The 56,824-nt window shown below is 66.7% G+C and carries 49 protein-coding genes (2 of these 49 cut by a window edge); 27 read left to right on the forward strand and 22 right to left on the reverse strand.

Annotated elements, in window-relative coordinates; all coding sequences use genetic code 11:
- The 3 genes from GGR33_RS07925 to GGR33_RS07935 all read left to right on the forward strand — a co-directional run.
- Window positions 1-736, forward strand: the 3' portion of a protein-coding gene (locus GGR33_RS07925) for a peptide ABC transporter permease (RefSeq protein WP_183504972.1). 506 nt of this gene lie to the left of the window's left edge; only the last 736 of its 1,242 coding nucleotides appear in the window; its start codon lies off the left edge, out of view; its stop codon occupies window positions 734-736.
- Window positions 737-880: 144 nt separating this feature from the next.
- Window positions 881-2,920 (forward strand): YgiQ family radical SAM protein, encoded by a 2,040-nt coding sequence (locus GGR33_RS07930; protein ID WP_183503767.1) that lies wholly within the window; start codon window positions 881-883, stop codon window positions 2,918-2,920.
- 319 nt (window positions 2,921-3,239) lie between these two features.
- Window positions 3,240-4,748 carry a glucosamine inositolphosphorylceramide transferase family protein gene (locus tag GGR33_RS07935; RefSeq protein ID WP_183503769.1) on the forward strand — a complete coding sequence of 503 codons (1,509 nt, stop codon included), beginning with the start codon at window positions 3,240-3,242 and terminating at the stop codon, window positions 4,746-4,748.
- An 8-nt stretch (window positions 4,749-4,756) separates the two neighbouring features.
- Here the strand turns inward: GGR33_RS07935 and GGR33_RS07940 are convergent, their stop codons facing one another.
- Together GGR33_RS07940 and GGR33_RS07945 are read right to left on the reverse strand one after the other, a co-directional pair.
- Window positions 4,757-6,847, reverse strand: coding sequence for a GumC family protein (locus GGR33_RS07940; RefSeq protein WP_183503771.1), 2,091 nt, complete (start codon window positions 6,845-6,847; stop codon window positions 4,757-4,759).
- A gap of 91 nt (window positions 6,848-6,938) precedes the next feature.
- Window positions 6,939-8,978, reverse strand: coding sequence for a heparinase II/III family protein (locus tag GGR33_RS07945; protein WP_183503773.1), 2,040 nt, complete (start codon window positions 8,976-8,978; stop codon window positions 6,939-6,941).
- A gap of 173 nt (window positions 8,979-9,151) precedes the next feature.
- Here GGR33_RS07945 and wecB point away from each other — a divergent pair, with 173 nt between their 5' ends.
- The 3 genes from wecB to GGR33_RS07960 all read left to right on the forward strand — a co-directional run bounded on the left by wecB (window position 9,152) and on the right by GGR33_RS07960 (window position 12,677).
- Window positions 9,152-10,276, forward strand: coding sequence for a non-hydrolyzing UDP-N-acetylglucosamine 2-epimerase (wecB, locus tag GGR33_RS07950; RefSeq protein ID WP_183503775.1), 1,125 nt, complete (start codon window positions 9,152-9,154; stop codon window positions 10,274-10,276).
- A 107-nt stretch (window positions 10,277-10,383) separates the two neighbouring features.
- Window positions 10,384-11,646, forward strand: a complete 1,263-nt coding sequence (gene wecC, locus GGR33_RS07955) for a UDP-N-acetyl-D-mannosamine dehydrogenase (protein WP_183504974.1) — start codon at window positions 10,384-10,386, stop codon at window positions 11,644-11,646.
- A 254-nt stretch (window positions 11,647-11,900) separates the two neighbouring features.
- Window positions 11,901-12,677, forward strand: a complete 777-nt coding sequence (locus tag GGR33_RS07960) for a WecB/TagA/CpsF family glycosyltransferase (protein ID WP_183503777.1) — start codon at window positions 11,901-11,903, stop codon at window positions 12,675-12,677.
- On the opposite strand, the gene GGR33_RS07965 is transcribed toward GGR33_RS07960, so the two are convergent.
- Window positions 12,646-14,079 (reverse strand): lipopolysaccharide biosynthesis protein, encoded by a 1,434-nt coding sequence (locus GGR33_RS07965; protein WP_183503779.1) that lies wholly within the window; start codon window positions 14,077-14,079, stop codon window positions 12,646-12,648. The two genes, GGR33_RS07960 and GGR33_RS07965, sit on opposite strands and share 32 nt — an antisense overlap.
- 206 nt (window positions 14,080-14,285) lie before the next feature.
- Between GGR33_RS07965 and GGR33_RS07970 the strand changes: the two genes are divergently transcribed.
- Entirely contained in the window at window positions 14,286-15,218 is a 933-nt protein-coding gene (locus GGR33_RS07970; protein ID WP_183503781.1) for a hypothetical protein, read from the forward strand.
- Window positions 15,219-15,223: 5 nt separating this feature from the next.
- Window positions 15,224-16,402 carry a GNAT family N-acetyltransferase gene (locus tag GGR33_RS26395; RefSeq protein WP_183503783.1) on the forward strand — a complete coding sequence of 393 codons (1,179 nt, stop codon included), beginning with the start codon at window positions 15,224-15,226 and terminating at the stop codon, window positions 16,400-16,402.
- A 6-nt stretch (window positions 16,403-16,408) separates the two neighbouring features.
- On the opposite strand, the gene GGR33_RS07980 is transcribed toward GGR33_RS26395, so the two are convergent.
- The 4 genes from GGR33_RS07980 to GGR33_RS07995 are packed head-to-tail and all read right to left on the reverse strand — an operon-like array spanning window position 16,409 to window position 21,658.
- Window positions 16,409-17,485, reverse strand: coding sequence for a glycosyltransferase (locus GGR33_RS07980; protein ID WP_183503785.1), 1,077 nt, complete (start codon window positions 17,483-17,485; stop codon window positions 16,409-16,411).
- Window positions 17,482-19,383, reverse strand: a complete 1,902-nt coding sequence (asnB, locus tag GGR33_RS07985) for an asparagine synthase (glutamine-hydrolyzing) (RefSeq protein WP_183503787.1) — start codon at window positions 19,381-19,383, stop codon at window positions 17,482-17,484. The genes GGR33_RS07980 and asnB overlap by 4 nt, the downstream gene beginning before the upstream one ends.
- 5 nt (window positions 19,384-19,388) lie before the next feature.
- Window positions 19,389-20,537, reverse strand: a complete 1,149-nt coding sequence (locus GGR33_RS07990) for a glycosyltransferase family 4 protein (protein ID WP_183503789.1) — start codon at window positions 20,535-20,537, stop codon at window positions 19,389-19,391.
- A complete protein-coding gene (locus GGR33_RS07995) occupies window positions 20,534-21,658 on the reverse strand; it encodes an acyltransferase family protein (RefSeq protein WP_183503791.1) in 1,125 nt (374 codons plus the stop codon). The genes GGR33_RS07990 and GGR33_RS07995 overlap by 4 nt, the downstream gene beginning before the upstream one ends.
- A gap of 163 nt (window positions 21,659-21,821) precedes the next feature.
- On the opposite strand from GGR33_RS07995, the gene GGR33_RS08000 reads away from it, so the two are divergent.
- The 5 genes from GGR33_RS08000 (at window position 21,822) to GGR33_RS08020 (ending at window position 27,215) form a co-directional block, all read left to right on the forward strand.
- The gene (locus GGR33_RS08000) at window positions 21,822-23,087 is read left to right on the forward strand and encodes a VpsF family polysaccharide biosynthesis protein (protein WP_183503793.1); all 1,266 of its coding nucleotides are present in this window, start codon (window positions 21,822-21,824) and stop codon (window positions 23,085-23,087) included.
- 92 nt (window positions 23,088-23,179) lie between these two features.
- Window positions 23,180-24,388 (forward strand): glycoside hydrolase family 5 protein, encoded by a 1,209-nt coding sequence (locus GGR33_RS08005; protein ID WP_183503795.1) that lies wholly within the window; start codon window positions 23,180-23,182, stop codon window positions 24,386-24,388.
- A gap of 375 nt (window positions 24,389-24,763) precedes the next feature.
- Entirely contained in the window at window positions 24,764-25,801 is a 1,038-nt protein-coding gene (locus tag GGR33_RS08010; protein ID WP_183503797.1) for a glycosyltransferase family 4 protein, read from the forward strand.
- Window positions 25,802-25,827: 26 nt separating this feature from the next.
- On the forward strand, window positions 25,828-26,499 hold the full coding sequence (locus tag GGR33_RS08015) for a class I SAM-dependent methyltransferase (RefSeq protein WP_183503799.1): 672 nt from the start codon (window positions 25,828-25,830) through the stop codon (window positions 26,497-26,499).
- Window positions 26,500-26,579: 80 nt separating this feature from the next.
- Window positions 26,580-27,215 (forward strand): hypothetical protein, encoded by a 636-nt coding sequence (locus GGR33_RS08020; RefSeq protein ID WP_183503801.1) that lies wholly within the window; start codon window positions 26,580-26,582, stop codon window positions 27,213-27,215.
- 23 nt (window positions 27,216-27,238) lie between these two features.
- Here GGR33_RS08020 and GGR33_RS08025 read toward each other — a convergent pair whose 3' ends face one another.
- Window positions 27,239-28,954, reverse strand: coding sequence for an aminotransferase class III-fold pyridoxal phosphate-dependent enzyme (locus GGR33_RS08025; RefSeq protein ID WP_183503803.1), 1,716 nt, complete (start codon window positions 28,952-28,954; stop codon window positions 27,239-27,241).
- A 35-nt stretch (window positions 28,955-28,989) separates the two neighbouring features.
- Here GGR33_RS08025 and asd point away from each other — a divergent pair, with 35 nt between their 5' ends.
- Window positions 28,990-29,880, forward strand: coding sequence for an archaetidylserine decarboxylase (asd, locus tag GGR33_RS08030; RefSeq protein ID WP_183504976.1), 891 nt, complete (start codon window positions 28,990-28,992; stop codon window positions 29,878-29,880).
- Between the two features lie 99 nt (window positions 29,881-29,979).
- On the opposite strand, the gene GGR33_RS08035 is transcribed toward asd, so the two are convergent.
- From GGR33_RS08035 to argB, 3 genes are all read right to left on the reverse strand, one after another.
- Window positions 29,980-30,387, reverse strand: a complete 408-nt coding sequence (locus GGR33_RS08035; protein WP_183503805.1) for a metallopeptidase family protein — start codon at window positions 30,385-30,387, stop codon at window positions 29,980-29,982.
- Window positions 30,384-31,124, reverse strand: a complete 741-nt coding sequence (locus GGR33_RS08040; protein WP_183503807.1) for a pyrimidine 5'-nucleotidase — start codon at window positions 31,122-31,124, stop codon at window positions 30,384-30,386. Before GGR33_RS08040 ends, GGR33_RS08035 begins: the two co-directional genes overlap by 4 nt.
- Window positions 31,125-31,211: 87 nt before the next feature.
- Window positions 31,212-32,108, reverse strand: a complete 897-nt coding sequence (argB, locus tag GGR33_RS08045; RefSeq protein ID WP_183503809.1) for an acetylglutamate kinase — start codon at window positions 32,106-32,108, stop codon at window positions 31,212-31,214.
- 185 nt (window positions 32,109-32,293) lie between these two features.
- On the opposite strand from argB, the gene GGR33_RS08050 reads away from it, so the two are divergent.
- From GGR33_RS08050 to GGR33_RS08060, 3 genes are all read left to right on the forward strand, one after another.
- Window positions 32,294-32,956 (forward strand): cysteine hydrolase family protein, encoded by a 663-nt coding sequence (locus GGR33_RS08050; RefSeq protein ID WP_183503811.1) that lies wholly within the window; start codon window positions 32,294-32,296, stop codon window positions 32,954-32,956.
- A gap of 52 nt (window positions 32,957-33,008) precedes the next feature.
- A complete protein-coding gene (locus GGR33_RS08055) occupies window positions 33,009-33,218 on the forward strand; it encodes a hypothetical protein (protein ID WP_183503814.1) in 210 nt (69 codons plus the stop codon).
- Window positions 33,219-33,400: 182 nt separating this feature from the next.
- Window positions 33,401-33,640, forward strand: a complete 240-nt coding sequence (locus GGR33_RS08060; protein WP_183503816.1) for a hypothetical protein — start codon at window positions 33,401-33,403, stop codon at window positions 33,638-33,640.
- Window positions 33,641-33,650: 10 nt separating this feature from the next.
- Here GGR33_RS08060 and GGR33_RS08065 read toward each other — a convergent pair whose 3' ends face one another.
- A complete protein-coding gene (locus GGR33_RS08065) occupies window positions 33,651-34,427 on the reverse strand; it encodes an MOSC domain-containing protein (RefSeq protein ID WP_183503818.1) in 777 nt (258 codons plus the stop codon).
- Between the two features lie 213 nt (window positions 34,428-34,640).
- On the opposite strand from GGR33_RS08065, the gene clpB reads away from it, so the two are divergent.
- The 5 genes from clpB to GGR33_RS08090 all read left to right on the forward strand — a co-directional run bounded on the left by clpB (window position 34,641) and on the right by GGR33_RS08090 (window position 41,439).
- Window positions 34,641-37,271, forward strand: coding sequence for an ATP-dependent chaperone ClpB (clpB, locus tag GGR33_RS08070; RefSeq protein WP_183503820.1), 2,631 nt, complete (start codon window positions 34,641-34,643; stop codon window positions 37,269-37,271).
- Window positions 37,272-37,389: 118 nt separating this feature from the next.
- Window positions 37,390-38,568 carry a glycosyltransferase family 61 protein gene (locus tag GGR33_RS08075; protein ID WP_183503822.1) on the forward strand — a complete coding sequence of 393 codons (1,179 nt, stop codon included), beginning with the start codon at window positions 37,390-37,392 and terminating at the stop codon, window positions 38,566-38,568.
- Window positions 38,569-38,614: 46 nt separating this feature from the next.
- Window positions 38,615-39,289 carry a metallophosphoesterase family protein gene (locus GGR33_RS08080; RefSeq protein ID WP_183503825.1) on the forward strand — a complete coding sequence of 225 codons (675 nt, stop codon included), beginning with the start codon at window positions 38,615-38,617 and terminating at the stop codon, window positions 39,287-39,289.
- 63 nt (window positions 39,290-39,352) lie between these two features.
- Complete coding sequence (locus GGR33_RS08085; protein WP_183503827.1) at window positions 39,353-40,801, forward strand: short-chain fatty acid transporter; 1,449 nt, start codon at window positions 39,353-39,355, stop codon at window positions 40,799-40,801.
- The gene (locus GGR33_RS08090) at window positions 40,801-41,439 is read left to right on the forward strand and encodes a carboxymuconolactone decarboxylase family protein (protein ID WP_246412918.1); all 639 of its coding nucleotides are present in this window, start codon (window positions 40,801-40,803) and stop codon (window positions 41,437-41,439) included. The genes GGR33_RS08085 and GGR33_RS08090 overlap by 1 nt, the downstream gene beginning before the upstream one ends.
- A 12-nt stretch (window positions 41,440-41,451) precedes the next feature.
- Here GGR33_RS08090 and GGR33_RS08095 read toward each other — a convergent pair whose 3' ends face one another.
- The 8 genes from GGR33_RS08095 to GGR33_RS08130 form a co-directional block, all read right to left on the reverse strand.
- A complete protein-coding gene (locus GGR33_RS08095; protein WP_246412919.1) occupies window positions 41,452-42,534 on the reverse strand; it encodes a phytanoyl-CoA dioxygenase family protein in 1,083 nt (360 codons plus the stop codon).
- An 81-nt stretch (window positions 42,535-42,615) separates the two neighbouring features.
- Entirely contained in the window at window positions 42,616-42,987 is a 372-nt protein-coding gene (locus GGR33_RS08100) for a DUF423 domain-containing protein (RefSeq protein ID WP_183503829.1), read from the reverse strand.
- Window positions 42,988-43,030: 43 nt separating this feature from the next.
- Window positions 43,031-45,058 (reverse strand): methyl-accepting chemotaxis protein, encoded by a 2,028-nt coding sequence (locus GGR33_RS08105; RefSeq protein ID WP_284211467.1) that lies wholly within the window; start codon window positions 45,056-45,058, stop codon window positions 43,031-43,033.
- A gap of 290 nt (window positions 45,059-45,348) precedes the next feature.
- Window positions 45,349-46,002 (reverse strand): ribosome biogenesis GTP-binding protein YihA/YsxC, encoded by a 654-nt coding sequence (gene yihA / locus GGR33_RS08110; protein ID WP_183503831.1) that lies wholly within the window; start codon window positions 46,000-46,002, stop codon window positions 45,349-45,351.
- A 15-nt stretch (window positions 46,003-46,017) separates the two neighbouring features.
- On the reverse strand, window positions 46,018-47,865 hold the full coding sequence (gene yidC / locus GGR33_RS08115) for a membrane protein insertase YidC (protein ID WP_183503833.1): 1,848 nt from the start codon (window positions 47,863-47,865) through the stop codon (window positions 46,018-46,020).
- On the reverse strand, window positions 47,858-48,382 hold the full coding sequence (gene rnpA / locus GGR33_RS08120) for a ribonuclease P protein component (protein ID WP_183503835.1): 525 nt from the start codon (window positions 48,380-48,382) through the stop codon (window positions 47,858-47,860). Before rnpA ends, yidC begins: the two co-directional genes overlap by 8 nt.
- Before the next feature lie 55 nt (window positions 48,383-48,437).
- Complete coding sequence (rpmH, locus tag GGR33_RS08125; protein ID WP_055947927.1) at window positions 48,438-48,572, reverse strand: 50S ribosomal protein L34; 135 nt, start codon at window positions 48,570-48,572, stop codon at window positions 48,438-48,440.
- 174 nt (window positions 48,573-48,746) lie between these two features.
- Window positions 48,747-49,289, reverse strand: a complete 543-nt coding sequence (locus GGR33_RS08130; RefSeq protein ID WP_210301945.1) for a sugar O-acetyltransferase — start codon at window positions 49,287-49,289, stop codon at window positions 48,747-48,749.
- A gap of 439 nt (window positions 49,290-49,728) precedes the next feature.
- Between GGR33_RS08130 and rcdA the strand changes: the two genes are divergently transcribed.
- Window positions 49,729-50,262 (forward strand): protease adaptor protein RcdA, encoded by a 534-nt coding sequence (gene rcdA, locus GGR33_RS08135; RefSeq protein WP_183503840.1) that lies wholly within the window; start codon window positions 49,729-49,731, stop codon window positions 50,260-50,262.
- Window positions 50,263-50,389: 127 nt separating this feature from the next.
- Here rcdA and GGR33_RS08140 read toward each other — a convergent pair whose 3' ends face one another.
- Window positions 50,390-50,929, reverse strand: a complete 540-nt coding sequence (locus GGR33_RS08140; RefSeq protein WP_210301917.1) for a hypothetical protein — start codon at window positions 50,927-50,929, stop codon at window positions 50,390-50,392.
- Window positions 50,930-51,020: 91 nt separating this feature from the next.
- Window positions 51,021-51,785 carry a triose-phosphate isomerase gene (gene tpiA, locus GGR33_RS08145; RefSeq protein ID WP_183503844.1) on the reverse strand — a complete coding sequence of 255 codons (765 nt, stop codon included), beginning with the start codon at window positions 51,783-51,785 and terminating at the stop codon, window positions 51,021-51,023.
- Window positions 51,786-51,999: 214 nt separating this feature from the next.
- On the opposite strand from tpiA, the gene GGR33_RS08150 reads away from it, so the two are divergent.
- The 4 genes from GGR33_RS08150 to GGR33_RS08165 form a co-directional block, all read left to right on the forward strand.
- Window positions 52,000-53,901, forward strand: coding sequence for a SurA N-terminal domain-containing protein (locus tag GGR33_RS08150; RefSeq protein WP_183503846.1), 1,902 nt, complete (start codon window positions 52,000-52,002; stop codon window positions 53,899-53,901).
- Window positions 53,901-55,421 carry an anthranilate synthase component I gene (trpE, locus tag GGR33_RS08155; protein ID WP_183503849.1) on the forward strand — a complete coding sequence of 507 codons (1,521 nt, stop codon included), beginning with the start codon at window positions 53,901-53,903 and terminating at the stop codon, window positions 55,419-55,421. Before GGR33_RS08150 ends, trpE begins: the two co-directional genes overlap by 1 nt.
- Window positions 55,422-55,479: 58 nt before the next feature.
- A complete protein-coding gene (locus tag GGR33_RS08160) occupies window positions 55,480-56,268 on the forward strand; it encodes a VOC family protein (RefSeq protein ID WP_183503851.1) in 789 nt (262 codons plus the stop codon).
- A 74-nt stretch (window positions 56,269-56,342) separates the two neighbouring features.
- On the forward strand, window positions 56,343-56,824 hold the 5' portion of the coding sequence (locus GGR33_RS08165) for an anthranilate synthase component II (protein ID WP_183503853.1). It continues 133 nt past the right edge of the window; only the first 482 of its 615 coding nucleotides appear in the window; the start codon lies at window positions 56,343-56,345; the stop codon falls past the right edge of the window.

Consider the following 56,824-nt stretch of genomic DNA (forward strand, 5'->3'; position numbering starts at 1 on the left):
CGGCGCCATCCTGCTCGCCATCCTGTCCTGGCCGGCCGTCGCCTGGTTGCGCTCGCGCCGCCGTGACACCGGCGCGTTGGCGACGGCGCTGCTGGTAGCCGGCGCGCTCATGCTGGCACCTGGGCTGACACCACTCCTGGCGCTCGGCATCGGCGCGCTCGCTTTCGCCCTGACGACCTATCGTCAGAGTCTCGGCGTGCGGATCACCGCGATTGCTGCCGCCCTCCTGCTGGTGCTCGCGCCGCTACTGCCCTTCGTGCTCCGGCCGATCGCCTCGGCCATCCTCGGATCGACCTCGCCGAGTTCCATCTCGCTGAAGGTCTGGCAGAAGCTGGTGACGTTGGAGCCCGTGCGTCTGATCACCGGGCACGGCTTCGAGACGGCCCTGCGCGGGCGCTTCGTGAACCTGCTGCCGATGAACGCGCCGACCACAATGCTGTTCGAGCTCTGGTTCGAACTCGGCATCGTCGGGGCCTTCGCCGGCGCCTTCCTGCTCCACGCCTCGATCCGCAGGACCGGCCGCGACAGCTCGCTGCTGGTTCCGGGCGCCATTGCTGCCTTCGCGACGGCCTTCACCATCGGATGCATCGGCGTCGGCCTCACCGCGATCTGGTGGCTCACGTCGCTTGCCATCGCGGTCCTCGCCTTCGTGGCGATCGAGCAGGGACAGTTCCGCGCGAGCCGCCCGAAAGCCAGCCTGTTGCCGAAGGCACCCGGCCCGGCGCTTGGCGACTGAACTCCGACGCTCGGTTTTCGGCTCGCGGTGCCGCCTCGGGCGGATTTCTGCCGATCTGCTTGCCGGCTCTGCCACTTCGATAGATCGGCGGCCGCCCTTGCCGTTCGTTGAGATCGCGGCCCTGGCGGCCTATGGATGTCGCCCATGGAACTCCAAGCGTCCGCCGCACCACTCCTGGCGCCCCTCGCCTGCAAAATGCCGCCTTCCTGGAAGGCGGCGCCGTTCCTGCCGATGAGTCGCGCCGAGATGGCGGCGCTCGGCTGGGATTCCTGCGACATCGTGCTTGTGACGGGCGACGCCTATGTCGACCATCCGAGCTTCGGCATGGCCATCATCGGCCGGCTGCTCGAATCGCAGGGGTTTCGCGTCGGCATCATCGCGCAGCCCGACTGGCAGTCCGCGGAGCCGTTCAAGGCGCTCGGCAAGCCGCGGCTGTTCTTCGGCGTGACTGGCGGTAACCTCGATTCGATGGTGAACCGCTACACCGCCGATCGCCGGCTGCGCAGCGACGATGCCTATACCGCCGGCGGCGAGGGCGGCGCGCGCCCGGACCGCTGCACCATCGTCTACACGCAGCGCTGCCGCGAAGCCTTCAAGGACGTACCGATCGTGCTCGGCGGCATCGAGGCCTCGCTGCGCCGCATCGCCCATTACGATTACTGGTCCGACAAGGTGCGCCGCTCGATCCTGGCGGACGCCAAGGCGGATCTGCTGATCTACGGCAACGCCGAGCGCGCCGTGGTCGAGGTGGCCAACCGCATCGCGGCCGGAGAGACGCCGCGCGAGATCGAGGATATCCGCGGCGTCGCGCTGTTCCGCCGCGTGCCCGAGACCTACACCGAGCTGCCCGCTGACGATCTCGACAGCGCCGACGAGGCCGCGACCCGCCGCCCCGGCGACACCGTCATCCGCCTGCCGGCCTACGACGAGGTCGTGGGCGACAAGGAGGCCTATGCCCGCGCCTCGCGCGTGTTGCACCGGGAGGCCAATCCCGGCAACGCCCGCCCCCTCGTCCAGCGCCACGGCGACCGCGACCTTTGGCTGAACCCGCCGCCCATCCCGCTCTCCAGCGACGAGATGGATGCCGTCTACGACCTGCCCTACGCCCGCGCCCCGCATCCGTCCTACGGCGACGCCAAAATCCCCGCCTGGGACATGATCAAATTCTCGGTGACGATCATGCGCGGCTGCTTCGGCGGCTGCACCTTCTGCTCCATCACCGAGCACGAGGGCCGCGTCATCCAGAACCGTTCGGAAGGTTCGATCCTGCGCGAGATCGAGCATATCCGCGACAAGACGCCGGGCTTCACAGGCGTGATCTCCGACGTCGGTGGCCCAACGGCCAACATGTACCGGATGGCCTGCAAGGACCCGAAGATCGAGGCGGCCTGCCGGTTGCCCTCCTGCGTCTTCCCGGACATCTGCCCGAACCTGAACACCTCGCACGACGACCTGATCCGGCTCTATCGCAAGGTCCGCGAGGTGAAGGGCGTCAAGAAGGTGATGGTCGCCTCGGGCGTGCGGTACGACCTCGCGGTCAGGAGCCCCGAATATGTCGAGGAGCTCGTGACCCACCATGTCGGCGGCCGCCTGAAGATCGCGCCCGAGCATACCGAGCGCGGGCCCCTCGACCTGATGATGAAGCCCGGCATCGGCACCTACGACCGCTTCAAGGAGATGTTCGAGGCAGCGGCGAAGAAAGCCGGCAAGAAATACTACCTGATCCCGTATTTCATCGCGGCGCATCCGGGCACGACCGACGAGGACATGATGAACCTCGCGCTCTGGCTCAAGAAGAACGACTATCGTGCCGACCAGGTGCAGACCTTCCTGCCGTCGCCCATGGCCACTGCCACGGCGATGTACCACACCGAGGTCAACACGCTGCGGGGCGTGCGGCGCGGCGGCAGCGAGCCCGTCGACGCCATCAAGGGCCTGCGCCAACGCCGGCTGCACAAGGCGTTCCTGCGCTACCACGACCCCGAAAACTGGCCCGTGCTGCGCGAGGCGCTGAAGGCGATGGGCCGCGCGGATCTCATCGGGCCGAGGCCGGACCAGCTCGTGCCGTTCTCGCAACCGCCGGGAATGGGCTCGGGTCCGGGCAAGGCGGGCGGCCAGCCCCGACCCGTGCACCACCCGGGCAGGCCGCGTTTCACCACGAAGGGCGTGCCGATCAGAAAGTGACGGACGCGTGAGCGCCTGATGATCGGATGTCCCGATGGCAGCTTCCGAGCCAGATCGGTCGTCGCATGTCTGGCGCCGACATCGGCTCTGGATAAGGTTGTGCGCTGGGCAGAACACCGGACTGGGCGAGCAGCCGTCGAGAGACGAGGTCCGAGCACGCAAAACTGGTCATGCACCGACCAGAGATTTGTGCGATCACCGTCGTCACTCAGTCAATGTGCATCTGTGCTGGGAGTTAATTCAACGAAACTTAATTATGGATCATGTGCTTGTTAAAATAAATAGCATCCGATGAAAATTCAATTCGGGCATCGAAGACATGAATGTCGGCGTCTACGTAAATGATCGTGCGGTCCGCCGATGGATCATAGTGCTTCTCCAACGCATCGCTGCATTACCGAACGTGACTGTGTCGGTTGTCTCATTGCCGGCACCGAGTGGAGTGCGCAGACGTGAGGCGGCCCTCCTCAGCATCGAGGCGATACTCGGGCGCCGATCGCCGAAAGGTTGGGCTGAGCTGACCAAGGAAATGGCCGCCGAATGGTTGGTCCCTACTGACGTATGCGATCTTGTCTTAGACTTGACTGGTAATGCGCCGGTCGGCGCGGGACATCGCGTCTGGCAGTTGAGTTTCGAGGGCGCGACGGGAGAAGGAGCGCTACTGTCCGCATTGATGGCCGGACATACGCCTCACGTCGCGCTCGTGGAAGATGGTCACGTCGTGGCGTCGGCCCGGGTTGGAACCGAGGCGCACGGCAATATCCTGACGGTCTTCGAGGATGCGCTCGCACGCACGACGACCTTGATCGTTGCGGCCGTGCGGGGACTAAGGCCGCCAACAGAGAGCACCCCACCGACATCCGAGTTTGCTACTCGAACCAATCTTTCGTTCCCGGCGATAGCGGACTATGCGGCGCGGCGAACGTTCGCCACTCTCGGCAACGGTCTCCGGAAGTTACGATACAGGTATCCTCATTGGCGTGTCGGTTGGCGCCACCTCGATGGCCGTGACGTGATTGATCTGGGTACTCATCCCACCAATGGCTGGAATGATCTGCCGGACGATGGCTCTCGATTCTACGCCGATCCATTCCCGATCGATCACAATGGCAGTACAATATTATTTGTCGAGGATTACGAATACTCTCGTTCCAAGGCGGTCATATCAGCGGTCGCATTCGACTCTGATGGACCGATCGGAGTCCCGGTCCCGGTTCTCGATGAACCATATCACCTCTCTTATCCCTTCGTTTTTGCGCAGGGCGGCGATTACTGGATGATTCCGGAGAGTTGCGCTGCGGGAACCGTCGATCTCTATCGCGCTCACCAGTTTCCCGGCGGCTGGGTCAAGGAGGCGACGCTTCTTTCGGGACTGATGGCGAGCGATGCCACGCTCGTCGAGCATTCGGGATGCTGGTGGATGCTGGCAACCGTTCGCGAGACCGTGCCGGAGGCGGGAGATCTGGCGCCGCGCGGATCGTTTTCGGACACCCTTCACGTCTGGTCGGCGCCCGACTTTCGCGGCCCCTGGACACCGCATGCGCGCAATCCCGTACTCATCGATATCGCTTCGGCCCGGTCGGCCGGCCGGATCGTGTCACGGGGCTCGAAGCTCATCAGACCGGTGCAGGATTGCCGCCGGGGTTACGGGGCTGCACTCGCGTTGGCACGCATCGATCGCCTCGACGATGGTGGATACGCGCAGACCGTCGAGGCACAGCTCGAGCCTGGTCTCGCCTGGGCGGGTTCTTGTCTCCACACGCTGAACCGAAGCAGCGCCTACGAATTCATCGACGGAGCGGGTCGCGTGCCGCGCTGGGGCTTCTAACGGCCCCCTCAGGCAGCGGCTTCCTTTGCGATGAGAATGCCGCGGACGCAGTCGGCGTTGAACGACAGCGCCTCGAGCGCCTCGCTGATATCCCGCTGAACGGCTGCTCCACCCTCGACCACGACGAGAATGTCGTCGGCCAAGGCTGCGAAGCCGTCGGTGCTTTCGCTGATCGAACCGGCATCCACGATGACGATCCCGGACTGCCGCAGGTAGGGAGCGAGAGCCTGGCGAAGCGAACGCACGTTCACTGTGACCGCGCTGGTCTCATGCGTGCCGGCCGTGACGACCTGCAAGCCGTTGAAGGAGCGGGGCGTTGGCAAACGCGGCTCCGGCAGCATCGCCAGGACGTCCGTGAACCCCGGCTCGCGCCCGGCATGGAGCATCTGCGTCAAGGTCCGGTTCGCGAAGTCGCCATCAATCAGAAGGGTTCGCTCTCCATCGTTGTTGCTGACGAGAGCCAGAACCTGCGCCAATCGCGCCCGGGAATTCGTCGCCCGGAGCCCGGCGACCACGACGAGACGCGCCGGACCGCTCCCTGCAGACGGTGACAGAAGGCCCCTCACCTGCTGGATGGCGGGATCGCGGGTGGTCTCGCTCGGCGTGACCGTGACCATCGGCAGGGGAGTTCGAGCCGGGAGCGCACGGTTCGGGCCGTTCGTTGCGGATGTCCGGTCCGCTTGATCGCGTAGCAGCGCGAGACCCAAGCCCATGATGGCGCCGAACCCGAGGCCGCCCGCGATGATGAGAGCACGCGAGATTCCGCTGCGGCCGAGCGGCGCGACGGCCTGGGTGATGACCTGCGCGTTGCTGTTGGCGAGCGCCTGGCGTTCGTCGAGGTCCTTGGCTCGGTTGAGGAAGCTCTCGTAGACCGAGCGGTCGGCGGTGGCCTGCCGTTCCAACTCTCTCAGGCGAACCTGCGCCTCGTTCGCCGCGCTGTTCTCGCGCTTCAACACCTCGATCCTGCGGGTGATCGCCGTCTCACTGAACTTGGCGCGCTCATAGTCGCTTTGGGCGGTGCGTGTCAGGCGAGTGACTTCCTCGGCGATGCGCTGGCGGACGATCTGAACCTGCTTCTCTGCGGTCTGCATCGACGGGTGGCGCGACCCATAGTTCATGCGCGCGTCCGCCTCCGCACGAGTGGCCTCGGTGAGCTGGCCGCGCAGGGCGATCATCGTCGCGGAATTCGCCACCTCGGCCATGGCGTCGGCCGGTTTGCCTCCGCTGCCCATCCGCTGGATCTCGGCGACGCGCGCTTGCTGGTCGGCGGCGCGGGTCCGGGCTGCCGTCAGGTCGCCATTGAGTTCGGAGAGCTGCTGCTCTTTCACCAGCCGGCCGTTGGCGCTGACCAGATCGGACTTCTTGCGATAGTCTTCGACCGCAGCCGCGCTACGCTGGACGCGTTTGCGCAATTCCTCCAGCCGGCCGCTCAGCTCTGCGCTCGACCGGCGCGCGGCCTCGGAACGGACGTCGCTGGTGTTGCGCACGTAGGCATCTGCGATGGCGTTGGCGATGCGTACCGATTTCTCGGGATCGCTGGTGCGCACGCTGATATCGATGACGAAGGTCTTCTCGGAGCGACGCACGCTCATGTCGTTCTGGAGCGTCCTCAAAGCCGTCTGCATCGGAGACTCGCGAGGCCCCGGCGGCGGGGCCGTGGCGAACATGTCGTGCAGGGGCTTGAGAAGGCGCGCGGACAGGCCGGGAGGCGGGTCGACGAATTCGGGGTCGGCCGTGAGATTGAGCTTCTCGACTACCCTGCTCAGGAGGCTGGTCGAGGCAATCACCTGCACTTGGCTGTCCACGTCGGCGCCGGTCTCGTCGCCCGTGGGGTTGTTCGGTCGCAGGTCGTTCTGGAGGATCTGGTTGCCGCGCGGATCGAGCAGGACCTTCGTCGAGGCCTCGTAGCGCGGGTTGATCGCCAGCGCGGCGACGAGCGCCACTGCCCCGCTCAGGACGGCCGGCACGACGATCCATGACCAACGCCGGCGAAACGCCTGAAAGATGCCGCGCAAATCGACGACGGCGCCCTGTGCCGCATCGTCCATCATCGCCCGCTGCGCGGGGACGAGCACGTAGCGATCACCACTCATGTTCATCGCGACCTCAGCTCGAGCTTCGCACGGCAACCGCGTCCCAGAATGGGACTGGCCTGCTGCCGCACGACACGCGGATGTCCCACTCCGCAACTCACGGTCTGGACACGTGCTCAGCGAGCGAATCGCGGGCCACGGGAGCAACCTGCATCGCCGGCTGGAACTGGAACCGCGTGACCGCTTCCGCCTGTCCGAGCACGCCCGAGAGGACGAGGCGCTGGGCGTCTTCGATCTCCCCGAATGCCTGCGAGCGCACGGCGCCCTGCGCGGCCCCGCGCCGGAGTGCGATCGGAAATCCGACCGGAGCTTGCAGGCGAAGCAACGGATTGCCGCCCCGGGAAATCGTCGCCGTCGGACCGTCGAGACCGATATCGAGGGCGTCGGGAAGCAGGAAGGCGATCTCGGCCGGGGCGCTTCCGCTGGTGAGGCTGTCGCCGATGGTGATCGCATCCGCTTCGCGGGCGATGCGCCGCCGGTGCTCGAGGCCGAAGCGGCTCCGATAGCCGTCATGGGCCGCCGTCACGCTCCAGTTCGGACCGGGCTCCTGTGCGAGGAGATGCGTTCGGGCGCAACTCGACCAGCCGAAGGCCGACGAGGCACGGCTCTGAGAGGCGCCGTGCAGGCTCACGCTGTTATGGCTCAGGCTCTCACGTAGGCGCAGGCGCTCGGTTCCGGCCGAGAAATATAGCCACGTGCCGGCGTCGATCAGCACAGGTTCGCCGTCGATACTGAGCCAGACGGCGAGCGCGTCGCTGTGCCCATGCGCGGCCAGCGTACCGAAGCCGAGCGGGCCGTGATCGAAGACGAGGTGAACCCGCCTCTCGCCGATCGACTCGCGCAACGCGGTGTAGCCTGCATGAGGAAAGGTCTGCATGTCCTCGGTCGGCACCTCGGCGGCACGGGGCGCGGCGAAGATGATGTCGCGCAGGTGCGGCGACCGGTCCGGCGGGGCGAGGTCGGGGCGCCCAAGGAGGCCGGCCAAGGCGGCGACGATACTGGCGACATAGCGAGGCTCCCGATCCGGCGGCTGCGCGATCACCCGGGTCTCGTCGTCGTCGCCGATCGCCGGGGCGTGTCCGGCCTCGTCGAGGATCGAGCGCAAGAAGGCCGTACCCTTGCAGAGACGCTCCAGCACCTCGGCGGCGAGGGGCGCGCCGTCCTCCGCAGCCAGCAGGGCCACCAGCGCCAGCATCTCTAGCGTGAAGGCGAGGTAGACTGGGGACTGCTCGGCTCCGCCGCCATCGGGATGGATCAGGCGAAGCGCCATCCGCTCGGTGATGTCGCGACCTTCAGCAGCCCAGGCGCCCCCGATGTCAGGCAACAGTCGCCCGGCCAAGAACAGACCGAGGCCCTCGGCCATGCGGTGATTGTTGGCCGAGGAGTGCAAAGAGGGGAACGTCTCGAGGTAGACGGCATGAGCAGCAGCCATGCGCCGGATCAAGATCCGATCGGCCGGCGCGAACGACTCGGCCTCGCAGCCGGCGCAGACCAGCGTCAGTGAAGCCAGGCGCAGGGCTATTTCGATCCCGGACGTCCAGTGGATCCCGGCGTAGGGCGGGTTGGTCTCGGCGAAGTCGCGCAGGATCGCGAGCGCGGTCCGCGCGTCGCCGACGGCAGCCAGCGGGTGGAGAAACTGCAGGCGGCCGGGCTCCCAGACGTACTTGGCATCGCCCCGCAAGGGGCCCTTAGGATCGGTCCCGGTGGTGCGGGTGTCGATGGAGAAGGCGTGGGTCGGCGAGCCCGGCCAAAGACGGGCCGTGACCGGGTCGTGGAGCCAGAATCGAGTGCCCGCACCCGCGCTCCAATCGACCCGAGGCCAATCTCGGCCGAGGAATTGAAGGTGCCCTGAGCGCGTCGACTGCGCGCTCGCGACGATGCCGGGTAACGACGCCGCATCGTGCAAGCGCTCGCGAAGCAGCCGGCTGCTTCGGATCGGCCCGTCTCCGATGCTTTCGTCCCACGCCGGCTGTCGACGCCGCCAAGCCCGCCGCACCCCAGCTTCGTTCAAGCGGTGGAGGATCTCGGCGCCCGACATCGCGCGGACGCGCGCTGCGTACCAGCGCAGGCGGCCGAGCCGCGACACGACGGCCATCAGCGCCGTTGGCGCGGCACCTTCCATCGGGACGCTACGCATTTACCCTGTCCGAAATAACAAAATAAACTCTCGCCCGACCCGATGCGATGTCAGTCTCGATAGACTAAGTCAAAGCCGTCCGCGAGAGGGCGCAGTAACGGATCGATGAGTTTCAACGGTATTGGTTCATTGACCCTGTCGTCGTTAACGGAACACTACGGATTGACTCTGAGATGAAGGTTCTCACCGTCTTCGGCACTCGACCAGAGGCCATTAAGATGGCGCCGGTCGTCGCGGCTCTGCGTGAATCGGCGAGCGTGTCCGTGCGTGTTTGTGTCACGGGCCAGCACCGGAGCATGCTCGACAGCGTGCTGCGGACCTTCGCGATCGTCCCGGACGACGATCTCGACGTGATGAGCCCCGATCAAAGCCTCTCGGAAGTTTTCGCCCGCATTCTGGCTCGGCTCGACCCGATCCTGGCGACGTGGAAGCCGGATTTCGTGCTGGTACAGGGGGATACCGTCACGAGCACGGCCGCGGCCTTGGCCGCCTTCTACCGGCGGGTGCGCGTCGGGCATGTCGAGGCTGGCCTGCGCACCGGCGATATGAACAGTCCCTGGCCCGAGGAAGCCAATCGGCGTCTCACGGCCGTCGTTACCGACCGTCATTATGCCCCCACCGAGCGGGCGCGCCGCGCGCTGTTGGCCGAGGGCTATCCGGAGGATGCGATCCGGGTCACGGGCAACACGGTGATCGATGCCCTGCTGCGCTGCACGGAGGCGAACGCGCGCGATCCTGCGCTGCAGTCCCGGCTCCAGATGGATTTCGATTGGATCGACCCGCATAAGCGGCTGATCCTGGTGACCGGCCATCGCCGGGAAAGCTTCGGTGGCGGCTTCGACAATATTTGCAAGGCTTTGGCGACGCTCGCCCGGCGGCCGGACGTGCAGATCGTCTACCCTGTCCATCTCAACCCGAACGTGCGCGGTCCGGTCTTCGGGCAACTCGGCAACAATGAGTCGATCCGCCTCATCGAGCCGCTGGACTATCCCGAATTCGTTGCCCTGATGAGCCGTGCGGACCTGATCCTCACGGATTCCGGCGGCATCCAGGAAGAGGCGCCAGCACTTAGGAAACCGGTCCTGGTGATGCGCGATACGAGCGAGCGACCGGAGGCGATCGATGTCGGCGTCGCCCGTCTCGTTGGGACCGACCCGGCCGCCATCGTGGCTGGCGTGACCGATCTCCTCGACGATGCAGGCCGCTACGCCGCCATGGCCAACGGCGCGACTCCATACGGCGACGGCCGTGCAAGCGCGCGCATCGTCGCCGACCTTCTGGAATGCGGTTCATCCTGACCGCGAAGCGTACGCCACCCTATCGAAGCGTTGCAGCGCCGAGTCCCGGCAACGTCTCACCTGTCCCACCCCGTCCCCCCAAGGATGAGAGCGACCGCAGCATGACGATGACCTTCAAGACCATCTCCGTGATCGGTCTCGGCTATGTCGGCCTCCCGACCGCAGCGATGTTTGCCTCGCGAGGCCTCTCGGTGATCGGTGTCGACGTGAAGGAGGACGCGGTAGCTCGCGTGCGCGCCGGCGAGGCGCATTTCGTCGAGCCTGACCTGGACATCGTGATGCGCGCGGTCGTGACCGCGGGAAACCTCCGGGCCGTCACCGTTCCCGAGCCGGCCGACGCCTTCCTGATCGCGGTGCCGACGCCGATCCGCGACGACCACACGGCCGACGTCTCGGCGGTGGAGAGCGCGCTTGCCTCGATCGCCCCGGTGCTCAAGCGTGGCGATCTCGTCATCATCGAATCGACCTGTCCGGTCGGAACCACCGCGCGGGCCGCCGAGCAGCTACGGCGGGCGCGTCCCGACCTGAGCCTGCCCGACGACGCGCCGGAGGCTTCCGACATCCTGCTGACCTACTGCCCGGAGCGCATTCTGCCAGGCCAGACCCTGCGCGAGCTCGTCGATAACGGCCGCACCTTCGGCGGACTGGACCGACGCAGCGCGCTCGCCGCGCGCGACCTCTACACCCTCTTCGCCCGAGGGCCGATGCGGATGACGACGGCGCCGACGGCGGAGCTCTCCAAGCTCGTCGAGAACGCGTTCCGAGACGTCAACGTCGCCTTTGCCAATGAGCTGTCGACGGTCTGCGAGGCGCTGGGGCTCGACGTGTGGACCGTGATCGACCTGGCCAACCTTCATCCGCGCGTGAACATCCTGGCGCCGGGACCCGGCGTCGGCGGCCACTGCATTCCGGTCGATCCCTGGTTCATCCACGAGGCTCTGCCCGAGCAGACCCCGTTGATCCGCACGGCGCGCGAGGTCAATGATCGTAAGCCGCACCAAGTCGCCGAGCGTGTCGTGGCGGTTGCCGAGCGATACCGCGATCCGACGATCGCGCTGCTCGGCCTGACCTACAAGCCGAATGTCGACGACCTGCGTGAGAGCCCGGCCCTCCAGGTCGCCCGCGATCTCGCACAGCGGGAGATCGGCCGACTGCTGGTTGTAGAGCCGCATGTCGACGCGTTGCCGGCGGGGCTTGCCGACCGTCCGAGGGTCGAGCTGACGACGCTTCAGGAAGCCGCGGCCCAGGCCGACATCGTCGTGATTCTGGTTGCCCACAACCGATTCCGCAGCCTCGACCGCGGGGCACTCAGCCACAAAATCGTCATCGACACCGTCGGGTTGCTCACCGTGCCCCTGGTCTCGATGTAGCGGGCGCCCTCGTCTGGACGGGCTGGCCGCGAGTTGCCCGTCCCCAGAATGTTTGACGAGCACGGTCATGTGTGCCGCGCGATTATACCCGAGCGGGTCTTCCGCAGATCGATCATCATCGACGGTCGGAGACCGTATTCTGCACCGTCGAGAGTTGCTTGATCGGCAATGCCCGATCGCATAACGACGCAACTCTCAATCGACAGATTTCATCTAAAGGCCGTCTTGCCGAACTCGGTGCAATAGGACGCTCGATGCGCAAATCGCTCCTTGGCCTGCCTGTCGATCTCCTGACCTTCGACAGCACGCTTGCGCTCGCGGGTGACGCCATGCGGACGGGCACGCCGTGCCAACACGTGGCCCTCAACGTCGCCAAGCTCGTCAATGCGCGCAGGGATAGCGAACTGGACCGCGACATCCGCAACAGCGAGATCGTCGGCATCGATGGGATGGGGATCGTCTGGGCGCTGCAACTCCTGGGAGAGCGTCGAGCCGTTCGGGTCGCGGGAATCGACCTGTTTGAAGGCCTGATCGGCCTTTGTGCCGCCGAGGGCTTCCGGCCGTTCTTGCTCGGAGCGACGCCGGAAGTCCTGTCGGCGACCGAAGCCGAGTTGAAGCGGCGCCATCCCGACCTCGTGGTCGCGGGTCGCCACCACGGTTATTTTGGACCCGCCGACGAGACGACGCTCTGCGCACAGATTGCCGCCAGCGGCGCTCATTGCCTGTTCGTCGCCATGCCCACGCCGCGCAAGGAGCGCTTCATGCTGCGCAATCGCGAGCGGCTCGCAGTGCCGTTCGTCATGGGGGTGGGTGGCTCGTTCGACGTGGTCGCCGGCAAGGTCCAGCGCGCACCGCGCCTCCTGCAGCGCAGCGGGCTCGAATGGTTCTACCGCCTTGCCCAGGAGCCTCGCCGGCTTGCCGCCCGCTACACGCGCACGAACCTCGTTTTCGCGCGGCTCATGGCGCGAGAGATCGGCGCGCGCCTCGTGGCCCGTTTCGTCACGGCGCGCTCGACCGAGCAGGCCGGCTGAGGGGAATGCCAGCGCGCAGGACCTTGTGCAGGGTCAGCGCGACGAGACCGAGATAGACGGCGCCTCCGGCCGCGACCTGCGCGGCGAGACCCCAGGCGCCTTTGGGATAGATGTCGAGCAGCAGGACGGCCGACATCGCCGCGGTGGCGACCGCGAGGCGAAGGACGGCCTGCAGAGGGATCGTGAAGCCGTGCTGCGTGCGGGCGACAACGAAACTGTAGAGCGCGCAGCCGGTCGTCGCCACGAGCGGGCCGAGGCAGGCTCCGCGTACGCCGTCGAGCGTGACGCCGATCGCGCAGAGCGCGACGGTCGCCACCGCCTCTACGGCGTTGACCCCGAGCAGGAAGCCCGGCCGCTCGGCGATCATGAAGACCTGATCGACCGTGTGCATCCGGAGGTTCCGGACGGCCGCCGCCAGGGCAGCGAGCGGAAGCACGACCAGGGTGGCCGCGCCGAATTCCTGGCCCACGAAGACCTGCGTGAAGGGGCGCGAGACCAGCGCCAGCCCAACGGCGGCCGGCAGCAGCAGTCCCAACGTCAGGATCGCGGTCTGCCCGACCTGGGCGATGCCAGCGCCCACGCCCTCGCGGGCGACACGCTGCACGGCGAGAGGGAACGCGGCGGCCGTGACCAGGGTCGCGACCACGCCGATCAGGCGCTGGCCGAGGTTCCAGCCGACCGAGACGAGGCCGACCATCGCGAGCCCGTCGACGCGCTCCACGACGACACGGATTCCGTTGAGGCAGATCCAGCCGAAGCCGCCGGCGATCAGAAGCGGGCCGCCGTAGGCGAGCGCGGCGCGCAGTGGCGCTCTTGCCGTTGCGGCGGGGAAGCCCAGGCGCATGCCGAGCCGGCGCGCCAGCACCGGCAGGATCGCCGTCTGCACCAGGGCGAAGCCCGCCACGACGGCCACCGTGTCCGGCCAGACGCTCATCAGCGCGAGCCCGGCCGCGAAGCCGACGACCGGGCCGGCGAGTTGGACGATCGTGTAGGTCGCCACGTCGCTGAGTGCCCGCGCTCGCTCGCCGAGATGGACGTTGATCGTGCGGCTGAGCGTGAAGGCGAGCGTCGCCCCGATCAGAGCCGGGCTGCCGAGATGACCCGTCAGCGCCAGGGCGACGATCACCACGGGGAGTTGGGCGAGGGCGGAGAGCAGGATCACGGCGCTCTCGCTGCGCTCGTACGCGCTGCGGTCGGCGAGCCCCGGCAGGTAGCGGACCGTGAACTGCGTCCACCACGACAGGCACAAGGTGAAGGCGAGTTCCTGAACGGCGAAGACCAGGGCGATGAAGCCGAAGTCGGAGGGCTGCAGCCGGTGCGTCCAAACCAGAACGGCGACGAACTGGAACGCCGGCCCCACGACCTGCGCCGGCAGATACTGAAGCGTCTTGCGGATCATCATCGCACCGGCCTTACCGCAGGCGTGGATCGGCCGCCCAGTCCGCACGGATTACGGGCCCGTCTCGGCCGGCGGCACGCCGCCAACTCAAGCCGTATCGGCACCAGAGTTGCCATGGATCTTCTTAAGCGGGCGTCTCCGGGCGCTCCCGCCTCGATTTCATACGACGTTGTGCCGCCTCGGCACGCGACTCGATAGGAGCTCTCCTCATGCGTGCCGAGCCGGTGTTCACGTCCTGGACCGAGCAGGAAAGCAAGCTATGGGGCAACCAGCCCGTGCGGATCGAGCATCGCTTGAACAAATCGCCGCTGTTCAGCATGGACGGCTTGGCCGACCTGATCGACCGCTATCCACGCCAGCACTACAGCCTGATTCAGATGGGGGCGCCAGGACAGCGCAAGCTCTGGCGCGAGGGTGAAATCGGCGATCTCTCCGGCGCCGAGGTGATCGAGGCGATCGGCAAGGGCCGGATGTGGCTCAACCTGCGCAGGGTCGCCGAGGTCGATACTCGCTATCGTGATCTCGTGAACGCGATCTTCGGCGAGCTCTCCGAGCGGGTGCCGGGCTTCAACTCGATCGACGAGAGCATCGGCATCCTGATCTCATCGCCGAACGCGCAGGTCTACTACCACGCCGACCTGCCGGGGCAGTCGCTGTGGCAGATCCACGGGTCCAAGAAGGTCTACATCTATCCGGCGGTCGAGCCTTTCCTGGCGCCCGAGCATCTGGAGGACATCGCGCTGTTCGGCGTCGAGGTGAACATGCCCTACGAGCCCTGGTACGACGAGCACGCGCGCTGCTTCGAGTTCAAGGCCGGCGAGATGCTGAATTGGCCGCTCAACGCGCCGCATCGCATCGAGAATATGAACTGCCTCAATGTCTCGATGACGATGGAATACTGGACGGACGACTATAAGCGCGCGCAGGTCGTCAACCTTGCCAACGGCATCCTGCGCCATCGGTTCGGCCACAAGCCGAAAAGCCGCGCGACGCATGGTCCGATCTTCTGGGGCAAGCGCGTCGCGCAGCGCCTCCTGCGCGACACCCCAGCTCTCAAGCGCGAGCGTAAGGCGCTACGCCCGATCAGCTTCCGGCTCGATCGGACGCATCTTGGCGAGATCCTCGATCTCGAGGCGGCCTGAGCTTCGTGAGCGCGACGAAAACGGCAACAGCCTGGCCGATCTTCGCCGGAGGGGCGGCCGGTGCCGCCGCCTATCGGGTCGTCGTGGCGACCGATTGGACGGCAGCGCGAGCGGCTTGGGAGGCCGCCTTGGCTGCCGGCACCGCGACGCCGTTCCAGCATGGGACCGTCGTCGACGCCTGGTACCGGGCGATGGCCGGTCGTCCCGACGTCGAGCCACTGATCGTCAGCGTCTATGACGACGCCGGCATCCACGCCCTCAGCCTCGCGCTGATCCGGCTCGGCGGCGGTGGCCGACGGGTGATCGCCTTCGCCGATCTCGGCCTGATCGATTATAATGCTCCGATCCTCGGGCCGGCCTCTCCGCGTGACGCCGCCGGGGCCGCGCAACTGTGGCGCGCCCTGCTTCGCGCCCTGCCCACGGCCCAGCTCATCGACCTGCGCAAGATGCCCGAGCGCATCGCCGATCGGCCGAATCCCCTGGCGCTGCTCGGCACGCTGCCCTGCCCACTCAACGGGAACGTGGTGCGGACCGGCGACGATTGGAACGCCTACCACCACAGTCTCAAGCGGACGGTGCGCAAGGAACTGGAACGCGCTTGGCGCGTGTTCGAGCGCCATCCCGCCGCCGCTTTCCGCCCGATCGACGACCCGGCCGAGCGACTTCACGTGCTCCGCGCGATCGAGGTTCAGCAACCCCTGCGCATGGAGAGCACGCACAAGACGTACGTTCTCGACGAGCCGAATGCCGCCGCCTTCTACCGAAACCTCGTCGAGTCTCCCGCCACGAAGGATGCGGTGATTCTGACCGCCCTCACGGCGGGCGAAGAGGTCGTGGCGGCCCTGCTCGGGCTGCATCACGACGGCGAGTACATCATGGTTCGCATCAGCAACGCCGAGGGCGTCTGGTCGAACGCCTCGCCGGGCAGAATCATCATCGACAAGTCGATGGAGTGGCTGCACGGCCGCGGTCACCGCCATTTCGATTTCAGCATCGGCAACTACGACTACAAGCGGCGGTTCGGGGTCGAGCCCATCGCGCTGGTCGATCTGGTTCGGCCCCTCGGCCTGCGCGGTCTGCCGGCCAAGGCGGAGCTGCACGCCAGGGCGTGGCTGCGCCGCCATCCGCGGGCGCGGGCGCTCGCGGAACGCGCGCTCGGGCGGGCACCCAAGACCGCGCCTTGAGGTGACTCAGCGATCGCCCTGCAGGCTGTCGAACAGCGCGAGATAGGACTCCACGACCCGCGCGGTGGCATAGGTCGCGGCCCGCGCGACCCGTGGGGCCGGATCGCCAGGATCGGCCAGGGCGGCGACGAGCGCAGATGCGAGCGCGCCGGGATCGCCGACGGGCACGAGCCGGCCGTAGCGGCCCTGCGCCAGGATCTCCTCCGGACCGCCGCAGGTCGTTGCGACGACCGGGAGCCCGGAGGCGAGGGCCTCGACCACCACGTTGCCGAAGGACTCGCTGGTCGAGGTCAGGGCGAACACCCGGGCGCTGGCATAGGCCGCCCACGGCTCGGTGTAGCCCGGCAATGCCACGCGGCCGTCGAACCCCGCCGCCAGCGCCTCCAACCTCGGCCGCTCCGGACCCTCGCCGAGGATCGTCAGCCGTGTCTCGGGCGGGCAATGGGCGAGGGCCTCGATCAGGCCGGCGTAATTCTTTTCCGGCACGAGGCGGCCCACCGCCAGGATCGCGGACGGCCGGTTTGCGAGATCGGCGCTATCGGCGGCCGGCAGGCTATGCTCGACCGGGATCGGGTTCGGGATCGAGGCGACACGGCTCGCGGGGAGCCGCCAATCGGCGACGAGGTGCCGGGCCAACCCGTCGGAGACGCAGACCGTTTTTTCCGAGGCTCGCGCCAGGAGCGGCGCAAGCCGGTAGGCGGCGCGGCCGATCCGCCCGCGCACGATGCCTTCATAGCCGTGATACGACAGAACGATCCGTGTCGGCGCGCGCGCGAGCAGGCTGGCGGCCACGAGCTTGGCATCGGCGGACGCGTCGATGGCGAGGGCGACGTCGGGCCGCTCGCGGGCGAGCCAGCGTGACAGCTTCAGGATCGAGGCCGCATGCCCTCCGGGCAGAGCGACGAAGCGGATGGCGGGATCGACGAAACCCCTGTTCTCGCCCTCCGGATCGTCGACGAGCAGCGTCGCGTCCAGGCCAGCGGCGCGGAACCCCGAAGCCAGGACCGCGGCGGTGCGCTCGGCGCCGCCCGCCCGCAGGCCATGGACGTAGACGGCGACTTTGCGCGTGCGGCGCGCGCTCACGCGGCCGCCGTGGCGGGCCGTGCCCCCAGACCTGGCTTGAAGGTGCGCAGGAACAGTTCGAGGTTGACCAGCGACCAGAGCACCTTCTCGTGATTTCGCCGGCCCTCGACATGCTCGCGGGTCAGCCGGTCGAGGACGCTAGGGTCGAGGATGCGCCGCGTCTCCGACGCCTCCGAGCCGAGCAGGTCGCCGAGGCGATCGCGGAAGGGGCCTCGCAGCCAGGCATCGAACGGAACGCGGAAGCCCACCTTCTTGCGGTTCAGGATCGCGGGCGGCAACACCTCGGCCATCGCCGCGCGCAGCACGGCCTTGCCCTTGGCGTGCCCCGTGAGGAAGCGGTCGGGGAAGCGGGCGACAAGGCGCGCGAGCTCGACGTCCATGAAGGGCATCCGGCCCTCCACCGACGCGGCCATCATCATGCGGTCGCCCCGTTCCAGCAGGTTGTCAGGCAACCACGACGTCTGGTCGAAGAACAGGGCTCGGCGAACGTTCGACCCGGTCCGCATCGAGAAAGGGAAAGGGTCGATCACTTCGAGGCTGGAGCGGCCGGTGAGCGCGGCGCGGTCGCCATCGTCCATGCCCCCGAACCAGCGGCGCATCCGAGCCTGCTGATCGCGCTCGCTCAGCGCGCTGGCCAGCACTTTGATCCGGCGCAGGCCGTAGGGCAGCGCCCCGATGGCGGGCTCGACCAAACGGTCGTGAACGGCGGCCGGCACGACGCCCGCGTAGAGGCCGGTCCAGCGCTCGGCCCGGTGCTTCGGGTAACCGGCCATCAACTCATCGGCACCCTCGCCGGTGAGGACCATCTTGACGCTCTCGCGGGCAAGCCGCGAGAGCAGCAGGATCGGCACGTCCGAGGTGTTGGTCAGCGGCGCCCCGAGAGCCCGGAGCGCGTCGGGCCATGCGTCGAGGAAATCCTGCGGGGTGATCACGCGTTCGGTGTGATCGGTGCGGAAATGCTCCGCGATCGTCCGGGCATGGTCGAGTTCGGAATAGGCCGCTTCGGCGAAGCCCACCGCGAAGGTACGGACCGGCTCCCGGGCATGCCGACTCATCGCGGCAACGACCGCGGAGGAATCGACCCCGCCCGAGAGGAAGGCGCCGAATGGGGCGTCGCTGCGCATCCGCAGCCGCACGGCCTCGTCGAACGTGTTCGAGAACAGCCGGACCGCCTCTCCGAAGTCTGTGACATCGGGGCGCGTCGTGGCGAAGGGAGGTGTGAAATAGCGGCGGACGCTGAGAGCGCCGTCCTGCCATACAGCGAGAGATCCAGGCGGCAGCTTGCGGATGCCTTGGAACAAGGTCGCAGGACCCGGCACGTAGCGGTCGATCAGGAAGGCATCGAGCGCGGCCCAATCGAGATCGCGCTTGGTGCCGGGGAGGTCCAGAAGGGCTGCGACCTCCGAGGAGAAGGCGACCCGGCCGTGGCTCTCGGCCAGGAACAGCGGCTTCTTGCCGAAGGCATCCCGTGCGAGCAGCACCCGCTGCCGCTCGGCGTCGAACAGCGCGAAGGCGAACATGCCGCGCAGGCGGTCGAGGCATTCCTCGCCCCAGGCGCTGTAGGCCTCGATCAGCACCTCGGTGTCGGAATCGGTGCGAAAGACGTGACCGCGGCCGCGCAACTCCTCACGCAGCTCGACGTAGTTGTAGATCTCGCCGTTGAAGGTGAGCGTGATCCGCCCATCGGCGCTCGCCATCGGCTGATGGCCACCGCCGAGGTCGATGATTGACAGGCGCCGATGCCCGAACGCGACCTCGTGGCCGCCATCCGGCGTGCGCGTTCGCCAAATGCCGCTGCCGTCAGGGCCGCGATGAACCAGGCTGTCGGTAAGCCTGCGCAGAGTGGTCTCGTCCGGCGCGTGCCGGGCTTCGACCATCCAACCGAAGATGCCGCACATGGCGTCTAAGTCCCGTCCGTGATCATGCCCGGCGCCCGAGCTGGGGCCGAAGTGCGGCCGGCAAAATCCGTTCCGGCGGTATCCGCGTAGATCGCGCCGAGCGCTGCGGCGAATGTTTCGATCGTCAGACCGTCCTGGTAGCGGCGGCGCGCGGCGCATTGCATCCGGTCGAGCGTCTCACGGTCAGCGAGCAGCCCTGCCAGCGCATCAGCCAGCGATCCGGGGTCGCGCGCGACGAGGCGACCGTTCTCGCCGTCATGCACGATCTCCTCGACGTTGCCGACCCGGGTTGCCACCAGAGCTGCTCCGGCACAGGCTCCCTCTGCGAGGCTCAGGGGAAGAGCCTCGGCGATCGATGGCAGGACCACGATGTCGCTCTCCCGCATGAGTGCGTGCACCTCATCCGCGTCGATCCAGCCGGTGAAATGGACGGCGTCGGCCAGCCCCAGCTCCGTGGCTCGGGTCGTGTAGGCTGCGACCTCGCCGTCGCCGGCCATCGTACAGCGCCAGCTACCGATGCCCCGGGCCCGCAGCAGCGCCAGCGCATCGAGCAGAATATCGGCCCCCTTGTGCACCCCGATCCGCCCGGCGAGCAGGATCGAGACGTCCGCTCGGCGCGGCTTCGGAAGCACGATGTCGGAGGCAAAATCGGGGATTCCGTTGACCACCACGCGAATGCGAGCTGGATCGACGCCGGCGGCAGCCATCTGCGCGGCCGCCGGACAACCTAGCGCGAGGACCGCATCGGCGGATCGGCAGATCGCGAGGAACAGCCAGCCCTGGACTCCGCCTCTTGCGAGCGAGGCGATGGGCAAGCTGTCGTGGAGGTGGACGACGACCCGCGCGTCGAAGGCACGGGCCAGCCGCACGACGGCGAGCTTACGGACCGCGCTGCCCCGCATGGCGAAATTAACGTGGACGACGTGCGGCCGGAAGTCCCGCATCATGTGCCATAGCGCAGCTAGCCGGCCGGGAAACGCCAGCGGCCACGTCGATCCCGCCTCGCCGCGAGCCGCTCCGAAGCGCAGCTCTATCCCTGGCATCGCGACGCTGGAGTTGCGGAGATAGTAGTATAGGCGGTCGATCCCGCCGCGGCCCCCGAGGCCGGACGGGGTGACGCAAAGCACGCGTATCTGCGCCGGCACGCCGCTCATGGCGCACTCGCGGCTGCCGCACGATGCAGCGAAGCGGCTCCTTCGGTCGGGGCGACCCGCGATCCGAACCGCCGCCGCAGCCCCAGCACCGGCCTCTCCACGGCACGATACGATATCCAAGCGGCGGCGAATGCCAGCGCCCAACCCAGCGCTGCCCCCGCCAGCTGAGGCCAGGCGAGCCGGATGGCGACGGCCTCGCCGAGCGAAAGGGCGGCGAGATGCCAGAGGTAAAGCGAATAGCTGAGGATTCCGATCGCCACGAGCGGCCGGCTGTCGAGGACCGCACGTACGGCTGGGAAGCGGCCAGTGCTGGTGAGCGCCAAGATCGGTGAGACGAGGGCGAGGCTTTGGATGGTGTAGCGTAACGTGCTGCGGAAGAACTCGTCGCGGATCAGGAACGTCGCAAGGAGCACCGCGAGCGCCGCAGCGACGACGGTTGGCTGCGTCAGAAACGTGACCCAACGTTGCCCGGCCTGGTCCGCCACGAGCAGAGCTGCAAGCGCGCCGAACAGGATCGCGTCGATCCGGCACTCCGTGGCGACGCCGTTATATTGCGTGGCTGCCTCCGGAGCGGCCAGTGCGACGCCGATCCGGATCGCCAAGGAAGCTGCGCAGAGGCAGGCCAGCACCCGCGCGAGGCGCGCAGGATGTGGCAGCAGAGCGAGCATCAGCCACGGAAAAAGGAGGTAGAAGTGCTGCTCGACGGCGAGGGACCATAGCTGCCCGCCGATACCGTCCAGGGCCTGTGGTGCCAGGATGACGAGGTAATTCGTGAGGTAAGCGAGCGCTCCCGCGACGCCCAGCAGATCGAGCCGGCCGCCGGCCGCGACCCAGACGGCGCCAACGATGACGACGCTGACGATCAGCGGCGGGTAGAGCCGCAGCAGGCGGCGCATGTAGAAGGCCCTCACCGCGATCGTGCCGCTGCGGCGGTGCTCGCCGATCATCAGCGTCGTGACGAGGAAGCCGCTGATGAAGAAGAAAACCGTCACGCCGAACACGCCGGGGACACGGTCCTGCAGGCCGGTATGCGAGACCATGACGAGCAGGATGCTGAGGGCACGCAGGCCATCGAGGGCCGGAATCGGATGGCCAGGCGCCAAGCGTGAATCCTCGGCCATGACAGCACCCTTATTCACCGCCACTCCATTTCGCCTTGCAGGCACCGTCGCCGCCCCGGAAGCCCGAACGGCGCGTCATCCTGAGCGCAGCGGCTTGATCCTTCCTTAAAGAAGTCGCGCGCCCTATGAGGCTGGCGAAACGACGCGTTCCGGCGGCCTTACGATGCACGGTGCGATCCACCGGGAGACATACACGATCGGCGCTGGCGCCACTCGCTCGAGCACCACGCCGCTCCTGTCGGCCCTCTTCATTCTGTTCGTGGTCTTTGCGCTGCTGCGGGTCGCTCTCAACCCACTGCTGCTCGATCTCGTCGTCAACTACTCGACGGATTCCGGCTCGGTCATCGAGAAGCTTCACCCGGCCCTCTATGGCTTCATCGCCATCGGGCTCGTGGCTTTGCCCCGTTTCCGCATCGTTCTCGGCGTTTGGGAAGTGCGCGTGGTTCGCGCCATGCTCGCGTTTAACGCCGGCATCGTGGCCATCCTCGTCGGCACTGCGCTGGCCGGACGGGGCGGCTCGGCCGGCTTCCTGATCGACACCTATTGCGGCGCGAGTTTCGCGATCCTGCTCTTTTTGTTCCCGCCGGTTTGGCGACCTCGGGTCGGGCAGGCCGTGATCCTGTGGCTCGCCCTGAGCGCGCTCGTGGCCATCGTAGAGTTTGGCCTGAAAACGAGATTCCAGCCCTTCGACGAATCCGAGACCGCGTTCCGGCCGATCGGTCTCGCTTCGCATCCCCTTGAACTCGGCCTTTGGATGGCGATTGGGCCGCCCTTTACCGCCGCCACGAACTGGTCTCGGCGGACGAAGCTCGCAATTGGTCTTCTGTTTGTCGTCGGCCTCGGTGTATCCGGGGCACGGACGGCCCTGGTCGTTGGGTCTGCGGCAAGCATCGTCCTCGCGATCGGTGCGATCGGCATGGGAGCCACCACACGGCGACGGCTGGAAAACCGCATCATCGCTAGCGTAGGACTGGCTGCCCTGATCCCGCTCGGCATTCTGGCGCTGGGTGCGACTGGCGGCCTGGACCGTTTCGTCGCAGGGCCGGGCGACGCCAATGCGCAGACCCGGATCGACGTCTACGGGATCTTCTCGCACATGACCTGGACGCAGATCATGCTCGGGATGGACATGACGTCCATGCTCGCCATCGCCAAGACTTACTTCCGACTGGAATCCGTCGAAAGCTCAGTCGTGATGTTCGTGACCCTCTTTGGCGCGCTCGGCACAAGTCTATTCGTTATTTTTTTCGCCTGGGTAATGCGCGTTCTGCTCATCGGCGCCAAGGCCAGTGTTTTCCTGGGGTGTGGTGTATTTCTGATCGTCGCGCTCAGCAGTAATGGATTGTCCACGAAGGGATCGGCGATATTCTTGTTGTTCACCCTAATCATCGCGCTGCGCCCGGTGCGGCGCGACCTGGCATGGATGTGAACCGTCCCCTTTCTGTGCGCCGGCTGCTCGGATGGCCGGCTTGGACGGCTGGTTTGCCAGTCCGAGGCACGTTGGTCGGCTTGGCTTTACTCTTGGCCGGTTCCGCCACCGCAGAGGCCGGTGATGCCCTGTTCCGCCATGGGATCGGCGTCCATTCTCTGCTCAACTGGGGGACGCTAGAGCCCAACCGATCCGATCATTACGCCGCCCGGCCGTTCTCGGATGTCGATCACGAACTGCCGGATGCTCTGTTGGAGGCGGTGGCGAAAGCAGGCTTCGACTTCGTCCGGCTGACCGTCGATCCGGGGCCCTTCATGCAGCTCACCGGAGCCGCCCGCGATGCGCTCGACGATCGGCTCGCCGCGACTGTGCGCCGGATTCAGCGGCTCGGACTGGCCGTCGTCGTCGACCTGCACTCCAATACGCAGGTTGCGGCCTATGATGCGCAGGCGATCATCGCGACGGCTGACAGCGCCCTTTTCCGTTCCTACGTCGCGCTGGTGCGCCGGACGGCGCGTTTGCTCGCCGGGCTCGCACGGACGGACGTGGCCTTCGAGCTGATGAACGAGCCGCCCTACGGCTACGATCCTGAGAGCCGCCGCCGCTGGCAGGGCATGATGGAGACCCTGCACGCGGCCGCTCGAGCCGAGGCTCCGGAGATGACGCTCATCCTGACGGGGAGCCACGGCGGTGACCGTGAGGGATTGCTGGCGCTCGACGCGGCCCCGTTCAGGGGGAGCCGCGTGCTCTACTCATTCCACTATTACGAGCCCTACGACTTCACCCACCAGGGGGTGCCCGAGGAAGGGATCGCGGGTCGATACCGGCAATACCTCTCCGGGATGCCTTATCCCGCCGCCAGCGTCCCGCGCGCCGCAGTCGAGGCGGGTGTGCGCGCCAATATCGACGCCGACCCGGATCTCGACTTTGCAACACGCCTGCTGGTGCAACGGCAGGCGGCCGCGAAGATCGATACCTATCTACGCGCCGGCGCCGACCGGACGATGATCGCGCGCCACTTCCAGGAGGTCGCCGACTGGGCGCGCCGCAACGGCATTCACGGCGACCAGATCTTCCTCGGCGAGTTCGGCGCCACCCGCTCCTACGACAATCACCGCGCGGCTAGCGCTGACTCGTACCAGAACTGGATCGGCGACGTGCGGCGCGAAGCCGAGGCGCGCGGGTTCGGGTGGGCGATTTGGGCACTGACCGGCACCGGCGGGATGGCGCTCGTTTCAACCGATGGCGGCACGCAACTCGATATCGGGTCGTCCTGCGCCCTGGGGCTGGCCTGTCGCTAGTGCCCGCAGTTCCAGGCCCAGCGCTCGGCGACTAAAATCCGACGCTTGGTGTCCGGCTCGCGCTGCCGCGTCCGCTGTATTTCCGCCAATCTGCTTCAGGCGAGTCAGGTATCGAAAGTCCGTGATGCCGCCGACGAACGAAGCCGCTGCTCCGATCCGATTCGAGCCGATCCTAATCGCGGACGTCGTTCGGACTTTCGCCGCCTAATAAATCTTCTGTAGTCGGCGAGGATTTTCGAAACACTGACGTAGTCATGCAAATGTAAAAAATGAAATGTACGCGTCACTGACTGTCTTGGACGTATCGAACAGGTTGCTGCACTGCGGGTTCACCGCAGGCTGATTTGACGGTCGCCATTGGGGACTGCTGGCGAAATGCGCGTTCTGATCGCGACAGATGCTTGGGCGCCGCAGGTGAACGGCGTGGTGCGAACACTCACTTCGCTGCAGAAGTCCGCCAGCCGGGTCGGGATGGAAATCGTTTTCCTGTCGCCGGAGGGGTTTTCGACCTTCCCCCTACCGAGCTATCCCGGCCTGAACTTGGCGATTCCCGATAGCAGGGAGATCGCGCGGCGGATCGAGGCGGCGCGGCCCGACGCGATCCACGTCGCGACCGAAGGGCCGATTGGTCACGCGGTGCGCTCCTACTGCATCAAGCACCGCCTGCCCTTCACCACGAGCTTCACCACCAAGTTCCCCGAATACATCGCCGCGCGCTTCTTCGTGCCGGCGACCTGGAGCTATTGGGTACTCCGGCGCTTCCACGCCGCAGGCCGGGTCACCATGGCCTCGACGAACTCGCTGGTGCGCGAGTTGCGCGGGCGCGGTTTCCGCAAGCTCGGAATCTGGAGCCGCGGCGTCGACACCGAGCTGTTCACCCCGGCTAACGCCGCAGAGCTCGATCTGCCCCGTCCGATCTTCCTCAATGTCGGCCGCGTCGCGGTCGAGAAGAATCTCGAAGCCTTCCTGTCGCTCGATCTCCCCGGCTCGAAAGTCGTGATCGGCGCCGGGCCGCAGCTCGAAGAGCTGAAGGCCAAGTTCCCCGAGGCGCACTTCTTGGGCGAGCGGCATGGCTCCGACCTCGCCGCTTATATCGCGGCGGCGGACGTCTTCGTGTTCCCGAGCCTCACCGACACCTACGGCGTGGTCCAGCTCGAAGCGCTTGCCTGCGGCGTGCCGGTGGCGGCCTTCCCCGTGACCGGCCCGCGGGACGTCATCGGCAACCACGATGTCGGCGTGCTCGACGAAGACCTCCGGGCTGCCTGCCTCGGCGCCCTGAACGTCTCCCGCGAGGCCTGCCGCAATTTCGCGCTCGCCCGCTCCTGGGAGGCCAGCGCCCGTCAATTCGCGCGCAACGTTTCACGGGCGCGCATCCGCAAGCCGAAATGGTCCACCGCCCCGGCGACGGCCTGATTCAACACCCGGTAGGAGCTAAATCCATGGCAGGTAACGGCGCGGTCCCCACCGTCGACGATATGCAGACGGAAGGGGTCGCCAAGGCCTATGACCGCTGGGCTCCCATCTACGACCTCGTCTTCGGACAGGTCTTCGCCCGTGGCCGCTCGGCGGCGATCGAGGCGGCGGAGAAGGTCGGCGGCCGCATCCTCGAAGTCGGCGTCGGCACCGGCATCTCGCTGCCGCAATATTCGTCGCGCAGCCGGCTGGTCGGCGTCGATCTCTCGGCGCCAATGCTGGAGAAGGCCCGCGAGCGGGTGGCGCAGCGCAACCTGCGCAACGTCGAGCAACTTGAGGTGATGGACGCCGAGCATCTCGGCTTCGCAGACGCTTCCTTCGACGTGGTGGTGGCGCAATACGTCGTCACCGCCGTTCCGAACCCGGAGGCGGCGCTCGACGAGTTCCTGCGTGTGGCGCGCCCGGGCGGCGAAATCGTCATCACGACCCGGATCGGCGCCGACGGCGGCCTGCGCGGCGCCATCGAGTCGCTGCTCCAGCCGGTCGTCAACCGGCTCGGCTGGCGTACCGAGTTCTCCTGGGCGCGCTACCAGACCTGGATCGACCGCACTGCGGGCGTGAGCCTGCTCGAGCATCGGCCTCTGCCGCCGCTCGGCCATTTCTCGCTCATCCGGCTCAGGAAGGCCGACGTCGCCTGAGGCGCGGAGCGAACAACACGAACGCGTCACCGGACCAACCGGTGACGCAACACCTCAACTCCCATCGAGAGGAGACGACCATGGGCGGCTATTTGGAAGCGCTGCGCGTGCAGCGATGGGACGACCACCGCTACTATCATCACAGCCGGATCAATCAGGCGCTGCACCTGCTGAGCGCACTGAGTTTCGTGCTCGCCTACGCGATTGCGTTCAAGGACCCGGCTATCGCCGCGCTCATCGCCTGGCTCGTCTCGATGACCAGCCGCCAGGCCGGCCACTTCTTCTTCGAGCCCAAGGGCTACGACCACGTGAACCACGCGACGCACGACCACAAGGAAGAAATCAAGGTCGGCTACAACCTGCAGCGCAAGGTCGTGTTGATGGCGGTTTGGGCGCTCTCGCCGCTGGTCTTCTATGTAAGCCCATCGCTGTTCGGCCTGATCGAGCCCCATCAGACCGCAGGCGAACTCGTGCGGCATATCGGGCTGCTCTGGTTCGCGATCGGGATCGGCGGCCTGGTGTTCCGGGTGCTTCAGCTCTTCATCATCCGGGACGTCGAGACGGGTCTGGTCTGGGCCGCGAAGATCATCACGGACCCGTTCCACGACATCAAAACCTACTACAAGGCGCCGCTGTACCTGATGCAGGGTGAATTGATCGACCAAGGCCTCGCGGACGAGGTCGCCGAGGAAGCCGCGCGCAGCGCCGCGCGGTGACGCCATCCGAGCCGGCCGAAACCCTATTCGGCCGGCATCGGACCATGCGCCACGTCGCCCTGGACCGGGCTGTTCCGCGTGCGCCAGCCCCGCCAGCGCACGGTGAGCATCTCCCGCAGCACGCGCCGGCGGATCGCCTTGTTGCTGGTGGCGGGGCCCGCCCACCAGCCATCCCGCTCCATGGCCTTGGCGCCGGCCACGAAGCGATCGGCCACCGCCGCGAAATCCGCGTCGGTATAGTTCAGGCTGAAGATCAGCCGGCCCGTGCCGACCCAGGACAGGGCCAGTCCCTCGAGGCGCAGATAGTATTGCAGCAGCCAGTTGTAGCGGGCGGGCCGCGTGTAGAGCACCGTCCAGATCGAGGACATGTTGATGACGCGCATCGGCAGGCCCTCGGCCTCCAGCCGCCGATTCAGTTCGGCAGCGCGTGCGTTCCAACGCGCGTCGAGGTCCTGGTAGAGCGCCTCGATCTCCGGGCTCTTCAAACGGCGCAGAAAAGCGTTCATCGCGCCCATCACGTAGGGATGCGAGTTGAAGGTACCGCGCGCAAAGCAGATGTCGCCGGGCCTGTCCGGGCGAAAGCGCTGCATCAGTGCATGGCGCCCGCAGAGCACGCCGATCGGCAGGCCGCCGCCGAGCGTCTTGCCGTAGGTGACGAGATCGGCCTGAACGCCAAAGTATTGCTGGGCGCCGCCCGGCGCGAGGCGGAAGCCGACGAAGACCTCGTCGAAGATCAGCACGGTGCCGGCCTGCGTGCAGACCTCGCGCAGGCGCTTCAGCCACTGGGCGTATGCATCGCGATCGAACTCGGCTTTCCGGCCGGAATCGACCAGCGACCCATCGGACGGCGCGCCGATATTCGGGTGCATCGCCTGGATCGGGTTGACGAGCACGCACGCGATGCCGTGGCGGCTCGCCAGCACCTTCAGCGTCTGCTCGGACATGTCGGCGAGCGTCAGCGTGTCGTTGGCCGGCCGCGGATTGCCGATGCCCGGCTGCACGTCGCCCCACCAGCCGTGATAGGCGCCACAGAACCGGACGATCCGCCGCCGGCCGGTATGGTACTGCGCGAGACGCACGGCCTGCATCACCGCCTCGGTGCCGGACATGTGGAACGAGATTTCGTCCAGCCCGGAAATCGCCTGCAGCCGCCGGACGTTGTCCTCGACGACCGGATGCAGCGCGCCGAGCACCGGCCCGAGCGCCTCGACCTGCCGTCCGCCCTCGGCGATGCAGGCTTTGTAGGTGTCCGTGCCGAGGACGTTGACGCCGTAGGAGCCGGTGAGGTCGTAAAATCTGTTGCCGTCGAGATCCGTCACGTAGACGCCCGAGGCGCTCTGCAGGAACGAGCCCGCCGCCAGGTTTTCGCGGATGATCCGGCTGAACTGGAAGGGCACACGATAGCGCCCCGTGAACTGCAGATCGGAGATGCCGGTCTTTACCTCGTCCGTCATCGCCCGCGTCTTCGCGTAGCGCTCGCGGTAGAGGGCGGACAGGCGGGCAAAGCCGGCGCGCCGCCGCGCCACGACCTCTCCCGAGGCGCCGTCGGCCGCGAAGAACTCGGTCTCCGTGTAATCGTAGAACGGCAGCTGGGACGCGACCCGTTTCGCCATGCGGACATGGCCCATGAGCGAGGGGTGCTTTGCCCGCGACAGGGCGAGCCGCTTCGGCCCCTTCACACCGAGAACGGCCAACGCCGCTCCAGCAGCCGCGACGGTGATGGTTGTGAAAGCATCCATGCCGTCAGCGTGAACCAACGGCATATCACGGGATGATGACGCTTCGCTCCACGCTCCTCGGCATTGCGCGCAACGAGGACCTGAATTTCCTCCTCACGAACCGGATTCCGCGCCGGTTTGCGACCCGGTTCGTCGGCTGGCTCAGCAAGGTCGAGCAGCCGCTTGTGCGCGACCTGTCCATGTGGGCGTGGCGGCTGTTTTCCGACCTCGATCTGTCGGATGCGCGCAAGACCCGCTTCGAGAGCCTGCACGACTGCTTCATCCGGGAGCTCAAACCCGGCGCCCGCCCCATCGACCCCGATCGGTCCTTGGTCGTCAGCCCTTGCGACGCGATCGTCGGCGCCTTCGGGTCGATCGAGGGTACTCGGCTGTTCCAGGTGAAAGGCTTTCCCTACTGTCTGGAAGACCTCCTCGGAAGCGCGGCGGCGGCCGACCGGTACAGGGACGGCGTCTTTGTGACCCTTCGATTGACGGCCAGCATGTATCACCGCTTCCACGCCCCGCATGACGGGCGGGTCGAGGAGGTCACCTACATTTCCGGCGATACCTGGAACGTGAACCCGATTGCGCTCAAGCGGATCGAGAATCTGTTCTGCTGCAACGAGCGCGCGGCGATCCGCATGCGGCTCGACGACACCGACGAGGCCGTCACGCTGGTCGCCGTCGCAGCGATCCTGGTCGCGAGCATCCGGCTCCCCTTCCTCGGGGCGGATCTCGATCTCCGCCAGGGTGGCGCCAGGACCATTCCGTGCGACACGCCCTTTCAAAGGGGCGACGAGATGGGCTGGTTCCAGCACGGCTCGACGATCGTCATGCTGGCGCCCCGCGGCTGCGGAGCGCACGCCGCCATCTTCGAAGGCAAATCCGTCAAAGTCGGTCAGCCTTTGCTCCAACGTCGACTGGATGGAGCGCCGAGCACGCTCTAGAGCCGTATCCGACCTGATTGCATCAGGGCGGCGGCTCTAGGTCTTTGCGTTGGCGCGCTTCCCTCCGACGAACCGGCATCCACTTCGTCGGAAAGCGCTCTAAGCGTCCGCCTGCGCCTCGATCCGCGCCATGTCGTCGTCGGAAAGGCCGAAATGGTGGCCGATCTCGTGGATGAGGACGTGGGTGACGAGGTGTCCGAGCGTCTCGTCGTGCTCGGCCCAATAGTCGAGCAGGGGCCGGCGGTAGAGCCAGACGGAGTTGGGCATCTGGCCCGTGGCGGTCTCGCCGGATTGCGCGAGGCCGACGCCGCGAAACAGGCCGAGCAGGTCGAACTCGCTCTCACAGTTCATCTCGTCGAGCGTCTCGTCATCGGGAAAGTCATCGACCTGGATGCGCACGCCCGCACAGAGCCGGCGGAAGGCATGCGGCAGCCCCGCGAAGGCCTCCTCGGCGATGGCCTCGATCTCGGCGAGGCTCGGCGCGCGTTGCTGGGAGCGGTCGTTCATCCGGCGTTCGTCCCGGTCTGCGGAAGGACACAGGTCTGGAGGAAGCCCGCGAGATCGCTCGTGATGTGATCAATGTGCGGCTCCTGCACCGCCTCCTGCTCGAAGCTCTCGCGGAACGGGTCGAGGATCGGCGGCACCACGAGCACCGTGGCCATGCCGAGGTCGTGCGGCACGACCAGGTTGCGGGCAATGTCCTCGAACAGCGCCGAGCGCTGCGGGTCGACGCCGTGCCGGTCGAGAAAGCGCTCGTAGGTCACGCGCTCGGGCTTCGGCACGAAGTCGGCGGCGGCGATGTCGAACACGTCTTCGAAATGGTTGAGGATACCGAGCTTGTCCGCCACCCGCTCGGCATGGCGGCGCGAGCCGTTGGTAAGGATCAGCTTGCGCCCCGGAAGCCGCTCGATGGCCGCGCCGAGCGCCTCGTCCAGCTTGATCGTCGAATGGTCGATGTCGTGCGCGAAGTCGAGAAAACTGTGCGGATCGACGCGATCCTCGGTCATCAGCGCTTTCAGCGTCGTGCCGTAGCGGTGGTAGAAATACTTCTGCAGTGCCCGCGCCGAGATCCCATCCAGTCCGTAGAGCTGCATGACGTAGAGCGTGATGCGCTCGTCGACCTGCGGCCAGACCCGGGCGTCGCTCGGATAGAGCGTGTTGTCGAGATCGAACACCCAGGTGTCGACCCGGCCGAAGCCGCGGGCATCCGAGGTGGTGAAGGCGGTGGCGTCCCGAACGGACAAGGCGATGTCTTATGGTTTCCGGAACGGGAGAATGGCCGGGCACCCGCTTAGATAGGTGCCCGGACGTTCATGGCGACATGTGGCTTGTCAGCCTCTGCGGATCAGGGTGCCGGCGCCGTAATCGGTGAACAGCTCCAGCAGCGCCGCATGCGGCACCTTTCCGTCGAGGATGACCACGGCCTCGACGCCCTGCTCAAGCGCGTAGATGCAGGTCTCGACTTTCGGGATCATGCCGGCCGTGATGGTCCCGTCGGCGATGAGCCGGCGGCAATCCTCCACGGAGAGCTCCGGGATCAGCTTCTTGTCCTTGTCGAGCACGCCCGGAACGTCGGTGAGCAGCAGCAGGCGCTTGGCCCGAAGCGCCCCGGCAATGGCACCGGCGAAGGTGTCTGCGTTGACGTTGTAGGTCTTGCCCTCGGGCCCGTAGGCGACCGGAGCGAGGACCGGGATCAGTTCCGCCTTGAGCACCGCATCGAGCACGCCACGCTCGACCTGATCCGGCTCGCCGACCAGACCGAGATCGATCTCGGTCTCGGTTTCCGTCTCGGGATCTTTCATGGTGCGGGTGGCCCGCTTGGCGCGAACCATGTTGCCGTCCTTGCCGCACAGGCCGATGGCGCGGCCGCCCTCGGCCGAGATCCAGCCGACGATCTGCTTGTTGATCGAGCCGGCCAGAACCATCTCGACCACCTCGACGGTGGCCTCGTCGGTGACGCGTAGGCCGCCCTTGAACTCCGATTCGATGCCGAGCCGGTTCAGCATCTTGCCGATCTGCGGACCGCCGCCATGCACGACGATCGGCTTCAGGCCGGATTGCTCGAGGAGCACGATGTCTTCGGCGAAGTCCTCGGCCGCGGCCGGATCGCCCATGGCGTGGCCGCCATACTTGATGACGACGATCTCCTGATCGTAGCGCTGCATGTGGGGCAGCGCCTGGGTCAGGACTTCGGCGCGCACATGCACGTTCGGCAGCGGATCGGTCATCGCGGTCCTGTGGCTCCGTCGCTGAGGGCTCTCGCGGGCGGGCTTCTAACGCAGGCGCGCGAGCATGCGAAGCGTCGTCTGCCGAGAAAACGGCGCGTGTCGCTGTGAGGCCTCGCTCCCATCATTGCGTTGACATCGCCGTGTGAGACGACAGGACTGTGTCGGCGCGGGTGAAGGACGACGCGATGAAGCGCTTCAACGGTCTCGATATTCCCGAAACCCTCGTCGATCTCTGCGATCCGCGGAAGATGGCGCTGCTCGTCTATGACATGCAGGCCGGCATCTGCAGTCAGGTCGCCTCCGGTCCGCGGATCACCGCGAGCTGCTCCGCCGTCGTCGCGGCGGCGCGCGCTGCTGGGATGAGGATCGTCTACACCCGGCACCTGTCGATGCCGAAGGCCTGGATGGGCGTGGTGCAGATGCGCATGGCCATGGCCTGGCAGCGAAAGGACGATCCCGAGGCCGTCTCGCCGTGGTTCCTGCGCGATGCGCCGCCCTTCCAGATCGTGCCTGAACTGGCGCCCCGGCCGGAAGACGCGGTGTTCGACAAGCTCGCCATGTCGGCCTTCGAGGGGACGCCGCTGAGCTTCGCCCTGCGCGATTGCGGGATTCAAGCGCTGGCGATCGTCGGCATCGCCACCGAGATCGGGATCGAGCCGACGGCGCGGCATGCGGCCGATCTGGGCATCATCCCGGTTCTGCTCACCGATGCCTGCGGCGCGGGTCACGAGGCGGCGGCGGAGCGCTCGATCGAGAGCCTGCGGTTTGCAGGCGATGCGATCATCAGCGACAGCGACATCTTCGCCGGATTACTCAACCAGCGGTCCAGCGCCGTCACTCACAGTTAACGGCCAATTAACCATGCCTGCGGATAGTGTTCCTGTCCCCAGGAACACGGCCATGCTCGATAACGATCTCTTCACTCCCCGGCCGACGCTGACCAATCCTGGCCTGCTCGCGCGCGCGCTTAATGCCCTCGGCCAGAATGCGCCCTCGCAGTTGGAGATCTGGGATCGCCTGACGCGCAACTTCGCCGTCGATCTGGATGCCGTCGCCTCCCTGATGCCGCGCAGCGAGCCAGAGCCGGCATGGCTGAAGGTCCGCGACTGATCCCTGTGGCATGCATCACTCACTGCATGCCCGACCGAAAGTAGCATTATAGATCTGGCACGCTCGCTGCTTTCATTGCCGATATGACAATAAGAGGGGGACGCCCAGGCAACGACCACGCGGTGGCTCACACGCCGGAGCAACTCCGCGGACCTTTTCGCCATACGAAAATGGGGTCCGTCATGCCTGAACTTCTCGCCGTCGCTCTCGTCTGCGCGACCACGCTCTCCTCGGTGGAGTGCTCCCGCGATACCGCCCTCGACGTCATCGTCGCGCCGGCCAACTCGGCCATGGAGTGCATGATGCACGCTCAGGCCTCGGCCGCCGCCGCCGGCCTTCCGGGCGGGGAGGGGCGCTACCTCAAGATCTCCTGCGAGCGCCGCACCAAGGTCGCCTCCGTCATGGAGCCGGTCGACCACTGACCGCGGCCGCTCAGCCGAGCGTCAGCGCGTCGCCCTCGCGGAGTGCTCCGCCCGCGATCACCTCGGCATACACGCCGCAATCGGCGTGGCCGAGGTGCTGGCTGAGCGCGCGTGGAATCTGCAGGTCGCGAAATCCGGTCTGCGGGTCGACGTTGGTCGCCGCGCAGCGCACGGTCCGCGAGGTCACCTTCAGGCGCGCGCCGCCCGGCGCCTCGACGATGCGTCCGACGAGATCGAGCTCGGCCCAGGGCTCGAGCCCTTCGACGAACACGTTTCCGCGAAAGCGCAGCGGGTCTACGGGCGCGCCGACGAAATCCTCGACCGCTCGGACGCTGGCGAGATTGATCAGCGAAACGAAACCGGTGCGCGAATCCGTGAAGCGGTAGCCCGGCGGCGATGCCAGCACCTTCGGCTCGCCCCGCAACTCGTGCGGCAGATACGTTTTCAAGAATCCGGCGAGCGCTTCGCGTCCCTCGCGGCTGGAGAGATCGTAGGAGGCATCCAGGCGATCCTCATACGCGACACTGAGACGTCCCGAAGCGTCGTCGTACCGGGTGCGCAGTCGGGCCAGGGCCTCGTTGCGCATCAGCACCAGGTACACGATCTTGGGCAGATGACGCGGGGCGACCTCGTTAAAGCCCGAGGGGCCGTTCTCGATCGCGTAGAGGCGATCGCCCGGAAAATAGCCGCTGGTCTCCAGGCTCCCTTCCGCAATCCGTTCCGGAGACAGGCCTTTGACGGGATAGCGGTAGAGCTGCGCGACGCGGATCGCGGGGTGTGAGGTCATCGGACTCGGCTAGCCTCGCCGCACGTCCCGCGCAAGTCGTTGCCGCCGCCGCGGTGCACCTCTTGTGTCGCGAAATTACAACACCAAATCAGCAGGGCTGGCGGCTTTTGAGCGCCGGTATCCCGGCGGGGGCAGACCTCGCGGGATTTCGCATCGGGCGGGCTGTGCCGATCGACCGGGCAGGGCGTTCGATCCGGGAAAGGGCAACGACGCATGAACTTCGAAAAATACACCGAACGCGCCCGCGGCTTCGTCCAGTCCGCGCAATCCCTCGCGACGCGCGAGGGCAATCCGCAATTCGCGCCCGGCCATCTGCTCAAGGTGCTTCTCGACGATCCCGAAGGCCTGTGTGCCGGCCTGATCGACCGCGCGGGCGGTCAGTCGCGGGTCGCGCTGGCGCAGGTCGAGCAATGGCTCGTCAAGCAGCCCAAGGTGTCCGGGAATTCCTCGCAGCCTCAGGCGACGCGCGATCTCGTGCGCCTGTTCGACACCGCCGAGACGGCGGCCGAGAAGGCGGGCGACAGCTATGTCACGGTCGAGCGGCTGCTGCTCGCCTTCGCCGTCGAGAAGGACACCGAGGCCGGCCGCATCTTGGCGGCGGCCGGGGTCACCGCGGCCTCACTGAACGCGGCGATAAACGCGCTACGCAAGGGCCGCACGGCCGACAACGCGTCGGCCGAGAACGCCTACGACGCGCTCAAGAAATACGCCCGCGATCTCACCGAGGCGGCCCGCGAGGGCAAGCTCGACCCGGTGATCGGCCGCGACGAGGAGATCCGCCGCACCATCCAGGTCTTGTCCCGGCGCACCAAGAACAATCCCGTCCTCATCGGCGAGCCGGGCGTCGGCAAGACCGCGATCATCGAGGGCCTGGCGCTGCGCATCGTCAACGGCGACGTGCCTGAGAGCCTGAAGGAGAAGAGCCTGCTTGCCCTCGACATGGGCGCGCTGATCGCAGGTGCGAAATATCGCGGCGAGTTCGAGGAGCGGCTGAAGGGTGTGCTCTCCGAGGTAACGGCGGCGGCCGGCGGCATCATCCTGTTCATCGACGAGATGCACACGCTGGTCGGCGCCGGAAAGGCCGACGGCGCCATGGACGCCTCAAACCTCCTGAAGCCCGCGCTTGCCCGCGGCGAGTTGCACTGCGTCGGCGCAACCACGCTCGACGAGTACCGCAAGCACGTCGAGAAGGATGCGGCGCTGGCCCGCCGTTTCCAGCCGGTCTTCGTGTCCGAGCCGACGGTCGAGGACACGATCTCGATCCTGCGCGGCATCAAGGAGAAGTACGAGCAGCATCACGGCGTGCGCATCCAGGATTCCGCCCTGGTCGCGGCGGCGACGCTGTCGAACCGGTACATCACCGACCGCTTCCTGCCCGACAAGGCCATCGACCTGATGGACGAGGCCGGTTCGCGGCTGCGCATGCAGGTGGATTCGAAGCCCGAGGAACTCGATAACGTCGATCGCGAGATCGTGCGGCTGAAGATCGAGGGCGAGGCGCTCAAGAAGGAGACCGATACGGCCTCGCGCGACCGCCTGCAGCGGCTCCAGAAGGAACTGGCCGAACTCGAAGAGCAGTCGGCCGCGATCACGGCGCGCTGGAAGGCCGAGAAGGACAAGCTCGGCGCGGCCGCCGAGCTGAAGAAAAAACTCGACGAAGCGCGAACCGAACTGGCGGGCGCTCAGCGCCTGGGCCAATACCAGCGCGCGGGCGAGCTCGCCTACGGCGTCATCCCCGACCTCGAAAAGCGGCTCGGCGAGCTGGAAGCGGCGGCCGAGAACGCGATCGCGCGAGACGGCATGGTCGAGGAAGCCGTCACGCCGTCGCACATCGCGGGAGTCGTCTCGCGCTGGACTGGCGTGCCCGTCGACAAGATGCTCGAAGGCGAGCGCGAGAAGCTCCTCGCCATGGAGGCGGCACTCGGAAAACGCGTCGTCGGCCAGCGTGAGGCGGTGGAGGCGGTCTCGACCGCCGTGCGCCGCGCCCGCGCCGGGCTGCAGGATCCGAACCGGCCGATCGGCTCGTTCATGTTCCTCGGCCCGACCGGCGTCGGCAAGACCGAGCTGACCAAGGCGCTCGCCGGCTTCCTGTTCGACGATGACACCGCGCTCGTGCGCATCGACATGTCGGAATACATGGAGAAGCACGCGGTCGCCCGGCTGATCGGCGCGCCTCCCGGCTATGTCGGCTACGAGGAGGGCGGGGCGCTGACCGAAGCCGTGCGGCGCCGGCCCTACCAGGTCGTGCTGTTCGACGAGGTCGAGAAGGCGCATCCGGACGTGTTCAACATCCTGCTCCAGGTGCTCGACGACGGGCGTCTGACGGACGGGCAGGGGCGCACGGTCGACTTCCGCAACACGCTGCTGATCATGACCTCGAATCTCGGCTCCGAGTATCTGGTCAACCAGCCGGCGGGACAGGACACCGATGCGGTCCGCGAGGAGGTGATGGGCGTGGTGCGCGGGCACTTCCGCCCGGAATTCCTGAACCGGATCGACGAGATCATCCTGTTTCATCGCCTTGCGCGGTCGGAGATGGGTGCGATCGTCGATATCCAGCTCAGCCGGCTTCAGAAGCTCCTCGACGAGCGCAAGATCACGCTCGACGTGGACGACGAAGCGCGCAACTGGCTCGCCGACAAGGGTTACGACCCGGCCTACGGGGCGCGGCCGCTGAAGCGGGTGATCCAGAAGAACGTCCAGGATCCAATGGCCGAGCAGCTGCTCGCCGGCCAGATCCACGACGGCGAGGAGGTGCCGGTCCGGCTCGGCTCGCTGGGTCTCATGATCGGCGACGTCACGGTGGGTGCCGACAAGCGCCCGGCGGGCGCGACGCTGAACTGATGCCGCGTTGAGGATGCGGTGGGGCGGCCGGCAGGGTCGGTCGCCCCTTCGCTCCGGCTGCCGTCCCTTGTGCATCGAGACGGCATCGGGCCTATAGCCCGGCGCAACAAGGACGACGATGACGCCGCTTCGCCCAGCATCGAGGGGCCGCTGGACCGAACCGGCCATCCGGCGCTGCCGAGAGACGAATGGAACCGCCGAGCTGATCGGCCCGCAGCCTGGCATCCGCAGCGTCGCGGACGCCGTCTACGTTCCGCTCGGCGGCCCGGGTCATTGGGGCATCTACGAAGGCGGCCGAGAGATCGGCGGGGCCAATGCCGCGGCTGCCGGCCAGAGCCTCGATGCCGTCGCCTTTGGCGCCGGGCTCCCCGCCACGGACGATCGGATCCACCTCTATCTGGGGCCGATGACCGCGCATTTCGGGCACTTCGTGACCGACGTGGTCGCGCGACTTTGGCCGCTCGTGGCGTGGCAGGGCCCTCCGACGAAGCTGCTCTACCACGGGCCTCCCGGGCTCGATCAGTGGCGCGCGCACGACTTCATCTCGGTGATGCTCGCCCGGTTCGGACTCGACGTCGACGATCTCGTCTGCCTCGACGAGCCTCACAGAATCCCGAACCTCGTGGTGCCCGAACCCTGCTTCAGTCACGGCCGGGCTCACCAGGAATACGCGACCCTGTGCCGGCACATCGGGCGACCGTTCTGGCGTGATGACGAGGTCGATACCGAAGACCGGCCGATCTTCCTGTCGAAGCTCAAGCTGTCGGCGGGCTCCATGCACAAGCCCAGCGATGAGGGCGCGCTCGTCGGCGAGCTCGAAAGCCGCGGCGTCGAGATCGTCTTTCCCGAGGATCTCAGCTTTGCCCAGCAGGTCGCGCTCCTGGCGCGCCGGAAGACGATCATGGGCATCGCCGGCTCGGCCTTGCACACCTCGCTCTACTCGGCGCCGGAACGGCGGATCATCGCCTTGAACTACTGGGAGAAGATCAACGCCAACTTCCCGGTAATCGACCGTCTCAACGGGAATACGGCCTTTTACTACGCTCCGCGGACGACGCATTACACGAAGGGCGGCGATTACCTGCTGCGCTGGACGATCGAGGATCCGGCGGCTGCCGCGGCTGAGATGTTGGACCGGGCGAACGACTTCGCCGGCATTGACGCGCGCGACGACGTGGAGGACGAGGCACGGGATCGCCGGGCGCGCTCGCTTGCCGGCCGAACCGACAGTGCCCGCCGGAAACTGGGCCGGTGGTTGAGGCCTGTCGCCTCTCTGCTTCGCCGCGATCCGTCGTGACGCCCGACGTCTTGCTCCGGCCGGCGATTGACCCGACAACCGCTCCATGAACGCCGATCCGCTCACCTACGCCGTCGGCGACATCCATGGCTGCGCCGACCTGCTCGACGCCCTTCTGGAGAAGATCGAAACGCATGCGGCCGGGCGGCCGCGCCGGCTCGTCTTCCTCGGCGACTACATCGATCGTGGCGCTGACAGTGCACGGGTCATCGAGACCCTGCGCAAGCTGCAATGGCGCGACGAGGATGGCGTGATCTGCCTCATGGGCAACCACGAGGCGATGCTGCTGAAGACCCTGCATGAGCGCGGCGCCCGCGATCTCTGGCTGCAGAACGGAGGCTGGGACACGCTGCGCTCGTTCGACGTCGAGGGGCCGGAGGGCCTGCCCGGCGACGTGCTCGACTGGATCGAGGCGCTCCCGACCCTGCACCAGGATGCCCGGCGCTGGTACGTCCATGCCGGCTTCAGGCCGGAGGCGGAGGTGCCCGATCCGGATGACGAGACGCGGCTGTGGATTCGCGAGCCATTCCTGTCCGAGGAACGCGATTACGGCCGCCACGTCGTCCACGGCCATACGCCGCTCTCGAAGGGCCGGCCGGACGTCCGCGCCTTCCGCACCAATCTCGATACCGGCGCCGTCTATGGCGGCGCGCTCACCGCGGGCGTGTTCGGCCCCGACGAGTCGAAGGCGGTGGACTTCCTGCAGGTCCGCGCCCCGTGACGCGCTTGGCCGCTTGAGCCGGGACGCGGTTTCGGCGCCTATGCCGGAAAGGAGAGGGCGCGAATGGCCGAACATCATCAGAAGGCACCCGGATCGGCAGCGTCGGGGGAGAGCGCGATGGCGCGTCTCGCCCTCCGCTTCACCGAATGGGCGGAGAAGTGGTTCCCCGACGCCTTCGTGTTCGTCGCGATCGCCGTGGTCATCGTCGCGGGCGCGGCGCTGCTGAACGGCGCGCCTGTACAGAGCGTGACGAAAAGCTTCGGCGACGGTTTCTGGAGCCTGATCCCCTTCACGATGCAGATGGTCTTCGTGACCATCGGCGGCTACGTCGTCGCGACCTCGCCCCCCGTCCAGGCCCTGATCGACCGGATCGCGCTGGTGCCGAAGACGGGCCGCGGCGCGATCGGCCTTATCGCCATCGCGACGATGCTGTCCTCGCTCCTCAGCTGGGGCCTGAGCCTGATTTTCGGCGGCCTGCTCGCCCGGGCGCTGGCACGGCGCGAAGACCTGCGAATGGATTACCGCGCGGCCGGCGCCGCCGCCTATCTCGGCCTCGGGGCGACCTGGGCGATGGGGCTGTCCTCCTCGGCCGCGCAGCTTCAGGCCAATCCGAAAAGCCTGCCGCCGAGCCTGCTGCCGATTACCGGCGTGATTCCGTTCAGCGAGACGATCTTCCTTTGGCAGTCGATGGTGATCGCCGCCATCTTGGTGATCATGTCGACGTTGATCGCGCTGGCGTCCGCTCCGGGCCGCGACAGCGCCGTCACCGCACAGGACCTCGGCATCGATCCGAAACGCGAGGAAGAAGAGATCAGCGGCCCCCGCCAGCCGGGCGAATGGCTGGAGCAAGCGCCGGTCCTCACCATCGTCATCGGCTTGCTGGCCGCCGGTTGGCTGATCCAGGAATTCGCGCGTCAGAGCTGGATCGTCGCGATCTCGAACCTCAACACCTACAATTTCCTGTTCCTGCTCCTCGGCTTCGTGCTGCATTGGCGCCCGAAGCGCTTCCTGATCTCGCTCGGCAAGGCCGTGCCGGCGACTGCCGGAATCCTGATCCAGTTCCCGTTCTACGCCGCCATCGCCGCGATTCTGACCGGCGCCAAGAATGCCGGGGGCCACAGCCTCGCCGACGTGATCGCGCACGCCTTCGTGGCCCTGAACACGCAAGGTAGCTTTCCGCTGGCGATGGGCGTGTATTCGGCCGTCCTCGGATTCTTCGTGCCGTCGGGCGGCGGCAAATGGCTGCTCGAGGCGCCCTATGTGATGCAGGCGGCCAACGAGCTGAAGGTGCATCTCGGTTGGGCGGTACAGGTCTACAACGCGGCCGAGGCGCTCCCGAACCTGATCAACCCGTTCTTCATGCTGCCGCTCCTCGGCATCCTCGGGCTGAAGGCGCGTGACATCGTCGGCTTCAGCTTCCTGCAACTGATCTTCCACCTGCCGGTGGTGTTGTTTCTACTGTGGGCTTTCGCCTTTACGCTGGACTACCATCCGCCGGTGTTGCCGGGCTGATGACCGAGAAGGATTTTCGCGTGCGCTTCGCCGTCACCCTTGCCATCGGATTGCTTATGACGGCGACCGCCTCTGCACAGGACCGAATGCCGGAAATCCCGGCCGCCCAGCAGACCGAGGCGCAGAAGAAGGCGTCGGAAGAGTTCCTGGCTGCCCGCAAGGTGCCGGTCTTCGGCCCCTTCGTGCCGCTGCTGCGCAGCCCTCAGCTAATGCTTAATGCGAGCAACATGGGGCTCTACCTGCGCTACAACAGCGTGATCCCGCTCAAGCTCAGCGAATTCACGATCCTGCTGACGGCGCGGGAATGGGACCAGCAACTCGAATGGCAGATCCACGAGCCGATCGCGCTGAAGGCCGGGCTCGATCCGGCCGTCGTCGAGGCTGTGAGAGAGGGCCGGAGGCCCGATACGATGGGCGAGGAGGAGACGCTGGTCTACGCCTTCTCGACCGAGCTTCATCGCAACAAGTCCGTCAGCGACACGACTTACGCCCGCGTCATAAAAACGTTCGGGGAGCAGGGCGCGATCGATCTGGCCGGGATCAACGGCTACTACACGCTGCTCGCGATGACCTTGAACATGGCCCGCACCGCCCTGCCCCCGGGCGTCGCGCCGCCACTCCCTGCGCTCGTGAAATGAGGCCCGAGCTGACTATGCTGGTGCACTCGCGCGCTTAACGACCGACGCATCCGATGCGCCGCAGACCGGGAAGTTCTCGGTAGGTCCGTGCACCGCTGAGGCGGAGGCCGCGAGGTCGTGGTAGCAGATGCAGCCCTCGGCGAAGTAGTGATGCACGAGCGCCTTGCGCGAATGCTGGATCGCGTTGCGGGGGGATCCGCCGTGCACCAGATTGGCGTGCCAGAACAGGACGTCACCCTTGCGAGCGATGAAGTGCTGCTTCTGCGCATCGTGCTCCTCTACCGCACGACGCATCGCAGGCTCGTAGCGCTCGGCGTAGGCGGCGTAGCCTTTCTCCTGAAAATCGGAGGGTGAGATGCCGACGTCGTGGCTGAACACGTAGGGCCAGCGATGCGAGCCGGGATAGTAGACCAACGGCCCTGAATCGACGTGGATGTCCTCCATTGCGACCCAGCACGCGGCGAGATAGCCGAGCGGATAGGTCGTCATATGGATGGAGTCCGAGTGTTCGGACTGCTGGCTGCCCTTGTGGGATGCAATAGTCTGGAACGGGATGGCCTTGCGTCCGAGAACGAGGCTGCAAAAGTCGAGCAACGCGGGATTCTTTAGCAGATCATCGATAAGTCCCACGGTCTGGTGCGGGTTGAGCGAGCGGCCGGGATGTAGATCGTCATCGGCGGCTTTTTCCTGAGAGAGGATCAGATCGCCGCGCGTGATGGCATCCTCATAGGCAGCCCAGGTCGCGTCGATCGTTGCCGGATCGATCGCGCCGCGGGCGACGTAGTAGCCGTGCTCGTGCCAAAACCGGCAGATCTCAGCCTGCTTCGCGGTGATTTTGCGCCGCGCTAGGCGCCGTTCGACCTGTACGAGTGCATCCGGCTGGTCGAGCCAGGGCTGAGACTTCGAATCCGGGAAGTTCTCGGCCCGGAAAACTTCGACGCAACCAATATCGATGGGGATGTCGGCCTTCGGCGCATAGTGGTAGCGGATTGCCCGCTTGCGCGCCTTCAGGTCTAGGCCGAGCGTCAGCGTACGACCGGCCGCCTTCAGAACACGCGCTAGGCCCGCTGCCTGGGAGACGACACGCGACATCATGAACTCCGTTCCCGCCCCGTGTGGAAGTGCGGGAGTTGCGAGCTAGAAGACCAGAATTCGGATGAAAGTTGGGCTCGCCCGTTACTTTCGTGACGGAACCAGGGCCGCCGCCGCGACGAGAAGCCACCCTGCCATCAGCACGAGCCCGCCGGCTGGCGCGGCCATCGGGAACAGCGGAACGCCTGAGAGCGCACGCATCGCGAGATCGCCGGAGAACAGGGCGAGACCCGCGAGGATGGCGGCGCCCGCGAACCGGGTAAGTCGGCCGTGCATGGCTTCAGTGCCGGCCAGCGCGACCAGGCCGACGACGAGCGGTGCATGGAACAGCAGGAACTGCGCCGCGGTCTTCAAAGTCTCGCCGCCATCCCCGTGCGCGGCCGCGGCGCTCGCGGCCACTCCGAGCAGGCCGGACACGGCCGCCAGGGCCAGCAGGATACGATCGATCGCGGTCATGGGCATCTCCTCACGGGGACATGCCCTGCCGGGGCGATTGCGGCTACGCCGCCCGCACGCCGGAGAGGAAATGCCGCACCTCGTCCGACAGGGCCTCGGATTGGCGGGACAGCTCGTTGGCTGCACCCAGGACTTGCCCAGCCGAGGCGCCGGTTGCCTCCACCGCATGGGCGACGCCGGCGATGTTGTCGGTCACCTCGCTCGTGCCGACAGCAGCCTGCGAGACGTTGCGCACGATCTCCTGCGTTGCCGCGCCCTGTTCCTCGACGGCGGCCGAGATCGAGGTCGCGACACCGCTGATCTCCTGGATACGTGCGGCGATCCCGTCGATCGCGCCGACGGCCTGACCGGCCGCCGCCTGAATCTGACCGATCTGGCCGGAGATCTCCTCGGTGGCCTTGGCGGTCTGGTTGGCCAGGGCCTTCACCTCGGCGGCGACCACCGCGAAGCCACGCCCGGCTTCGCCCGCGCGCGCCGCCTCGATCGTCGCGTTGAGGGCGAGCAGGTTGGTCTGCCCTGCGATGGTGGTGATCATCGCCACCACGTCGCCGATCTTGGCGGCAGCGCTGCTGAGGTTCTGCACGAGGGCGCCGGTCTGCGCCGCCTCGCTCACCGCCATCTGCGCCAGGGATGCCGAGCTTTCGACTTGGCGGCCGATTTCCTGGACCGAGGATCCGAGTTGCTCGGCGGCAGCGGCAACGGTGTTCACGTTGACCGAGGCTTCTTCCGCGGCGCTGGCCACGTTGACGGATTGGCTCGCCGTCGCCGTGGCGGTGGAGGCCATGCTCCGGGCCGTCGACTGGAGCTGGGCGGCAGCGGCGGTGACGGCGCCGATGATTCCGCTCACGCTCCCTTCGAAGGTGTCCGCCATCTGCCGCATCGCGTGCTTGCGCTGGGTTTCCGCGCCGGCACGGGCGAGTGAGGCCTCTTCCTCGAGAGCGTGGCTGCGGACCAAATTGTCCTTGAAGACTTGCACCGACGCAGCCATCGCGCCGATCTCGTCGCGACGGCCTGCGCCGGGGATCGCGGTGTCGAGATCGCCGCCACTCAGTCGCGACATGGCGTGGTTCATCGCGCCGAGCGGGCCAACGACACGATACTGAGTGATGGCGAAGCCGCCGAGTGAGAAGATCAGCGCCATGGCGATCATGCCGATTGCCTTGATCATGTCCGCCTTCGCCCGGCCGGCGGCCTCCTCCGTCACGGCGATGGCTTGATCCATCGCGGCCATGGCGACCGTCACGACGCTGCGTTGGCGGACGTTGCTGTCGGCCTGGTAGTCCGCGACCGAGATGCTGAACTTACCGTGCAGCAGGTCATCGCGAACGGCGTTGCGTGCAGCGATTCCCTCCTGCGAAAACAGCGCCGCCTGGGCCGCCGCCTGAGCTTTGGTGACGACATCGGGCACTTTGGCCCGGCGCGTTTCCGAGATCACGGTCGACCAATGCGCTTCGGCCTTGCCGACACCGGCGGCGATCGTCTCGAGGTCGGCGGAGGTCAGGCCCTTACGCTGGACGACAGCCTGGGTCAGGGTCGTGTAAGCCTCGCCGATGGTTGCGCGGGTACGCCACGCCGCATTCTTGATGTTGACCAGCACGCGGCTGTCCGGTGCAGTGATCTTGATACGGTCGCTGAGGCCACCGGATAAATCGTCGAAAGCGGTCAGCAGGCGGTCCGACTGCGTCGAGAAGCGGTTGACCAGCGTCGCGTCACGGGCGTCGAGCGGCTTCTGCATGGCTTCGTCGACGTTGGTTCTCAGCGCCACCAATTGTCGATGGTCGGCGAAGACCTGCTCTGCGAGCGGCAGGATCAGTGGATCGGTGATCGAAGCGGCTTGTTTCGCAAGCTTCGCGACGGCGTCGTCGAGTTCCAAACGCGTGGCGGAGATCTTGGTGCGAATGTTCTCCATGACGGGACTGACGAGCAGCGCGCCACGCGTATAGCTCTTCTCGAACCGAGTAGCCTGGAGCGCTTCGAGCACGGACTTGTCCGCGAGCGCTTCTTGTTCAGCCACTGCCGAGCTGCTGACGGCATTCCAGGCCTTGACGAGATCGCCCACTGCGATTGTCACCAAGCTCAGCCCAAGAAGTCCAACAACAGCAAAAAGACATGTTCTGAGCGAGAGAGACATTGCCCGCATCGTTTCTATCCCATAGTGCCGGCAACAAACTCCTAGTCGCCGGCTAATCTATCTTAATTTTTACTTGGGACAGGTAAAAAAACTATGATGCGTCAGCCAAGCTGCGCGTCTGCCGTGATCAAAAGTTAAATGGGCGAAGCGGCAAGATTTTGCTGCGAATCTTCCTAGGATGCTGTTTTTTCGCAATCTTTGCGAGCGAGGGCCTCGCTAACCGAGAGCGCTCAGGCCCCGCGCTCGGCCAGCAGGCGCGCAACGCCAGCGCGTAACTCGACCACGCCACGATCGTCTCGGCTCGACGTGAGGAGCACTTCCGGGAAGGCGGCTGGCCGCTTGGCGATGGCCGCCTGGATCCCCGCGATCCGCGCTTCGATCTCGTTCTTCTTGAGCGCGTCGCCCTTGGTGAGTACGATCTGGTAGGACACCGCCGCCTTGTCGAGCCCGTCGAGCACGTCGGTGTCGATCGACTTCAGCCCGTGGCGCGAGTCGATCAGCATGAACACGCGGGCGAGGTTGGCGCGACCCTTCAGGTACGCGTGGATCAGTTGGGTCCAGGCCTCGACCTTGGCCTTCTCGACGGCGGCGTAGCCATAGCCCGGCATGTCCACCAGGGTCAGCCGCTCGGCGATCTTGAAGAAGTTGAGCTGCTGGGTGCGGCCGGGCGTGTGCGAGGTCCGCGCCAGCGTGTTGCGCCCCGTCAGGGCGTTGATCAGGCTCGACTTGCCGACGTTCGAGCGCCCGGCGAAGGCGATCTCGACGCCGTCCATCGGCGGCAGCACGCCGAGCGAAGGCGCGGCGGCGAAGAAGTCGGCGCTTCCGGCGAATAGCAAGCGGCCGGCCTCCTCGAGGCCGGCCTTCTCTGTCTCGATATCGTTCACGTCAGCTCTGACTCGTCAGCTCTTGGCTGCTGCGCCCTTCTCGGGCGATTTCTTGGTGAAGGTGCCCCTGAGGTTGTCCCACAACTCCACCTTCACGCCGTTGCGGCGCATGATGACGTATTGCTGGAGCACCGAGAGGGTGTTGTTCCAGGCCCAGTAGATCACCAGGCCGGCCGGGAACGAGCCGAGCATGAAGGTGAAGATGATCGGCATGAAGGTGAAGACCTGCGCCTGGACCGGGTCCGGCGGCGCGGGGTTCATCTTCATCTGCACGAACATCGTCACGCCCATGATCAGCGGCCAAACGCCGAGATGGACGAAGTCGGGCGCCGCGAAGGGCAGCAGGCCAAACAGGTTCAGGAGGCTCGTCGGATCGGGCGCGGCGAGATCCTGGATCCAGCCGAAGAACGGCGCGTGCCGCATCTCGATGGTGATGAACAGAACTTTGTAGAGCGAGAAGAAGACCGGGATCTGGATCAGAACCGGCCAGCAGCCGGCGACCGGATTGATCTTCTCCTTCTTGTAAAGCTCCATCATCGCCTGTTGCTGTTTCATCTTGTCGTCTTTGTACCGCTCCCGGATGGAGGTCATCTCGGGCTGCACGGCCTTCATCTTGGCCATGGAGACGTAGGAGCGGTTCGCGATCGGCAGGAAGAACAGCTTCAGGATTGCGGTCACGAGCAGAATCGCGACGCCGAAATTCCCGAGCCAGTGGAAGAAGAAGTCCAGCGCCTTGAACATCGGCTTGGTGAGGAACCAGAACCAGCCCCAATCGATCATCAGATCGAACTGCTTGATGTTGAGGTCCTTCTGGTAGCCGTTGATCTGGTTGACCTCCTTGGCGCCCGCGAACAGGCGCTGCGTCGCCGTGGAGGACGCGCCCGGCGCGATTGAGACGGCCTCGCCCCGCACGCTGGTCTGGTAGACCTTGGTGGCGCCCTCGGAGCGCTCCGTGTAGGCGCCGTTGAAGGGCTTGTCCTGGTCGGGGATAACGGCCGCCGCCCAGTACTTGTCGGTGATGCCGACGAAGCCGCCGGTCACGTTGTCCCAGGCCTTGCCGCGGGTATTCGCATTACCGCCGAAGACCGGCTCCTTACCGATCTTGTCGTAGGTGTATTCCTGAAGGCCATCGGCGCCCAGCGCTCCGATCAGGCCCTCGTGCAGCACGTAATAGCCCTGGGTCTGCGGCTTACCCCAGCGCGAAACCAGGCTGTAGGGATAGAGCGTCACGGGCTTCGAGCCTGTGTTGTCGACCTCGTCGCGCACCGTGAACATGAACTTGTCATCCACGGCGAGGATGCGCTTGAAGGTCAGGCCCTCGCCGTTCTCCCAAGTCAGCGTCACCGGCTTGCCGGGTGAGAGCACCTCGGCATCTGCCTTCCAGACCGTGTCAGCGTTCGGCAGCTTGCCGGCATCGGAACCGACCCAGCCGAATTCGGCATAGTACGGATTGGCGCTGCCGGTGGGCGAGAGCAGCACGATGCGCGGGCTCTCGTCGCTGACGGTCTCATGGTAGTTCTTCAGGAGCACGTCGTCGATGCGGCCGCCTTTGAGGGCGACCGAGCCGAACAGGGCGGGGGTGTCGATGCGCAGACGCGCCGAGCGGGCGACGGCCTCCTCGCGCGAGACCGGGGCCTGGTTGGCGCCGGGAACGGTGCCGGGAGCCGGCGCGGCGGGGCCGCCTTCCTTCGGGCTCGGCGAGAGGACGGGGTCGCCGCCCGGAGACTGTCCGGGCACCTGATTCTGAGCGGCCGCCTGCTTCTGCCGCTCGTGCATCGGCGCGGCGACGAAGTAATTCCAGCCGAGCAGCACCGCCAGAGACAAGGCGATCGCGACGAACATGTTCGTCTTGTCGTTACCCATCGGTCGATCCGTGCGCCGTCTGTGTTCTAGAGGTTTCGTCGGGCTGCGCCTGGCCGGCATCCGGCTGGCGGGGGACATGTGCCCCCGATTGCCGTCGAGCGCCAGGGGCCGCGACGCCGGAGGCGTCACTCCGTGCGCGGGGCGTGTCCTTCGCGCCGCGCGGTTTGGTCACGACCTTGAGCGCCCGGCGCAGGTCGTCGACCAATGCGTCGAAGGGGGCCGCAAGGGCAGGGCGTCGAGCGACGAGCACGACGTCCGCCGGGCTACCTGGGGCGTCATCGCCGAGCGCGACGATCGCACCGCGCAGGCGGCGTCGGATGCGGTTGCGCTCGGTGGCGTGGCCAACACGCTTGGTGATGGTGAAGCCGAGATGAATCCCCTCGGCGCGGGCGCCGTCGCGCATCTCGTCAGGCTCGCGGACCCGCCCCTGCGCGGTCATGCGCTCGGTGTGGAAGCGTCGGCCGGACGCAGCGGCGAGGAAGTCCGGGCGCCGCCTCAGGCGTTTGATGCTTGGCACGGCCGCCGGTCTCCGGCGTCCGGCCCGTTTGGACCGGTACGCGCGATAAGCCGCCTCAGGCGGAGAGCTTCTTGCGGCCGTGGGCGCGACGGGCGGCGATGACCTTACGGCCGCCGGCGGTCGCCATGCGCGCACGGAAGCCGTGACGGCGCTTCCGGACGAGCTTGCTCGGCTGATAGGTTCTCTTCATGACGTGAACTCCGGGCGACGGGATGACGGTCCAAGCGGCGCCTCGGCGCGCTGAGGACAGGTCCGTCCGTTAACGATGTGTCGGCAAGCGCAAAGAGCGCCACGAGGGCGCCGCATCACTTGGCGCGGGCTTATGGCGGATGACCCCCACCAAGTCAATTCTACGGATCGATTTCTAACCTTCGCTCCGCTTCCTGATCGGCCTCGCAGGATTGCCGGCAACGGTCGCACCCGGGAGTACGTCCCGCGTGACCACGGAGCCGGCGCCGATCACCGCATCATCACCCACGGTGACGCCCGGTACGATGATGGCCCCGCCGCCGATCCAGACATTGCGACCGATCACGACCGGGCGCCCGAATTCGAGCCCTTCCCGGCGCGGCTCCGGATCGCGCGGATGGTCGGCCGCGTAGATCTGCACGGCAGGGCCGATCTGCGTGCCATCACCGATCGTGACTGAGCAGACGTCGAGAATCACGCAGTTGAAATTCATGAAGGCGCCGTCGCCGATGCTGATGTTGAAGCCGTAGTCGCAGAAGAAGGGCGGCCGGATCACCGCATGGGCGCCGACATGCGCGAAGTGCTCCAGCAGCAGCGCGCGTCGCTCGGCCGGCGGAGCTGCCGAGGCCGCGTTGTAGCGCACCATCCACGCCTTGTTGGCCGCGATGTCGGCCTGGATCTCGGGGTCGCCCGGCCGGTAGAGTTCGCCGGCCAGCATCTTCTGCTTCTCGCTCTTGTCCACGCCGTCTCCCGTGCCGCTGGTTGGGACCGGGCGGTCCCCGCCCTGATAGTGCGGCGGTCTCGCGGGATGGCAAGGGCCGGAACCGGCGCCGGCCGTATGGCAACGATCCGTTAACCTTTCCAATCTATGATCATCTCATGTCCAGCCTGCTGGACGTCGAGTGGTTTCGTCCACTCTGTTTGATGCCTCCCTGTTCGACTTCATAACAGCCGTCCTCCGGGGCGGCTTTTTTCTTGCGCTTGCCGATCCGTGCGATCTCACACGGCGTTTGCAGGCCAGTGGCACAAGCGCCCCGGATTAACGTTAAGCCTCGGTAAACGGTGCGGCCGCCGCGCAATGCGCTAGGTTCGTGTCGTCAGCCCGCGGATTCGCTCGTTCGAGCGACCGCCGCGCGGGTGAGCCGCAGGAGGCACGATTGACCGGCTTGGATGTCATGTTCCGTGACGAGAACGACTGGGTGAGCTTCGGGGAGACCTACGTCGCCTCCGAGAGCTTCAAATCCCTGTTTCGCGACGGCATGGCTCTCGTCGAGGAGACCGCCGCATATCTCGACGGAAACGGCCGCGACGAATCGCGCGGTGCCTCGCGAGAGGCGACGCTGGCTTACGCCGGAGAGAGCATGCGCCTCACCACGCGGCTGATGCAGATTGCCTCTTGGCTCCTGGTGCAGCGAGCAGTGGCCGAGGGCGAGATCACTCATGGTCAGGCGCAGGAAGAGAAACGCCGGGTGAAACTCACGGCATCCGAGACTCGGATGGTGGACGAGGGTGACGGCTTCGCGCTGCTGCCCCAGCAGCTTCAGGATCTCGTCGAGCGTTCTCGCCGGCTGCACGCGAGAATTCTCCATCTCGACGGGCTCATCGCCGAAGATCGGCCGACGCCCCGTCCGATCGAGAGCCCAGTGGCCGCTCAGCAGGGCTTGCTGCGCTCGGCCTTCGGCGGTCTCTGACGAACCTTCACGTCAACGCTAGCGGCAGATCAGTCATCAGGAGCCAACGCCCTCGCGTGGCTCCTGATGACTGATCTGCGTTCGTGAAACGAGAGCGGAAGCGCCGAAATCTCGAACCTTTTTCCGATCAGCCCTGCTTGCCGAGGCCGAGCCCGCGGAGAATATCCCCGATCGGATCGATCCTGGAACCGCTGTTCTGCGTCGTCCCGTTGGCGACTTGCGTCTCCGGAGCACCGGAGCCCTGCGGCGCAGCCTGCCGTGACGCGGCTTGGCGTTGACGCGTCGCGGCGCGGGCAATCTTGCGGCGGCGCGCCTGCTCGGCCTTCGCCTGTGGAGTGACATGCGCCTGTGGAGTGACTTGGCGAACCTGCGCCGGAATGACGGCTAAGGGCTCCGCAGCGGTAGCTGCACTCGCCAAGACGGCCGGCTGCTCGACCGGCGCCGCAGCCTTGACCGGAGGATCGGCCCAGGCGACGGCGACCGGAGTCGTTGCTGCCTCGGCCGCGGAGACCGGCTGCATTGCATGGGGGCGGCGCGGCTTGAGCGCGTCAGGGTCGCTCGAATAGGGAAACGGCGAAGCCGCCACCAATCCGGCAAGCATGATCGCGGAGATCGCGAGCGTTGACTTCAAATGGATCATGACCGGAAAACTCACGGTCAAGCTCATGGTTCCGCTTAAGCCTGTGCGAAACCATGCATCAGGTCGCGTTCACCGTATTCGATACTGACCTCGCTGCGGGGCGGGCCTCCAGCAGCGTCTACGAATAAGCCGCGCAGATCCCCAGAAAGTCCTCCGCGACGAGGCTGGCGCCGCCGACGAGGGCGCCGTCGACGTTCTCCACGGCCATCAGCTCGCGAGCGTTCTTCGCCTTCACCGAGCCGCCGTAAAGGATGCGAACCTTCTCCGCTTCTTCGGGGCCGACCATGGTGCCGAGCATATCGCGCAGGGACGCATGCACCTCGGCGATGTCGGCGGTCGATGGCGTCTTGCCGGTGCCAATCGCCCAGACCGGCTCGTAGGCGATCACGGTGTCGGCGGCGGTGGCACCTTTGGGCACGCCGAGACCGAGCTGCGCGCGGACGATGTCGAGGGTTCGGCCCTCCTCGCGCTCGTCCTCGGTCTCTCCGACGCAGATGATGCCGCACAGGCCGGCGCGGCGGGCGCCGAGCGCCTTGGCGTGGACGCCGTTATCGGTCTCGTGGTGATAGGCGCGCCGCTCGGAATGACCGAGGATCACGTAGCGGGCTCCGAGATCGGCGAGCATCTCTGCCGAGATCGAGCCAGTGAAGGCGCCGCTGGCCCGCGCGTGCAGGTTCTGGCCGCCGATGGCGATGGGCGAACCGGCCACCGCGGCGACGCAGGAGGCGATCAGCGTCGCGGGAGGGCAGATAAGGACGTCGATCGTCTTGGCGAGCACGGGGCTGAGCCCGTTGCGAACCGCCTCGACCGTCGCGATCGAAGAGCGCAGCCCGTTCATCTTCCAGTTGCCTGCAACCAGCGGACGCCGTGCTGTGCTCGCCATCGTAGTCCCGTCTCCCTATACCGTTCTTTCGTGATCCCGGCGGCCTATCAGAGCAAGCTTGGGCGCGCAAACGGACTGAGGACCGTTTCCCCTTAGTAGCGGCAGTCGGTCGTCGCCCTTTGCGCGGCGGCGCGTTTGGTCTATCGCGAGCCCCTCATTCCAAAGCCCTCTTCCTCGCGAGAAAAGGGCGAACAGGCGTCATCCGGGCGGCATCATGCTCCAGAACATCCGCAACGCGAGCCAGCACTGGCTCGGCAAGATCGTGATGTCGGTGATCTTCTTCTTCCTGATCGCGGGTGTCGCGATCTTCGGCGTCGAAGAGTTTTTTCGCGGAGGGTCAAGCACGGCCGTCGCCACCGTCGGCAAGACACAGATCTCCGCGGAATCGGTGCGCTCCGCCTACCAGAACCAGCTCAACCGCTACCAGCAGCAGCTCAAGCGCGTGCTGACGCCGGAGCAGGCCCGGGCGATGGGCCTGGAGCGGCAGGTGCTGAGCCAGCTGATCACCGAGGCTGCCCTCGACCAGAAGACGTCCGATCTCGGCCTCGCCATCTCGGACGAGGCGGTCCTGCGTGCGATCCGCGAGGAGCAGGCCTTCAAAGGCACCGATGGTAAGTTCGACCGTACCCTGTTCCACCAGACCTTGAGCCGCGCCGGCATCAACGAAGCCATGTTCGTGCGTGAGCAGCGATCGGTCGCCGCGCGCCTCCAACTCGCCGATGCCGTCACGGCCGAGCTGCCGGTGCCGCAGGCCCTGCGCGAGGCGGTGCACCGCTACTCGACCGAGCGCCGCACCGCTTCCGTTCTGATGCTGACGCCGGCGGCCGCGGGCGACATCCCGGCACCCACCGACGAGGAACTCAAGGCCTATTACGACAACAACAAGGGCAGCTTCCGCGCGTCCGAGATGCGGTCGTTGAACCTGCTCGTCCTCGATCCGGAAGCGATGGCCAAGCCGGACACGATCACCGAGGACGACACACGCAAGATCTACGACGCCAACGCCGCCAAATACGGCAGCCAGGAGCGTCGTACCATTCAGCAGATCACCTTTCCGGATGAAGCGACCGCTGAAACCGCCCGCAAGCAGATCGAAAGCGGCGAGGTGCCGTTCGAGGTCACTGCGACAGCGCGCGGCGTGGACGCCAAGAACCTATCGCTGGGCAACCTCACCAAGGCCGAGCTGTTCGATCCGGCCGTGGGCGCCGCCGCGTTCGCGCTCGAGAAGGACAAGGTGAGCGCGCCGGTGAAGGGCCGCTTCGGCACCGTGTTGCTGCGCGTCACCGCCATCGAGCCCGCGACGCAGAAGCCGTTCGACGAGGTCAAGGACGAAATTCGCAAGACCATGGCGCTGCAGCGCGCCCGCGATGGGCTGGAGACCACTCACGACGCGATCGAGGATGCCCGAGCCAGCGGCAAGCCGCTCGCCGACATAGCGAAGGAGCGCGAACTCTCGCTCGTGACGATCCCCGCCGTCGATGCCCAGGGCAAGGACGCAGCCGGCAACAAGGTCGAAGGCATCCCGGATGCCGACACCACGCTCGCCGCCGCCTTCCGCTCCGAGATGGGCGGCGACAGCGAGGCCCTGCGCACGAAGTCCGGTGGCTACGTCTGGTACGATGTCGCCAAGATTGATGCGGCGCACGACAAGCCGCTCGACGAGGTCCGCGACGCGGCGACCAAGGGCTGGAAGGAATCCGAGACCTCCAAGCGCCTCACCGCGAAGGCCAAGGAATTGGTCGAGCGGCTCGACAAGGGCGAGACGGCGGAGGCCGTCGCCGGAACCGTCGGCGTCGAGGCGAAGACGGTTGCCAACCTGGCCCGCAACCAGGCCAAGGACGAGCTCGGCACCGAGGTGATCGATCGTGTCTTCGCGACGGCCGTCGACAAGGCCGGTTCGGCTCCGTCGGGCGAGAACCGCGTCGTCTACAAGGTTACGCGGGCCGAGATGCCGGCCTTCGTCGCTGGCACGCCGACCGACAAGAATGCCGAAAAGGGTTTCCGCACCGCGCTCTCCGACGACGTGCTCGGCGAGTTCATCGCCGACGTCCAGAAGAACGCCGGCGTCAGTGTCAACCAGACCGCGTTCAAGCGCGCCTTGGGCGGCGAGTATTGATGCAGGCCGAGACCGACCGTTTCGAGGGCTTCGCGCACGCCTACGATGCCGGCCGCGCCAGCCTCGTCAGCCTGACGCTGGTGGCCGACCTGGAGACCCCGGTTGCCGCCTTCCTCAAGCTGAAGGGACAGTATCCGGGACCGGGCTTCCTGCTCGAATCCGTCGAGGGCGGCGCCGTGCGCGGACGCTACTCGATGATCGGTCTCGATCCCGATCTGATCTGGCGCTGCACCGAGGGCGCCGCGATCGCTCGCGACGCGGCGCTGAGCGACTTCGTTCCCGACGATCGCCTCCCGCTCGACTCACTGCGCGCGCTCATCGCCGAGAGCGCCATCGGCGAGGAGGCCGGCGAGGCGCTGCCGCCGATGGCCGCGGGCCTGTTCGGTTATCTCGGCTACGACATGGTCCGCCGCATGGAGCGGCTGCCCCAGCCGAACCCCGACCCGCTCGGCGTGCCCGACGCGATGCTGATCCGGCCGCGCGTGATGGTGATCTTCGACGCGGTGGCCGACCAACTCACCGTGGTGACGCCGGTGCGCCGCGTCGAGGGCATCTCCGCCAAGGCGGCCTACGAGGCCGCGCTCGACCGCATCTACCGCGCCACCGCGGCGCTGGAGGCCCCGCTGCCGATCGAGGCGCGGGTCGACGCCGCCGGCCTCTCGCAACCGACGCCGGTCTCGAACACGCCGCCGGACGAGTACCTGCGGATGGTCGCGAAGGCCAAGGAATACATCGTCGCCGGCGACATCTTCCAGGTGGTGCTGTCGCAGCGCTTCGAAGCACCGTTCACGCTACCGGCCTTCGCGCTCTACCGGAGCCTGCGCCGGACAAACCCGGCGCCCTTCCTCTGCTACCTCGATTTTTCGGAGTTCCAGGTCGTCTGCTCCAGCCCCGAGATCCTGGTGCGGGTGCGCGACGACAAGGTCACGATCCGTCCGATCGCCGGCACGCGCCGCCGTGGCGCCACGCCCGCCGAGGACAAGGCGCTTGCCGACGAGCTGCTGGCCGATCCGAAGGAGCGTTCCGAGCACCTGATGCTGCTCGATCTCGGCCGCAACGACGTCGGCCGCGTCTCGAAGATCGGCACGGTCACCGTCACCGGCTCGTTCTTCCTCGAATTCTACAGCCAGGTCATGCACATCGTCTCGAACGTCGAGGGCGACCTCGACCCGAGGCACGACACGCTCGCGGCACTCGCGGCCGGTTTCCCGGCCGGTACGGTCTCCGGTGCACCTAAGGTGCGTGCCATGGAGATCATCGACGAGCTGGAACGCGAGAAGCGCGGCCCCTATGGCGGCTGCATCGGCTATTTCGGCGCGCGTGGCGAGATGGACACCTGCATCGTGTTGCGCACCGCCATCGTGAAGGACGGTCGCATGCACGTGCAGGCCGGCGCGGGCATCGTCTACGATTCCGATCCTGCCTCCGAGCAGCAGGAATGCGTGAACAAGGCGAAGGCGCTGTTTCGCGCGGCCGAGGATGCGGTGTCGTTCGCGAGCCGGGCTCGGCGGGGTCAGTAGGCTCTCCGATCGGGTGTAGACTGCGGCGAGTCGCTCCACGACCGCATCGGAGGCCCGTATGTCCACCACCGAAGGCAGCTTCGTCTGGTACGAGCTGATGACCACCGATCCGAAGGCTGCGGAGACCTTTTACGGAAAGGTCGTCGGCTGGAACCTCGTCGATTCCGGCTATTCCGAGATGCGTTACACCCTCGCCCTTGTCGGCGAGCATCGGGTCGCGGGCATCATGGAGATCCCCGACGAGGTTCGGCAGCATGGCGGCAGGCCGGGCTGGATCGGCTATGTCGCGGTCGCCGATGTCGATGCAAAGGCCGAAGCCGTGATGCGGGCCGGCGGCACCATCCACAGGCCGCCTGCGGACATCCCCGCCATCGGCCGGTTCGCGGTGGTGGCCGATCCTCAGGGTGCCAATTTCGTGCTGTTCCGCGGCGACGGCACGCCGCCGGCAGCACCGGTGCCGGGCACGCCCGGCCATTTCGGCTGGCATGAGCTCTACGCCCATGACTGGCCATCGTCGCTCGCCTTCTACGAAACACTGTTCGGTTGGCGGAAGGGCGAGGCCATCGATATCGGCCCGATGGGCACCTACCAACTCTTCCACGCGCAGAACGCCCCGCTCGACGGCATGGCCACCGGCGGCATGATGAACCTGCCCGGACCTCCGGCGCCGAGCTGGCTCTACTACGTCAACGTCGAGGAGATCGACGCGGCCACCGAGCGTCTCCGTCAGGCCGGTGGCGCCGTCATGAACGGACCAATGGAGGTGCCGGGAGGGATGTGGGTGGTCCAGGCGTCTGACCCGCAGGGTGCGCAGTTCGCGATCGTGGGCCGTCGCGACGGGACGTGACGTCGGGCTGCCGATTGACGTGGCCGGGTCGAGCAGCGAAACGCTGAGGTATGAGCTCAGGCCGATCGCCCGCGATGTCCAACGTCCTCGTCATCGACAACTACGATTCCTTCACCTGGAATCTCGTGCACCTGATCGGCCCGCTCTGCGGCGGCATCGACGTGGTGCGCAACGACGAGATCGGCATCGACGGCATTCGCGAGCGGGCGCCGGATGCGATCGTGCTGTCGCCGGGTCCCTGCACGCCGAACGAGGCCGGGATTTGCCTCGACGTGGTGCGCGAGCTCGGCGGCGAGATCCCGATCTTCGGCGTCTGCCTCGGGCTGCAATCGATCGGCCAGGCCTACGGCGGCGACGTGGTGCGCGCGCCGGCGCCGATGCACGGCAAGGTCTCGACCATCTCGCATCGCGCCGAGGGCATTTTTCGCGGTCTGAACGATGCCTTCCAGGCGACCCGCTACCACTCGCTGGTCGTCGAACGCGCGACGTTTCCGGGTGCCTTGAAGATCACGGCGGAGGCGGATGGGCTCGTGATGGGAATGCAGCACGCGACGCT

The sequence above is a fragment of the Methylobacterium brachythecii genome, assembly GCF_014196345.1.
Classification (GTDB): Bacteria; Pseudomonadota; Alphaproteobacteria; order Rhizobiales; family Beijerinckiaceae; genus Methylobacterium; species Methylobacterium brachythecii.

Excerpts from the sequence above, each read along its gene's own strand:
- GGR33_RS07945 (WP_183503773.1), bottom strand. The coding sequence starts at position 8,978 with ATGCGTAGCGTCCCGATGGAAGGTGCCGCGCCAACGGCGCTGATGGCC.
- GGR33_RS07990 (WP_183503789.1), bottom strand. The coding sequence starts at position 20,537 with ATGAGCGGCGTGCCGGCGCAGATACGCGTGCTTTGCGTCACCCCGTCC.
- GGR33_RS07965 (WP_183503779.1), bottom strand. The coding sequence starts at position 14,079 with ATGATGATCCGCAAGACGCTTCAGTATCTGCCGGCGCAGGTCGTGGGG.
- GGR33_RS08065 (WP_183503818.1), bottom strand. The coding sequence starts at position 34,427 with ATGACCTCACACCCCGCGATCCGCGTCGCGCAGCTCTACCGCTATCCC.
- GGR33_RS08035 (WP_183503805.1), bottom strand. The coding sequence starts at position 30,387 with ATGAACGACCGCTCCCAGCAACGCGCGCCGAGCCTCGCCGAGATCGAG.
- rpmH (WP_055947927.1), bottom strand. The coding sequence starts at position 48,572 with ATGAAGAGAACCTATCAGCCGAGCAAGCTCGTCCGGAAGCGCCGTCAC.
- asd (WP_183504976.1), top strand. The coding sequence starts at position 28,990 with ATGACGCTTCGCTCCACGCTCCTCGGCATTGCGCGCAACGAGGACCTG.
- tpiA (WP_183503844.1), bottom strand. The coding sequence starts at position 51,785 with ATGGCGAGCACAGCACGGCGTCCGCTGGTTGCAGGCAACTGGAAGATG.
- argB (WP_183503809.1), bottom strand. The coding sequence starts at position 32,108 with ATGACCGATCCGCTGCCGAACGTGCATGTGCGCGCCGAAGTCCTGACC.
- yidC (WP_183503833.1), bottom strand. The coding sequence starts at position 47,865 with ATGGGTAACGACAAGACGAACATGTTCGTCGCGATCGCCTTGTCTCTG.
- trpE (WP_183503849.1), top strand. The coding sequence starts at position 53,901 with ATGCAGGCCGAGACCGACCGTTTCGAGGGCTTCGCGCACGCCTACGAT.
- wecC (WP_183504974.1), top strand. The coding sequence starts at position 10,384 with ATGACCTTCAAGACCATCTCCGTGATCGGTCTCGGCTATGTCGGCCTC.
- GGR33_RS08130 (WP_210301945.1), bottom strand. The coding sequence starts at position 49,289 with ATGCTGGCCGGCGAACTCTACCGGCCGGGCGACCCCGAGATCCAGGCC.
- GGR33_RS08090 (WP_246412918.1), top strand. The coding sequence starts at position 40,801 with ATGACCGAGAAGGATTTTCGCGTGCGCTTCGCCGTCACCCTTGCCATC.
- wecB (WP_183503775.1), top strand. The coding sequence starts at position 9,152 with ATGAAGGTTCTCACCGTCTTCGGCACTCGACCAGAGGCCATTAAGATG.
- GGR33_RS08000 (WP_183503793.1), top strand. The coding sequence starts at position 21,822 with ATGCACGGTGCGATCCACCGGGAGACATACACGATCGGCGCTGGCGCC.
- GGR33_RS07960 (WP_183503777.1), top strand. The coding sequence starts at position 11,901 with ATGCGCAAATCGCTCCTTGGCCTGCCTGTCGATCTCCTGACCTTCGAC.
- GGR33_RS08100 (WP_183503829.1), bottom strand. The coding sequence starts at position 42,987 with ATGACCGCGATCGATCGTATCCTGCTGGCCCTGGCGGCCGTGTCCGGC.
- GGR33_RS07930 (WP_183503767.1), top strand. The coding sequence starts at position 881 with ATGGAACTCCAAGCGTCCGCCGCACCACTCCTGGCGCCCCTCGCCTGC.
- GGR33_RS08015 (WP_183503799.1), top strand. The coding sequence starts at position 25,828 with ATGGCAGGTAACGGCGCGGTCCCCACCGTCGACGATATGCAGACGGAA.
- GGR33_RS08020 (WP_183503801.1), top strand. The coding sequence starts at position 26,580 with ATGGGCGGCTATTTGGAAGCGCTGCGCGTGCAGCGATGGGACGACCAC.
- GGR33_RS08010 (WP_183503797.1), top strand. The coding sequence starts at position 24,764 with ATGCGCGTTCTGATCGCGACAGATGCTTGGGCGCCGCAGGTGAACGGC.
- GGR33_RS07995 (WP_183503791.1), bottom strand. The coding sequence starts at position 21,658 with ATGGCCGAGGATTCACGCTTGGCGCCTGGCCATCCGATTCCGGCCCTC.
- GGR33_RS08080 (WP_183503825.1), top strand. The coding sequence starts at position 38,615 with ATGAACGCCGATCCGCTCACCTACGCCGTCGGCGACATCCATGGCTGC.
- GGR33_RS08075 (WP_183503822.1), top strand. The coding sequence starts at position 37,390 with ATGACGCCGCTTCGCCCAGCATCGAGGGGCCGCTGGACCGAACCGGCC.
- GGR33_RS07940 (WP_183503771.1), bottom strand. The coding sequence starts at position 6,847 with ATGAACATGAGTGGTGATCGCTACGTGCTCGTCCCCGCGCAGCGGGCG.
- GGR33_RS07970 (WP_183503781.1), top strand. The coding sequence starts at position 14,286 with ATGCGTGCCGAGCCGGTGTTCACGTCCTGGACCGAGCAGGAAAGCAAG.
- asnB (WP_183503787.1), bottom strand. The coding sequence starts at position 19,383 with ATGTGCGGCATCTTCGGTTGGATGGTCGAAGCCCGGCACGCGCCGGAC.
- GGR33_RS08050 (WP_183503811.1), top strand. The coding sequence starts at position 32,294 with ATGAAGCGCTTCAACGGTCTCGATATTCCCGAAACCCTCGTCGATCTC.
- GGR33_RS08060 (WP_183503816.1), top strand. The coding sequence starts at position 33,401 with ATGCCTGAACTTCTCGCCGTCGCTCTCGTCTGCGCGACCACGCTCTCC.
- GGR33_RS07935 (WP_183503769.1), top strand. The coding sequence starts at position 3,240 with ATGAATGTCGGCGTCTACGTAAATGATCGTGCGGTCCGCCGATGGATC.
- GGR33_RS08160 (WP_183503851.1), top strand. The coding sequence starts at position 55,480 with ATGTCCACCACCGAAGGCAGCTTCGTCTGGTACGAGCTGATGACCACC.
- GGR33_RS08140 (WP_210301917.1), bottom strand. The coding sequence starts at position 50,929 with ATGAGCTTGACCGTGAGTTTTCCGGTCATGATCCATTTGAAGTCAACG.
- GGR33_RS08025 (WP_183503803.1), bottom strand. The coding sequence starts at position 28,954 with ATGGATGCTTTCACAACCATCACCGTCGCGGCTGCTGGAGCGGCGTTG.
- GGR33_RS08150 (WP_183503846.1), top strand. The coding sequence starts at position 52,000 with ATGCTCCAGAACATCCGCAACGCGAGCCAGCACTGGCTCGGCAAGATC.
- GGR33_RS08085 (WP_183503827.1), top strand. The coding sequence starts at position 39,353 with ATGGCCGAACATCATCAGAAGGCACCCGGATCGGCAGCGTCGGGGGAG.
- GGR33_RS08095 (WP_246412919.1), bottom strand. The coding sequence starts at position 42,534 with ATGATGTCGCGTGTCGTCTCCCAGGCAGCGGGCCTAGCGCGTGTTCTG.
- clpB (WP_183503820.1), top strand. The coding sequence starts at position 34,641 with ATGAACTTCGAAAAATACACCGAACGCGCCCGCGGCTTCGTCCAGTCC.
- GGR33_RS08055 (WP_183503814.1), top strand. The coding sequence starts at position 33,009 with ATGCTCGATAACGATCTCTTCACTCCCCGGCCGACGCTGACCAATCCT.